44 protein-coding genes and 1 pseudogene (1 of these 45 running past the window's edge) are annotated in these 57,671 nt (G+C 39.3%); 12 read left to right on the forward strand and 33 right to left on the reverse strand.

Annotated features, from left to right (window positions below; all coding sequences use genetic code 11):
- Window positions 1-9: 9 nt before the first annotated feature.
- Together H7U17_RS18135 and H7U17_RS18140 are read right to left on the reverse strand one after the other, a co-directional pair.
- Window positions 10-171 (reverse strand): hypothetical protein, encoded by a 162-nt coding sequence (locus tag H7U17_RS18135; protein WP_186758183.1) that lies wholly within the window; start codon window positions 169-171, stop codon window positions 10-12.
- Between the two features lie 513 nt (window positions 172-684).
- Window positions 685-1,278: a hypothetical protein gene (locus H7U17_RS18140; protein ID WP_186758184.1), complete on the reverse strand. Its 594-nt coding sequence runs from the start codon at window positions 1,276-1,278 to the stop codon at window positions 685-687.
- Window positions 1,279-1,409: 131 nt separating this feature from the next.
- Here H7U17_RS18140 and H7U17_RS18145 point away from each other — a divergent pair, with 131 nt between their 5' ends.
- Window positions 1,410-1,619, forward strand: coding sequence for an HTH domain-containing protein (locus H7U17_RS18145; RefSeq protein ID WP_186758185.1), 210 nt, complete (start codon window positions 1,410-1,412; stop codon window positions 1,617-1,619).
- 130 nt (window positions 1,620-1,749) lie between these two features.
- Window positions 1,750-2,664 (forward strand): annotated as a pseudogene (locus H7U17_RS18150) (IS1595 family transposase).
- Between the two features lie 28 nt (window positions 2,665-2,692).
- Here H7U17_RS18150 and H7U17_RS20565 read toward each other — a convergent pair.
- The 5 genes from H7U17_RS20565 to H7U17_RS18175 all read right to left on the reverse strand — a co-directional run bounded on the left by H7U17_RS20565 (window position 2,693) and on the right by H7U17_RS18175 (window position 4,847).
- Window positions 2,693-2,983 (reverse strand): hypothetical protein, encoded by a 291-nt coding sequence (locus H7U17_RS20565; protein ID WP_222439238.1) that lies wholly within the window; start codon window positions 2,981-2,983, stop codon window positions 2,693-2,695.
- A 179-nt stretch (window positions 2,984-3,162) separates the two neighbouring features.
- Window positions 3,163-3,639, reverse strand: coding sequence for a stage II sporulation protein M (locus H7U17_RS18160; RefSeq protein WP_186758187.1), 477 nt, complete (start codon window positions 3,637-3,639; stop codon window positions 3,163-3,165).
- Window positions 3,636-3,836, reverse strand: a complete 201-nt coding sequence (locus tag H7U17_RS18165; protein WP_186758188.1) for a hypothetical protein — start codon at window positions 3,834-3,836, stop codon at window positions 3,636-3,638. The genes H7U17_RS18160 and H7U17_RS18165 overlap by 4 nt, the downstream gene beginning before the upstream one ends.
- A gap of 53 nt (window positions 3,837-3,889) precedes the next feature.
- Window positions 3,890-4,204, reverse strand: coding sequence for a hypothetical protein (locus tag H7U17_RS18170; RefSeq protein ID WP_186758189.1), 315 nt, complete (start codon window positions 4,202-4,204; stop codon window positions 3,890-3,892).
- A 283-nt stretch (window positions 4,205-4,487) separates the two neighbouring features.
- Window positions 4,488-4,847, reverse strand: coding sequence for a helix-turn-helix domain-containing protein (locus H7U17_RS18175; protein WP_186758190.1), 360 nt, complete (start codon window positions 4,845-4,847; stop codon window positions 4,488-4,490).
- Between the two features lie 909 nt (window positions 4,848-5,756).
- Between H7U17_RS18175 and H7U17_RS18180 the strand changes: the two genes are divergently transcribed.
- Complete coding sequence (locus H7U17_RS18180) at window positions 5,757-6,815, forward strand: Fic family protein (RefSeq protein WP_317172771.1); 1,059 nt, start codon at window positions 5,757-5,759, stop codon at window positions 6,813-6,815.
- A 295-nt stretch (window positions 6,816-7,110) separates the two neighbouring features.
- Here the strand turns inward: H7U17_RS18180 and H7U17_RS18185 are convergent, their stop codons facing one another.
- A complete protein-coding gene (locus H7U17_RS18185) occupies window positions 7,111-7,905 on the reverse strand; it encodes a zeta toxin family protein (RefSeq protein ID WP_186758191.1) in 795 nt (264 codons plus the stop codon).
- Window positions 7,905-8,120: a hypothetical protein gene (locus tag H7U17_RS18190; protein WP_186758192.1), complete on the reverse strand. Its 216-nt coding sequence runs from the start codon at window positions 8,118-8,120 to the stop codon at window positions 7,905-7,907. The genes H7U17_RS18185 and H7U17_RS18190 overlap by 1 nt, the downstream gene beginning before the upstream one ends.
- Window positions 8,121-8,784: 664 nt before the next feature.
- Here H7U17_RS18190 and H7U17_RS18195 point away from each other — a divergent pair.
- Window positions 8,785-9,510, forward strand: a complete 726-nt coding sequence (locus H7U17_RS18195) for an HNH endonuclease (RefSeq protein ID WP_222439239.1) — start codon at window positions 8,785-8,787, stop codon at window positions 9,508-9,510.
- Between the two features lie 316 nt (window positions 9,511-9,826).
- Here the strand turns inward: H7U17_RS18195 and H7U17_RS18200 are convergent, their stop codons facing one another.
- The 15 genes from H7U17_RS18200 to H7U17_RS18265 all read right to left on the reverse strand — a co-directional run bounded on the left by H7U17_RS18200 (window position 9,827) and on the right by H7U17_RS18265 (window position 28,544).
- The gene (locus H7U17_RS18200; RefSeq protein ID WP_186758193.1) at window positions 9,827-10,906 is read right to left on the reverse strand and encodes a restriction endonuclease; all 1,080 of its coding nucleotides are present in this window, start codon (window positions 10,904-10,906) and stop codon (window positions 9,827-9,829) included.
- A gap of 597 nt (window positions 10,907-11,503) precedes the next feature.
- Window positions 11,504-12,175, reverse strand: coding sequence for a hypothetical protein (locus H7U17_RS18205; RefSeq protein ID WP_186758194.1), 672 nt, complete (start codon window positions 12,173-12,175; stop codon window positions 11,504-11,506).
- A 75-nt stretch (window positions 12,176-12,250) separates the two neighbouring features.
- Complete coding sequence (locus H7U17_RS18210) at window positions 12,251-12,982, reverse strand: tellurite resistance TerB family protein (protein ID WP_230981486.1); 732 nt, start codon at window positions 12,980-12,982, stop codon at window positions 12,251-12,253.
- Window positions 12,983-15,493, reverse strand: a complete 2,511-nt coding sequence (locus H7U17_RS18215; RefSeq protein ID WP_186758195.1) for a DUF4268 domain-containing protein — start codon at window positions 15,491-15,493, stop codon at window positions 12,983-12,985.
- A gap of 357 nt (window positions 15,494-15,850) precedes the next feature.
- A complete protein-coding gene (locus tag H7U17_RS18220) occupies window positions 15,851-16,639 on the reverse strand; it encodes a hypothetical protein (RefSeq protein WP_186758196.1) in 789 nt (262 codons plus the stop codon).
- A gap of 74 nt (window positions 16,640-16,713) precedes the next feature.
- Complete coding sequence (locus H7U17_RS18225; RefSeq protein ID WP_186758197.1) at window positions 16,714-17,406, reverse strand: AbiV family abortive infection protein; 693 nt, start codon at window positions 17,404-17,406, stop codon at window positions 16,714-16,716.
- 31 nt (window positions 17,407-17,437) lie between these two features.
- Entirely contained in the window at window positions 17,438-17,563 is a 126-nt protein-coding gene (locus H7U17_RS20570) for a DUF3387 domain-containing protein (RefSeq protein ID WP_222439240.1), read from the reverse strand.
- An 18-nt stretch (window positions 17,564-17,581) separates the two neighbouring features.
- Complete coding sequence (locus tag H7U17_RS18230) at window positions 17,582-20,521, reverse strand: type I restriction endonuclease subunit R (protein ID WP_222439241.1); 2,940 nt, start codon at window positions 20,519-20,521, stop codon at window positions 17,582-17,584.
- 44 nt (window positions 20,522-20,565) lie between these two features.
- Window positions 20,566-21,573 carry a hypothetical protein gene (locus tag H7U17_RS18235; protein WP_186758199.1) on the reverse strand — a complete coding sequence of 336 codons (1,008 nt, stop codon included), beginning with the start codon at window positions 21,571-21,573 and terminating at the stop codon, window positions 20,566-20,568.
- Between the two features lie 2 nt (window positions 21,574-21,575).
- Complete coding sequence (locus H7U17_RS18240) at window positions 21,576-22,829, reverse strand: restriction endonuclease subunit S (RefSeq protein ID WP_186758200.1); 1,254 nt, start codon at window positions 22,827-22,829, stop codon at window positions 21,576-21,578.
- Window positions 22,829-24,628, reverse strand: coding sequence for a type I restriction-modification system subunit M (locus H7U17_RS18245; protein WP_186758201.1), 1,800 nt, complete (start codon window positions 24,626-24,628; stop codon window positions 22,829-22,831). Before H7U17_RS18245 ends, H7U17_RS18240 begins: the two co-directional genes overlap by 1 nt.
- 460 nt (window positions 24,629-25,088) lie before the next feature.
- The gene (locus H7U17_RS18250; protein WP_186758202.1) at window positions 25,089-25,673 is read right to left on the reverse strand and encodes a hypothetical protein; all 585 of its coding nucleotides are present in this window, start codon (window positions 25,671-25,673) and stop codon (window positions 25,089-25,091) included.
- Window positions 25,674-25,712: 39 nt separating this feature from the next.
- On the reverse strand, window positions 25,713-26,933 hold the full coding sequence (locus H7U17_RS18255) for an SIR2 family protein (protein WP_186758203.1): 1,221 nt from the start codon (window positions 26,931-26,933) through the stop codon (window positions 25,713-25,715).
- A 12-nt stretch (window positions 26,934-26,945) separates the two neighbouring features.
- Entirely contained in the window at window positions 26,946-28,085 is a 1,140-nt protein-coding gene (locus H7U17_RS18260) for an SIR2 family protein (RefSeq protein WP_186758204.1), read from the reverse strand.
- Between the two features lie 198 nt (window positions 28,086-28,283).
- A complete protein-coding gene (locus H7U17_RS18265; protein ID WP_186758205.1) occupies window positions 28,284-28,544 on the reverse strand; it encodes a helix-turn-helix domain-containing protein in 261 nt (86 codons plus the stop codon).
- Window positions 28,545-29,948: 1,404 nt separating this feature from the next.
- On the opposite strand from H7U17_RS18265, the gene H7U17_RS18270 reads away from it, so the two are divergent.
- From H7U17_RS18270 to H7U17_RS18280, 3 genes are all read left to right on the forward strand, one after another.
- Window positions 29,949-31,307 carry a TlpA family protein disulfide reductase gene (locus H7U17_RS18270; RefSeq protein ID WP_186758206.1) on the forward strand — a complete coding sequence of 453 codons (1,359 nt, stop codon included), beginning with the start codon at window positions 29,949-29,951 and terminating at the stop codon, window positions 31,305-31,307.
- Window positions 31,308-31,339: 32 nt separating this feature from the next.
- On the forward strand, window positions 31,340-34,555 hold the full coding sequence (locus tag H7U17_RS18275; RefSeq protein WP_186758207.1) for a SusC/RagA family TonB-linked outer membrane protein: 3,216 nt from the start codon (window positions 31,340-31,342) through the stop codon (window positions 34,553-34,555).
- Window positions 34,556-35,335: 780 nt separating this feature from the next.
- Complete coding sequence (locus H7U17_RS18280; RefSeq protein ID WP_186758208.1) at window positions 35,336-36,694, forward strand: RagB/SusD family nutrient uptake outer membrane protein; 1,359 nt, start codon at window positions 35,336-35,338, stop codon at window positions 36,692-36,694.
- A 53-nt stretch (window positions 36,695-36,747) separates the two neighbouring features.
- Here H7U17_RS18280 and H7U17_RS18285 read toward each other — a convergent pair whose 3' ends face one another.
- Window positions 36,748-37,017: a hypothetical protein gene (locus H7U17_RS18285; protein WP_186758209.1), complete on the reverse strand. Its 270-nt coding sequence runs from the start codon at window positions 37,015-37,017 to the stop codon at window positions 36,748-36,750.
- A 1,755-nt stretch (window positions 37,018-38,772) separates the two neighbouring features.
- Here H7U17_RS18285 and H7U17_RS18290 point away from each other — a divergent pair.
- Together H7U17_RS18290 and H7U17_RS18295 are read left to right on the forward strand one after the other, a co-directional pair.
- Window positions 38,773-39,291, forward strand: a complete 519-nt coding sequence (locus H7U17_RS18290) for a DinB family protein (RefSeq protein ID WP_186758210.1) — start codon at window positions 38,773-38,775, stop codon at window positions 39,289-39,291.
- Between the two features lie 67 nt (window positions 39,292-39,358).
- Window positions 39,359-39,601, forward strand: coding sequence for a hypothetical protein (locus H7U17_RS18295; RefSeq protein WP_186758211.1), 243 nt, complete (start codon window positions 39,359-39,361; stop codon window positions 39,599-39,601).
- A gap of 49 nt (window positions 39,602-39,650) precedes the next feature.
- Here the strand turns inward: H7U17_RS18295 and H7U17_RS18300 are convergent, their stop codons facing one another.
- A complete protein-coding gene (locus tag H7U17_RS18300) occupies window positions 39,651-43,106 on the reverse strand; it encodes a PAS domain S-box protein (protein ID WP_186758212.1) in 3,456 nt (1,151 codons plus the stop codon).
- 482 nt (window positions 43,107-43,588) lie between these two features.
- On the opposite strand from H7U17_RS18300, the gene H7U17_RS18305 reads away from it, so the two are divergent.
- On the forward strand, window positions 43,589-43,768 hold the full coding sequence (locus tag H7U17_RS18305; RefSeq protein ID WP_186758213.1) for a histone H1: 180 nt from the start codon (window positions 43,589-43,591) through the stop codon (window positions 43,766-43,768).
- Between the two features lie 314 nt (window positions 43,769-44,082).
- Here H7U17_RS18305 and H7U17_RS18310 read toward each other — a convergent pair whose 3' ends face one another.
- The 3 genes from H7U17_RS18310 to H7U17_RS18320 form a co-directional block, all read right to left on the reverse strand.
- Complete coding sequence (locus H7U17_RS18310; RefSeq protein WP_186758214.1) at window positions 44,083-44,235, reverse strand: hypothetical protein; 153 nt, start codon at window positions 44,233-44,235, stop codon at window positions 44,083-44,085.
- Window positions 44,236-44,502: 267 nt separating this feature from the next.
- Window positions 44,503-45,312, reverse strand: a complete 810-nt coding sequence (locus H7U17_RS18315) for a glycerophosphodiester phosphodiesterase family protein (RefSeq protein WP_230981488.1) — start codon at window positions 45,310-45,312, stop codon at window positions 44,503-44,505.
- A gap of 32 nt (window positions 45,313-45,344) precedes the next feature.
- Window positions 45,345-46,682 carry a purple acid phosphatase family protein gene (locus H7U17_RS18320; RefSeq protein ID WP_186758215.1) on the reverse strand — a complete coding sequence of 446 codons (1,338 nt, stop codon included), beginning with the start codon at window positions 46,680-46,682 and terminating at the stop codon, window positions 45,345-45,347.
- 131 nt (window positions 46,683-46,813) lie between these two features.
- On the opposite strand from H7U17_RS18320, the gene H7U17_RS18325 reads away from it, so the two are divergent.
- Complete coding sequence (locus tag H7U17_RS18325) at window positions 46,814-48,151, forward strand: PhoPQ-activated pathogenicity-related family protein (protein ID WP_186758216.1); 1,338 nt, start codon at window positions 46,814-46,816, stop codon at window positions 48,149-48,151.
- A 62-nt stretch (window positions 48,152-48,213) separates the two neighbouring features.
- On the opposite strand, the gene H7U17_RS18330 is transcribed toward H7U17_RS18325, so the two are convergent.
- The 4 genes from H7U17_RS18330 to H7U17_RS18345 all read right to left on the reverse strand — a co-directional run bounded on the left by H7U17_RS18330 (window position 48,214) and on the right by H7U17_RS18345 (window position 56,916).
- On the reverse strand, window positions 48,214-49,854 hold the full coding sequence (locus H7U17_RS18330; protein WP_186758217.1) for a SusD/RagB family nutrient-binding outer membrane lipoprotein: 1,641 nt from the start codon (window positions 49,852-49,854) through the stop codon (window positions 48,214-48,216).
- A 30-nt stretch (window positions 49,855-49,884) separates the two neighbouring features.
- Window positions 49,885-53,505 (reverse strand): SusC/RagA family TonB-linked outer membrane protein, encoded by a 3,621-nt coding sequence (locus H7U17_RS18335; RefSeq protein ID WP_186758218.1) that lies wholly within the window; start codon window positions 53,503-53,505, stop codon window positions 49,885-49,887.
- 103 nt (window positions 53,506-53,608) lie between these two features.
- On the reverse strand, window positions 53,609-54,544 hold the full coding sequence (locus H7U17_RS18340; RefSeq protein WP_186758219.1) for a FecR family protein: 936 nt from the start codon (window positions 54,542-54,544) through the stop codon (window positions 53,609-53,611).
- 137 nt (window positions 54,545-54,681) lie between these two features.
- A complete protein-coding gene (locus H7U17_RS18345) occupies window positions 54,682-56,916 on the reverse strand; it encodes a hypothetical protein (protein WP_230981490.1) in 2,235 nt (744 codons plus the stop codon).
- A 253-nt stretch (window positions 56,917-57,169) separates the two neighbouring features.
- Here H7U17_RS18345 and H7U17_RS18350 point away from each other — a divergent pair, with 253 nt between their 5' ends.
- Window positions 57,170-57,671, forward strand: partial view of an ROK family protein gene (locus tag H7U17_RS18350; RefSeq protein ID WP_186758220.1) — the 5' portion only. The gene runs 326 nt beyond the window's last position; only the first 502 of its 828 coding nucleotides appear in the window; it begins with the start codon at window positions 57,170-57,172; its stop codon lies beyond the right edge, outside the window.

Consider the following 57,671-nt stretch of genomic DNA (forward strand, 5'->3'; position numbering starts at 1 on the left):
AGGCATGAATTATTTAAATTCAGGAGCTATTTGAGGATGTTTGTTTTGGATTCCCATAGCCACGTTATTTTCATATACCTTAATTTCCTTCCTTATTTTAGGCATTTGTGACTTCATCTTACGTTTGTAGTTTTCTACCTGTCTAGTGATATCGTCTTTCTTTTCCTTCATATTACAAAGTTAGTGAATTTCACGAAAAGTATTTAAACATTCCCAACCATTACTAATCAGCTATTTATAACACAATGAGATAAAATTTGGACCTTCCCTAGACGTTCCCACTACATCTTCCCTTTATTACCACCTTTTCCCTAAAAAAACGAAACGCCCGTCGAACCCCAATTATTTGGCCATTGGAACATCCGTTTTTGAGTCAATTGTTGAAGGCGTTAAGGAAATGAGTTAGCTTGCGAAGTGGACGAGCGAGATCCACTCATTTTTAGCATGGAACAATTGGCACAAAATCAAATTGGATATATGTATCGAAATCGAAAATGAAAATGACCAATTTTAAGGATGTTCCACAGGCCTAGATTTTTGGTTCTTTTCATCAATGGAAAAGAACAGAAAGCAAAAAAGAGAAGATGGAAGTTTTGGTAAACCTGACCGCCCTAAGTTTAACTGAACTTCCAACCCGTGAGTAAATTAGTCGAATATTTACCCCTCAGTATTTGTGGTACAAACTTATTTAACTTCTATAACCATCCCATGTTTTTGAGCTTGATCAATGAACTTTTGAATGTTTTCAGGATTCCATTGGGTACAGGTAGCAATGGTCTGGTCGTCTAGTTTAATGGTCTCTTCAGGTTTTATATAATGCCGCTTATGTCCCCATCTTTGAAAAATATCTTCGGCCTCTTCTACTGTGGTAAATACACCAAAGCTTCCTTGAACCCATTTAGGAAAATCGTGGCTTAGCTTAGCGAAAGATATGTTTGGATTCATTTCTACGTAATGCTTCATTACTGCATTCACCAATCTTCCTTTATTGAATTCTTCACCATTGAAGATAAATTTTGAATAGTCCTTTGTGGTATAGTTGAATTTGAAATAAGTGTCGGCCACTACAAAAATTTCATTCCCCTCACTCCTAAAACGCCTTATTGTCATTCCTGCAATGGGAATTCCATCGAATTCATACCCATTGGACAGCAACTCTTGTAACCTGGGACTAATGGAGCTGCCAACCAATACTCCCACCCATTTTGGCGGGTTTTCTTCATTCCAGTTATCACCAATCGCTAAAATTTGCCCCCTTACATTGAGATAATCCTGCAATTGGCGCAGGCTTTCTTCATTAATCTCGTTGAGTTTAAGCTCGACAATCCCTAAATATTCCCCTCCATATTTGTAACCACCCTATTAACCGCGTGTTGTGTGGTTAATAGGGCGGTTACGGAGAAAATGAATTGAAGATAATACAACTTATTGATCAGGATAGTGCGATTTCGGCTTCAGAGATCGGAGAGAAAATTAGTATGAGCCACCGGGGTGTAGGAAAAAACATAGCTAAATTAAATCATGAGGGTGTTTTGGAGAGAATTGAGCCAGATAGAGGAGGAGAATGGAATCATTTAGTCCGTATTGTTAATAGCTCTCAAAAGGGTAATATCGACTAGATAATATTTGTTTTTATGTATATCCGCAATTGCACCAGTAGCCAAATAAATTAACATTGACAGTTGGTGTCCATTGCTTCAATTTAGCTATTACTATCTATAAATTAGGTCAAAACAAACGGTTCTGACCATGAATATCATCAACTTCATCAATCGGTTTCCTGGCGAATCTTCCTGTGTCGAGTTTATCAGGTAGAAAAGGGGCCAAGGTGGTATTGTCTGTAAAAGATGCCACTGTACCAAGCATTATTGGTTGGCCAACAAAAAGTTCTTTCAATGCTCTTCCTGCAGCTTCAGGACAAGCATCAAAAGTGGTACGGTTATGGAAAACAGTAACCTTCCGATCAGGACATGGTTGTTGGCCATGACCTTCAATACAGCCACCAAGAAGGGCTTCAGTGCATCGGAACTGCAAAGGCAGCTGGGCATGAAGCGATATGAACCTGTTTTCAGGATGTACCATAAGCTCCGCAAGGTTATGGGGAAACGCGATGATATCTACAGGCTTGAAGACATGGTCGAGTATGACGAGGCTTTTGTGGGCAAAGCCACCAAAAGCCCGAACAAGCTCAAACGAGGCAGGGGCAGCCAAAAACGGTCGATTGTGGCCGTAATGGCCGAATCAACGGTTTTGGAAGATCTTGAAACGGGCAAGTCCAACAAAAGCTGTAGATATTTTAAGATGAAGAAGATAAAGAACCTGGAGGCGAAAACTGCCTAGAATTTGGTCAAGGAATTTATTGATCCAAACTCAGTGCTTCAAACAGATATGAGCACCACCTTCTCAGACCTGAGTGACTGTATAGATGTGCATATCAAGGAGATCTCGGGAACCGAAAAGGGGCACTTCAACCTCAAATGGGCACACATTGCGATAAGCAATTTAAAGAAACACCTGCAGATATATCATATGATAAGTGAAAGGATGATGTAAAACTATCTGGATGAGTTCTGTTACAAGCTCAACAGGAGATATTTCGGTCAAAAACTATTTAACAGGCTCATCGTTGCTCCTATTTATCCTTACCAGCATGATTGCGGATAATCATATTTCTTAATTTGGTGAAGGATTACTAAAACAAAAACTTGCCAATAATTACCATTAGGCTTGGAAAAATAGAAATAACAATCGCTTTTAGAGGATCAATCTCAAACTCTATTTTCGTAAATATGGCCAGAATAATATAAAAACCACCCCACGCAATTAGGCTTATGCCCTGCATATCCTCAAGGGTTAATCCTAGTGAAATATCATACAGGATAGCCAAACATACCACGCAATTCAGGATCACCGGAACGAACGAAAGTCCGATAATCCGTACCATCTTGGGTGGTTCGTACTTTTCATCCAGTATAGTAAACATAAGGGCAGAAGTCAACAGGCAGAAGATCAGCATTGTTAACGGGATAAAAAAAGCAATTGTATTGCTCACCCCTGAAAACAGTCTGAATAACTCGGAGTCATGCGGATTTAGCCCGAATGTCCTGTGGGACACTAGGAAAAACAATATTGAAGCTGTGGCGATTAGTGCAATGGATAGTTTCATGACATGCTTACATGTACCTCAAGGGCGGCGGCAACTGTTATGATGATTACTGTAAGGGCAAAACAGATCACAAACGGCCTTGTCTGGAATTGCATTTGCCTATTCATTAGCAGAGTCTTAAACACGAAATACGCTATATACAGACCCAAGGCGCAGGACAGGGTTATGCCGACAATCTCGATTGAGTGCGGCAACAAGTGCCTTGCTACAAGACGGACGGGGTAGTGGTCAAGGATGATAGACAACGCATATCCTAGTATCACTCCGTTGTAAACTGTGTTCATGACGGATACGACACCCAAGGACAAGCCACCAATAATATTGATAATCACAGAAGCAAGGTTGTTTTTTGCTATATCCCAGACACTAAAAGAGCCCGTATCGGCACTCTCTGCCAGTACGGGTTCAATATGGAATCCCACAAGCAGCCCGATTGTGTAAATCACAGCCGCTATCAGGATAAATGGCTTCATAAGCCAGCACCGACTCCAGCCATCGTTCCTGCGACTGGCCCAGCTACCATGCCAACGCCGAATCCCCATGCAGCGGCATCTATAATACCAATTGCATTGATTGCCAGCCCAGCCTCGGCAGAAGCCCCTCGATTAGAGGCCAGATAACTAATACCAGCCCATACTTTGTTGTCGGTCAAGCCAGAACTTAACGCCATGCAGCCGCAAATTCCCAGAAGGGCTACAAAACTTGTCAACTTCTTTTTCATGGTTAAATTGATTTGGTTAAACGAGTGTTAGAATAAACATAAACTGAAACTAGAAAAATCGCTGTCAGGCCACACATGGTGCTTACCATGAGGGCCAGTAAGAAATTGTCCTCAAAATAGAGCATGAAATTAAATGGAACGAGAAAGGCAAGGAGGCCTATAATGTATCCCCATGTGAATGATTTTGTCTTTTCGGGCACGAGGGATGCGCCGCAGCTTGGGCAGTCAAATTCATGGTTATTTTTGATCTTAACCACGAACATGAACGGCAATTTCGTTCCGCAATTTGGACATTGAAATTTTTCTTTTCTTTCCATGATTTTTTATAAAAACCTCCAACTTATATGATTAATTCAAAAAAATCAATAAAATAACCACGTTTTTTCATGAAATTTTAGAAATCAGCGATTCCAGCTTGGATTCACATGATTCATTTTCATTAATAAATCTTGTTTCACAGGGGTGTTTTTGGAACCTGTACAAAGGGTAATTGTTCTTGCCTTCATGCCGTTTTCCATCCAAGAGATACGCCAGACTGACACGATCATGTCACAATATTTTAGGAACGGCCTTGCCTGACCGGTAAACATCCAGTCCGAATCAAATAGTAGCCAGGTCGGCAAGTGATTTCGGAATTCGGTAATCATTTTGTCTTCTAGGATTAAAGCTAACCCCTTCGATTTTTTCACTTTTATTCCCAGATTTGATCCACTCTTTGATTTCCTGTCTAAAAAAATAAAGTTTGCCTGCCTTTTTATGATAAGGAATCAGTCCCCTGGATACATAACTGTAGATGGTTTGCCTTTTCAATTCCAACAATTCACAAATCCTACTAAGGTTTAACACCTCTTCTATCTGGTTTTCAGAAAACTCATTTTCATCAATCGCATTTAAAATCAACTTGTTTTGCTCAATTAACTGTGATACTGCTTGAGGAAGGTCTTCAAATTTTAAGTCCATAGATAAAATTGGTTTGAATATGAGCAAAACAAATGGTACGATTACTAATCGAGATAATTTCACCAGCTAGACCATAGTAGGGTGAAATAATTCTTTTATTAATTTAAAAATGAGGGATCAGATATTATCACACTGATATCAGAAGTGAGGGATATTCATTTCCTTTATTAAAAAATTCTTGATTCGCGAATCAAGAATTAGTTCATGCTTTGAGAAATGCATATAATCCTGTCAGGCATGGAGAACACCCTGTCATATTGTTATAGGCATAAGCTTTCCTCTATTTCTTTCCTTGGTCATTTTACATTACAGTCCCTTATCATGTACCGAAATGGCACATGGATGATCATTGATAAAAATATAAGAAGGAGTCTCGATAAAAAAACACACCCTATCAGGAATACACTGCCCACCTAAACCCTCTCCAAAAAGTACCACGTTTTCTTAGATTTTAGCCAAAAGTAAACGCATAGTATACTAGGCATCGGATAGGACTGGGAGCATCCATAGGAGGGACGAGTGTAAAGAAAACAGTCAGTGACTGTTTTTAGCGAGTAGCCAGCTTGCAGGGTAGGTCCTACTCTTCTTCCTCCAAAAACACCAAATAAAAATTGGACCTTTCCTGATAGTTCTCATGACCTCTCTTGAGTATTCCCCCAATATCTCCTCTTTAAATCTACTTTCTATCTACTTAATTCCTGCATATAAAACATTTTATATTTGCAATAAATCAACAAAACGCAAATACAATTATTTTTATTTGCAATAACAATAAAATACGCAAACACAATACAACTTAATTGCAAGTTCTATATGGAAGTAAAAGATATCAATAGTTTTCAATCTGGTAACTGGATCAAGCGAATGGAATATAGAAGCTTCAGCCCTGAACTGATCAATCATTAGTGGATATCAACAGACCCTCAATTATCCTCCCTATTAAGTCAAGCCGACCGTAGTCTTGGCAAGCTGGATGCTTTTTCTGATTTAATACCAGATATTGACTTTTTCATCATGATGCATATCACTAAGGAAGCTACTGTATCCAGTAAAATAGAAGGAACTCAGACCTCTTTTCAGGAAGCACTTATCAAAGAGCAAGATTTGGATCCGGAAAAAAGGGATGATTGGAAAGAAGTACACTGCTATATTGAGGCTATGAACCAAGCCATTCAGGAAATGGAAAGATTGCCGATTTCTACCCGATTAATCAAACAAACACACGCCACACTTCTTCAAGGTGTTCGCGGAAAAGAAAAGTTACCTGGAGAATTCAGAACTAGTCAAAACTGGATAGGGCCAAGTCTCAAACATGCCATCTTTGTTCCACCGACTCATCAGGAAATACCAGAATTAATGAGCGATCTGGAAGAGTTTATTCATGCTGACAATGCAGACATCCCCACATTTGTACCGCACCTTATTAAAATCGCGCTGATCCACTACCAGTTTGAAACCATACATCCATTTCTGGACGGAAACGGTCGAATTGGAAGGCTATTGATCACATTGTATCTATTGGATAAAGGCCTATTAAGAAAACCGACACTCTACCTGTCCGATTTCTTTGAAAGAAACAGAAGGGACTATTATGACAACCTGATGCGGGTCAGAGAAAAAAATGACCTAAAAACCTGGATCGAATACTTCCTTGTAGGTGTTATCGAAACGACAGAATCCAGTATTCAAACTTTTCAAAATATCGTTAAGTTACGTGATCGGGTCGAACTTACACAGTTGATTCTGTTAGGTAAGCGGCAACAGGATGCGAAAATACTAATGAGTGAGCTATATAAAAACCCGATCATTGATGGCGCCAAAGTCGCTGAAATATTAAGTGTTCATGCATCTACTGCAAATCGCCTAATTAAGGACCTAATGGAAATGGAGATTTTGGAAGAACTTACCGGATACAAACGTAACCGCATCTATGCCTTTGGGGAATACATCAGGTTATTTAACACATAACCTTCTCTTTTACGTCCCAACCACAAATAAAAAACCCCATATTTGCAAAAATCACTTAAACTACAAATATAGATTTCCATATTTGCATTTCTGCAAATATACCAATTAAACATTCGTCAATTCCTTTGCAAAAAACAGTCAGAAACATAATATCTCCTCGGTGTTCCCTCTATGTCTCCTCTTTACTACTACCTGCTCACTAGATTATAATTCGCTCAGCATAACTGGAATTGTGATTTCCTCGAGTAAAAGCAAAAAGAGATATACTATTCCTAGGAGCGACGATTTTAATAATTCAACCAATTTTTCCCGAATAATAATGCTTGAACCATTCCGGCACTTCTTCATTTTTGATATCATTCCAAACCTTCTTTCCACTTGCATTAAGCTTGAAATGTGCAAATAGATTATGCCGTTCTCCTTCTTTTGAGTTATCAAAAAAATAAGCCTGGTAACAATGTTGGGCTGCCTCGTATAACAAATCCATAGAGCGGTAATACCTGTCAATAATCTTATCCTCTGGAACATCGTGTCCATCCTGGGGAACTCTGACCTTCTTTACCCGGTGAACATTTATTGTTGGATCTTCTGTGGAAACAAAGTAAAGGTAAACCTTATAACCCGCTTCTTTAGCCTGTTTGATGATAGCTACTTTGCTCGGATGAGAAAAAACCGTTTCGAAGGAAAATTTCACTCCTTCTTTCAATAATTTCTTTCTTAAAAAATCAGCCAGTATTTGGGCAATTCTTTCATAAGGATTGTCACTCTTTTCATCTGCAATTTTTCGAATAACCTTTAAACGGTTATTGGATACCTTTATGCATTGCAGTAGTCTCGGTAGCGGAAATTCACTTCTAATCAATCCGGAATTATGAACAACTTCCTCAAACTCCTGTTGATCATACATTATTTTATAAATAGAAAAATCAAGCCCACTATTGTAAAGGTCTTGAGCTATATCGTCTGCGTTAATATAAATACCGAAGTCCAGTGTTTTACCACTTTGAACTTCGGTATTTCTAATGGCTTTTATGATGGAACTTTTGCCTGAACCGTTGGGACCAGCAAATATTCGCATACGTTTGGTCATCAGTCCAGAATCAATTTTTGGTTATCACTTCCATGGCTGATTTCCTTTACTCTTTCTATATGTCCATCTTCATATTTTTTGACTACCCAACCGTTCTCTGCTACCATCACATATCCATTGATCTCCATGGCTTTCTTGGCCCCTTCCTTAAAGGCCTTGGATGATTTCCTTTCTACCAAACGGGTGCTGATATATCTTAACTTATCTTTACTCATAACACTTACAATATTATAAAAATAGAGACTAACTACAACTACATTCCATTAAATGATATAACGCAGATAATAGAAAGACTGTTCAAAACCCATTATTAATGTCAAACAAACCGGATAAAAAAAATTAAAACGTTCGATAAAAACTACCCCCCAAAAAAAACAAATAAAATACCCCACATAGGAGGGACGAGCGTAAAGAAAACAGCCCGTTGTTCCAAGTCTTTAGCACAGCGGTGACTTGGAACTTAATATAATAGGAGCCTGCCTGGCAGCAGACAGGTCTCCAGACTCCGATCAACCCCATTATCCTACCCTGAGAATTACAATCCATTACATCCTCATCTCTATAATCAACACGCTTTCCCCCTTACCGAAATCCCCTCCCAATTCACAATTCCCCAATCCCTCGATTCGACAATTCAACAATTAAACTTCCCTCACCCTCCTTCTCCATTACATCTTTCTACCATATAACTAGGGCTTGTCTTGGGGATACCTTACCTTCAGGTAAATTAATTCTTGGAAATATTATATATTTTAACAATCTCTAAACAGCTATAAAATCAGGAAATGGGAATTACAAATTCCAGGGATAGTAGGGTGTTTTTTAAGATTATGTTTTACTATCTTCAATTGAATTTTTAAACATAACATTATAACATTAATGCGTAATCCTAAGTGGCACAGAGATGAAATTATTCTTGCTCTTGATTTGTATCATTCCTTAGAGCCGGGTCAAATTCATGGAAGAAACCCAGCAGTGATTGAATTATCGGAATTATTAAATCGCTTACCTATTTTTGATATAAGGCCTGATGCGGTCAAATTCAGAAACCCAAATGGAGTTGGGCTAAAGTTGAGCAATTTTCTTGCGATAGACCCCGAATATCATGGAAAAGGAATGCAAAGCTATAGCAAGCTAGACGAGCAGGTTTTCAAAGAATTTGATGGGAAGCGATTTGAATTAAAGAAAATTGCCGATTCTATCAGAAATGCTGTCAAAGACATAAATCTCAGTAATAAGCTCTATGAGACTCCTGAAAACGATGAGGAATCGGATTTTATCTTTAAAGAAGGAAAAGTCCTGTATAGATTGCACAAATACCGAGAGCGCAACAGTAAACTTGTGCTAAAAAAGAAATCGCAACACCTTCAAAAATATGGTAGTTTGGATTGCGAAGCCTGTGATTTTAATTTCCAAGTAAAATATGGTGATTTAGGGGCAGGATATATAGAATGCCATCACAAAGTAGCTTTATCTGATTTTGATGGAAGGGTCGATACACGATTGGAAGATTTGGCTTTGGTCTGTTCTAATTGCCATAGAATGTTACACAAAAGCTTTGAAACCCTATCGGTTGGCAACTTAAAATCACAGCTTAAATTATAATTATTCCTATCAAATAAACTTCAAGGATGAAAATAACAACCAAGCAAGGGCCAAAGTACTGACTTCTGAAGAACTTTATTGTAGCCCGATAATAAAAGGTATTTCCCCTGCTAAGAAGACAATGAATGACATAGGGCTTGTCATGGGATACGTTACCTTCAGGTAAATTAATTTTTGAAAATATTTTAACGATCCAACGACAACTATAAAATCCGTATACAGGAATTTCAAATTCCCAGAATAGTAGGGTGAAGAGGTATTCTCTGCTTATCAGGGCATGATGTACATACTTATATATGCTTTCTCATTTGTTAATTTAATTGTCTTCAATGTAGTCTACTATTTTCTTTTCTACTCTTTCATGATGTTTAAATTCTACATATTTATTTACTTGCTTTGGGACTAGGTAAGTTTTTATTTTAATATTTAGCAATCCTTCTTTACAATAATTGTTCGACACTAACTTCCAAATTAATTCAATATTGGCACCTTCAAAATTAGGTTTGATACAAATTATGCTACTAATATATTCTTCTCCAGGAGCAAGAGTATTTCTGTGTGGACAAACAAAAAAATCACCTTGTGAATGGTTTATTTCTATATCCGTTTTATAATTAGCTGGAATAACAATTGAATCTACATATTCGTCTCCTATTTCTTGAAATGTTCCTTTAGTTAAAATAATAAGTTTAGGATTCTCGATTGGTGCATTCCCTGTGTTTTTCAACTTCAATTTAAATCTACAGTAGCTTTTGTTCTCACTTCTAATGAAAGTATTTTCAATTATAGGTGATTTGTACGTAGTATAATCAAAAATACTCGTTGGTTTAGAACCTAATTGATAGTAAGTATATTGTTCGTGAAATGGTACAGATTCAATCAATTCAAATAGATTCTTTTCAAAACTAACAAGAACATCAGATTTAACTTTAAAATTCTGTAAACTTAGATACCAATCATGAGTTTCTTTGTTTTCATCAATTAAATCTACAATATCTTCCCATGAAAATAAATGAATTTCAAATAATTTCAGTTCTCTATTTTCTATATCCTTAATACGAATATATTCTTCGATTTTAGAATCTTTATTAGCTGTAGTTGCAAAGTAAAACTTTTTTAAAGCTGGCTTAAATGCTTTTGCTAAACTTATTTCTTTGTCAATCTCTTTTTCGGAAAGCTGTTTGTGTGAATATTCATCTTTACCTTTACATTGTATTCCATAATATGAATCTTCACCGTCTGGTATTCCATAAATATCCACTCCATTTTGTAATTGCCCATTTCTACCATTCTTCTTTATTTCTTTACAATCCCAAATCTCTCCAAAAAGCTTTTTACATAAACTCTCAAAATCATCCCAATTTTCTGGTTTCCTTAATTGCTTTTTTGATTCCATTATTTTGACGTATGTATTGGTTTAAATATGTTTTGCTATTATACTCATTTTATAATGGATGCTTAAATATCTGTTCCAAAGTAAAAACAAGGCCATTTTCAATCTAATCTCCCCTCTAAATTTAGTGATTACCCAAAACAAATAAAATACCCCACATAGAAGGGACGAGCGTAAAGAAAACAGTCAGCGACTGTTTTTAGCAAGTAGCAAGCTTACAGGCCAGACCCTACCCTATTCTCCCTCCTATAAACCCCAAAATAAAATTTGGACATTTCCTGGACGTCCTCACGACGTCTCCTCGGTGTTCCCTCTACGTCTCCTCTTTACTACTACTTAGCAGTTCCATTATAGATACCTAGGGGATGTCTAGGGGATACTTTGCCTACGGGTAAATTAATTCTTGAAAATATTATGTATTTCTAAAACCTAAAGACAGCTTTATATTTCGAAAACGGGAGTTACAAATTTTCCGGATATATGGGTAAAAAAGCATTCTTCACCCCTGTCAGGGGATTAAGGCGTTTCATGAGGTTGCGATGAAATTTATCATAAAATTTTAATGTTTGATTTATAGTTTATTTCTATTTCTATGAAAAATTATGAAGAATAAACTTCTTTAGAAGTACTGATGACATCGTTGAAAAAATAATATACTGAAATAACCAAAATCCAGACGGTAATAATGATAACCGAATTTCCCACAAAGTCATAATTATCAAAGTTGCTGAATAATTCTTTGAGCCAAATTATTTCAAAAACGAAAGGAGTCAGGTTAACAATTAATGCCAACAGCCCCATAACTATAGCACTTGTTTTTCCAACGAAATTATTTCGTTTTGCATCTACTTTATATAGTTCACTGTATATGGAAATAGGCATTAAAGTCCTGGTAAAATCGTCGGGAGAAGTATAGCCTAAATTTTTGTTTTCATAGTTAAAATATGTCCTGGAAAACACCTTTAATATTCTTACTATTTCAGATTTATGAGTACTAACTATCTGATTCCGGAGAATTAGGAAGGCTAATACAAGAGGGACAAAAATTTGGATAGAGGTTATATCCTTAATATGAATCGGCCCAACATTTATTGACTCTACGTAGGTGCCTTCAATCAAATAAAAAAGTAGCAAGAGCACAATTATCATTATCCCCAACCTATTAGTTTCTTTAGCTAAATCATTACTCTTGGAGATAAGATGATCCAAATAAAAATGAATCTTATCTTCAGTATTGCTTTTTATATAATCTTCTACTTCTGCTTTAGTCATCTTAGTTTCTTGATATAAAAGTATAATCCTCTTGTAATAACATTGTCCCTTTAATTTCTGGAATTAAAACCTAACTCACCTCAAAACCACTTTTTCGGCATCAAAGAAGAAATTACTTTCTGGCGATTTCCAATATTTTTGAAGGTTGGCCTTGTGCTGTATGGGCTTTCTGAAAGCCTCTACGGGTATGACATAAAGGGCATCAGGGGAATATGGAAGACCTCCCACTCCTAAGGCTATAAAAGTCGGTGTTCCGCTTGTGTCCTGAAATTCCTGGTAACGCTTCCATTGCTCATCTTTGGCAAAACGGATAAAATCTCCCTCAGTTTGCTTTCTCCATTTACATTCCACAGCCAAGGCATAGCTGTTTCCCTTGAGTCGGAGTTCTAGCTGTAAATCAGGTTGCTGGGTGGTTTCTGCATATCGGCCCTCTGTATACTTATCACCAGCCCATTGTTTTAAGGTGAAATATTCCTTGTCAAACTTCTTGACCACATACTTTTCAAAATCCAGTCCCGCTTTTTGTTGGATATCCACTAGGGTAGTTTCTGATTCTTCAGAAGAAGTGGCCAAGTCTGCTCTTAGCTTTTCTATTAATGGATCTACCTCCACACCTTGATGCTTGGCCAACTCACGGATCATACTTTCCTCTTTGGGGGTCAGTTGTCCATCCACCATAGCCAGAGCAATAGCATCCTCAAGATTTTGACCAGATGCTTTAGGCACTTGTGCTACCATCAAAATTCCTGCAGTGAGCATAATCCCCCCTCCTATAATTAAAAAAAATCCTAACATCTTTTTCATCATTTATTTCAGCCTTGATACAAAACCATCCATCGTCTCATAAAACTTTGGCAAAGTTTCAATAAAAAAACTATTCATACTTTCCCAGTCATTTTCATTGAATAGGCTTAGGCCATTTTGCTCTATTTTAATCTTGCTCATTTTACTGTCAGGCAGTTCTTCCCAAACCAAGGATTGTCCAAATTTCGATTCTATAGCCTCCTTTTGTGACAATAGCTTTTTAAAGTAAAGCTTGTTCTGATCTTTATTAGAACTGGTCATGCCTAATTCGATTCTTGCACATGACTTGGTGATCGTAAGCGTATAAAGTAGCCCTGTTAATCCTGCACCGGTATTTAGCCAATGATCTTTAGTTGGATTGACATTTTTGAATAAGGGAGTATGATTTAATTTTGGCAAAAGCTGTTGCCAGTATTTCTTTCGAATGGTATACCGACCAGGCTCTCCATTATTGACCAAGCCGGATTGATATTTGATCATCAAGTCATCCTCCATCTCATAAAGTTTCAGGAGTTTTTTAAGAATACCGAATTTACTGTTACTGTCTATATTGGCCTCAATGAATTTGCCATTGATCACTTCTTCTGCATACCTAAAATCCTCACGCTTCTTGGAAATTTTAAGGATATCTTGCCCATTAAGCAGCAAGGCCGAATTTCTTTCAAATAGCCTTCTGATTACATAAAAATACATCTGGGCCACCGCATCCTCTTCTATTTTGGTGTCCTCAAATATGAAATAGTCCAGTTTCTTATAGGTCGGGCTATCCGCCTCAAAGATGTTGGTTTCTTCCAACTCTTCTTGCCACTCCTCGAGGTTCACTTCAGGGAATTTCCAAATCTTCAAAAATCGGTCATAAATAATGCCCAAGCGTCTTTCATAGGTGTCAAGGTTCCAGTCAGCAATCTCCTTTAAGTAACTATTCAGCCAAAGCCTACTATATAGATATCCCTGCTGCTTTTCGTCCATATTCATGCTTTGTTTCTCAAGAAACGGCTTATTGCCCAAAGCCCCATTATTGCCTGATAAGGTCAGGTTACCTATGGTGTTTAGGTATTTTTCCTTGAAGTCAAAATAATCTTCAGGAGAGAGAGTATCATTCCACCTTTCATGAGGGTTTCTTGGAAAAATATGCTCAATGGTAATGGCCTCATTGGAAGTATCCACATATTCAGGATTTTGAAAGTTTTCCAGTAGCTCAAAAAAGTAATTTCGGTTTTTTGACTGGATATTATAGACATCCTTGTCTTTCAGTGCGATCTTGATTTCCTCATTGCTGGGGAACTTGGCAGAACCTTTTTTCCTGGCTAGTGCCCTGGCAAGTGAGTCATGGTATTCCTCCGGGTCCAGTTCAGCATATAAGGTCATAAAAACCTTGTTCAAAGCATTGGTAGGAAGCCCCATGATGAACCTCCTCCATACATAACTCTGGATGAGTTGAAGGATGTTGACCACCATTTCGGAACTAATCACCCCATTCTCTTGGTCTTCAAAGACCTGCATAAGGAAAGGATAAGCTACATTGATCTCCAGCTTATTGATATGCTCCAACTCCTTTCGTATTTTCTTGTCAGGCACTGTTCCCGGGTTGACCAACTTCTTATATTGAAAAGAAAGTGACTTAATGTTTTCTAGCTCTTGGTAAAAGGCATCCTCCCGCTTATTGCTATAGAGTTGCTTAAATTCCTCATAGACCCTGCTCTTATTGGGGATCTTTTTGTTTTTTAGCGTCAGATAATCCCTTATATAGTCCGAAACCAGAGAGCTCTTTTTGACATGATCCCGCGCATTTTCTTCTATGGGGTTCCAAATAGTCTCAAATACCCGTTCTTGCTCCTCAGGCTCTAAATCCATAAGGATATAATTCCTGATTAGATCCGACTGTGATAGATCCAATCCGGTGGAGTTTAAACTCTCAAAGATTCGTTGAGGATCATCTTTTCCTCTTTCGAGCGAAATACCTACGAATATTAACCTTTCCAATCCATTGAGAATGGTATAAAAATTATCTTCATTGATAGACCTTGTGAAATAATAGTAATTTTCAATAACATTGGAAAAACCATCATAACCCTTTTCATTTCCATTAAGGATAGCATGAAAAGCACGTGAGTTAGGATCTGTTTGTTTCAATTTCAATTTATGTCTCTCATTCCTTACATATTGGTTAGAAAGAAATTGATTGAATATCATTTCAGAAACTTCCTGATCTCCCCTTTCCTTGGCAAATCGATATAATGCAACCAAAAGAATATTGATGGTGGTTAACCTCTGTTGGCCGTCTATGATGACGAGTTTTTGTACATCTCCTATGAGCACGTTTCCCTCATGGATGTATACTAGACTGCCGATAAAGTGGGTGCCTTTCTTTGTGGTTTCTTCCAGTATGATATCATTTAGTAGCTGCCTACATTCTGATAGTGTCCAATCATAATTACGCTGATAAACTGGAATTAAGAATTGTATTTTGGGTGTTTGTAAAAAGCTAATTATTTGAAGTTGATTGGCATTCATAAAAACTCAATTTTGAAATAAAAACAATTCCTCTAATTTAACCAATCACAAATATTATGAAAAACAAACCTCAAAAAGGTAAAAATAAAAAGGGGAAGGGGCAACAAAATCTGAGGGGCTAAAACACAAAGGACTCGCCCCGAAATGCTGTTCTGATTCACTCCTTAACGAGCCCATCTGTTGTTATTATGCATTAATTGCCCCCCCAAACGATGGTTCCATGAAAATCTAGGCTGAAAAATATTACTTATTGATGTTTTATATTAAAACTGTTATGCAATTATTGAACCCAATCATTTTCAGTTCAAAATGACTAATTGTGATCTCCTAATCAATACCCTTCACCAAATTTTCCAGTTATTCCGCTATTAACCCTCTTAATATCTCCTTTTCCTCTCCATCTGATAGAGTAGCGATATATGCCCCTAACACCTCCTCATCCTGAAAAGTCCGTATCCCATGCTTAATATTCGGAATTACATAATCTCGATTAGGAATATATTTAGCAATTTTCTTAGGGGTTATAATCCGATTAATGCCATTTTCATCTCCTGACTTAGTAGAAGTTGCCAACAAAAAATCCAAATCATCCAAACCCTCGGGCCAGGGGATTTCCAACTCACCTGTAGCGGTTAGCATATACGCTTCAGGAGCTTCAAATATTCCTTTAATCTTATCATGTTTATCTTCAGTAGATTTTACTTTGTCTAACCATTTTTTCTTTAGCTGGGCAATTTCCTCTCCTTTATGCTTAGGGTGAAATAATATCGTACAAACACACCAAGCATCGTTTCCATCTTGAATTCCTTTGATCAATTTCGTGCCTTTACCCTCTGCTTTAGATAATTCCTTGGCCTCTGCAGTCAAATCATCAAGTGAGGTTATGGCCCGTTTAAAACCCACCACCTTCGCCACACCATATTGATCTCTATTGAGGGCAGGATCAAATACCATAGTATATGTCCCTCCATCCTTAGAAGAAAAGCGACCATACCGGATAGGAACCACAACATCTTTTGCACTGGTCATGTCTAGATGTTTATCGCGCCACTCCTTTCTTTTCTTATCTTTTGAATCATTTTTATTATCCCTATAGTCTTGCCAAAACAATGAGCCAATAATCAATACGCCGCCTTTGAGGTTCATAAGGTTTATAATTAAAAGTTTGAAATAGGTTACTGGAATTTCCTCAAATAAAATATAAGCTTAATCAACCAAACTTACTTTTTATTAACCAACTTTTTCCTTTCTGCTGACATCTTGACCTTAAGATCAATCCCTTGGTTCAACATTTGAACGACTCTATACTTTTCATCATCAGACCAGGCTCGAAAAAGGATTGGTAAAACCCTTATTTTAATGGAAAGCCCCTTAATGATCTCATTGGTTTCTTCATATTGGGCTTTTGTGATTTCCTTTGGGCTAATCAAGCCATCCTTATAATCAACATAAAAACCCTGCTTCTTTAAATTATCAGCATTTTCCCACCAATCGAGATTTTCACCAACTTGCTTTAGGCCACTTAAAACCATTAATGCTTGACTTAGAAAATGTCCGAAATCATCTAAAAAAGAACTCTTTTTGTTTTTCGGTATTTCTTGTGCTTGCAAGAAATACTCAAAAATCCCTATCAATTCTGGAAAAAAGGCAGTATCATGTTTTACTTTATGATTGAAAAACACCTTTTCCATTTCCTTTATCTTCATTAATTCTACTCCGTGGCCGAGCAAAAAGAGTACACCTGACTTTACCAGTTCCTCTCCCCCCAAAATCAGTAGGGAGCAGGCCACACCATTGTTGCCTTGCTGGCCTAAAAGTGTACCGTATTTTATCAAATTACGGCCATTATCCAATACCGCTTGATAGCTGTTATAAGCTTCTTTTGGGCTGATTTGCTTAAATGTTTTGCTCAAAATTATTGGTTTGTGAATAGTTGAAAATCTATTAATCCTCTGTCCATATATCGGCCAAAGCAGTGGTTTGTTTCAGCACCAAATCAATAGCCTCCTGTGAAAAATCTGGTGGGTATCCATATCTACCTATGAGCATAAATGACTTGCTAATATGCATTGCTAAGTAGTGCTGAAATCATTTATTCATCTGCTTATAAATTTTCTTCATCATTATTTCTTTCACCAATCCTCCGAAATCTTTGTCTTCTAATATCCTTTCGAATATCTCTTGATTATCTTCCATTCGATCAATGAGTTTACTGATAAACATTTCTTCAAAGGCGAATTTGAACGTATCCATTTTGTTCACTTTTGCCTGTGTTTGCAATGTCTCATCTTCCATCAATTCGGACTCTATTTGGTCAAAGAAAAGTTTGTCCGCATCCTCAAATTCTGTCCCAAATCGGTCATTGAGTACTTCTATGATTTCGGAAAGTGCTGCTTCTTCGTCTTTCGGTCTTTTAAGACCTGCTTCTGAAGTACCACTGAGTTCACCATTTTCTCCTGTTATTAAGTCAATAGAGCCTTCTTTTACTTTTTGAAGTCTGTAATACTCAAGAGCTACTTCGTCTGACAGTTGGAATGATTCGGTTAAATCACGTTTTGGCAACCTTGTTTGTAACAGCTTGGCATAAGCATAGAATTTTTCAAATTCGGCATCTTTGAAAGGCATGATTTGAGCTAAAAATGAATACAAGTTTGTCCATGTTCTAATGGCTTTTTTGAATTCTTCTTTCTTTTCAACTTCTTGAATAGCTCTGTATCTATCTACAGCAGGATCAATGAATGAATAGAGTTTTGATTGGTCACGCACATTCAAATTAGTTGATGGCTTGAAGTATACGTTGGCAAAGGAATTGATTTCAGAATCCCAATAGATTTGAAATTCGTCAAGTTTAGCTTTTAAGTCATACAGGTGATTGAGTTCTGTTTCGTCCTTAACAGTTGTCATTTCAAAGTAGGGTTGAAATGATTCAAAAATCGTCTCCCTGTCATTTACAAAATCCAGCACAAAAGTATCTTCTTTGCCAGGAGCTGTCCTATTCAATCTTGAAAGTGTTTGGACAGCTTTTACGCCTGACAGCTTTTTGTCAACATACATGGTATGCAAAAGCGGTTGGTCAAAGCCTGTTTGATACTTGTCAGCAACTATCAGGATTTTGTAATCATCCGAATTAAAAACTTGTGGTAGTTCCTTTGTTCCGTAACCTGTAAGTTGTGGCTCAGAAACACCATCGGGTGTGTTGTCGTCTACGACTTTACCCGAGAAGGCAACTAAAACTTTAACCTCTTTATCATAACCCTTCTCAAAAATGTATTCTTGAAATTCTTCAAAGTATCTTTTTGCGTGTAGTCTAGAACCAGTTACCACCATTGCTTTGGCTCTACCTCCCAATTTCTTAGCCACTACTTGGCGGAAATGCTCAATGATGATTTCTGTTTTTTGAGAGAGATTATAAGGGTGAAGGGACACAAAACGACCAATTGCTCTCGAAGCTTTCTTTTTGTTTAGCTTAGGGTCTTCTTCAATCGCTTTATTCAATTTGAAATACAATTCATAAGAAGTGTAATTTTCTAAAACGTTAAGGATAAAACCTTCTTCGATTGCTTGACGCATCGAATATAAGTGGTAAGGTCTTGGATTCCCTTCGGCATCTTCACGACCAAATACTTTTAAGGTTTTGTATTTTGGTGTTGCTGTGAAAGCGAAAAAAGAAATGTTTGGTTGCTGACCTCTTGAAGCTGCTGATTTTTCAACTTGTTCTCTCACAAAATCATCCGCAGTATAATCGTCTGTATCTGCCTCCTCTTGTTCTGCGTCTTCTAATGATTTGGATGCCAACACTTCCTTCATCTTTTTACTGGCTTCACCACCTTGCGAACTGTGTGCTTCATCTATGATGACAGCATATTTTCTTTCGGGTAAGTCTGCAACTTTATCAATCACAAACGGGAATTTTTGAAGGGTTGTAATGATAATATTTACACCCTGAGTGATAGCGGTAGCTAATTGTGTACTGTCTTCATCAATTTTTTGAACAACTCCTGTTTTATGCTCAAACTGGTAAATTGTTTTTTGTAACTGTTGGTCTAGGACTTTTCTATCTGTAACTACAATTACACTATTAAACACCTTCTCATCCTCTGCGTTGTGCAGACTTGACAAACGATAAGCCAACCATGCAATGGAGTTACTTTTCCCAGAACCTGCTGAGTGTTGTATCAGGTAATTATGTCCAGCACCAACTGTGGCAACATTGGTTGTAATCTCTCGAACCACATCTAATTGATGATAGCGAGGGAATATGAGTTTTTCTTTCTTAAAAGTTCTGCCGTCAACTTCTATTTCTTCGGTTTGTAAATGCACAAAACGTTGAATGATTTCCATCCAACTATCTTTTTGCAAGATTCGCTCCCAGAGATAGGCGGTTCTATATCCTCCTTCATTTGGAGGGTTTCCTTTGCCGTTATTAAACCCCTTATTGAATGGAAGCCAATAGGTGTTACCTCCATCAATTTTAGTTGCCATGAACACCTCGTCTTGGTCTACAGCAAAATGAACTAAAGCTCTTTTTTTGAAAGCAAAAAGTAATTCTTTGTTATCTCTTGTGGTGTTATACTGGCGTTTAGCATTTTCAATGGATTGACCAGTGAAATGGTTTTTTAACTCTAGAGTAGCAACAGGAATACCATTTAAAGCCAAAACCAAGTCAACGGAATTCTTGTTTTTTGTGGTGTAATATACCTGACGAATGACTTTTAAGATGTTTTGGTCATACAAGACAGAAGCATCTGGGTTTAGTGTAGAAGCAGGTTTGAAAAATGCCATTTGAAAACGAACACCATAATCTACAAATCCATTTCGGAGTACATCCAAACTGCCTCTCAAATCCATTTCCTTGTAGAGGCGTTGTAATACTTTATTGTTTACTTCTGCTCCGTGAATAGTGGCTAACTTTTCCCATTTCTTTGGCTGTGTCGCTTGTAAAAATGCCAGTATATCTTCTTTGAAGAAGCCTAGTTCTGTACTGTATTGTGCCGCTTGCCCTTCTTGATAACTACCACTTGCAACCAATGATTGGATGATAGCCGACTCAAATGTGTTTTCTGTTGTTATACTCATCCTTCTTCTGAGTTTTCATTATTGTCTAGCGTTTCTTTGGCTAGAAAATCTGCATAGGTTAATTCTTTGATAATTACCTTTAATTTATGCTTTTCTCTATCTGTAATCCCTTCTTTTAAAATTCCTTTCGGATAACATGATTTCACAAATTCCAAATCTTCTCCAAATGCATCTTGTTCAATGGAGTTCAATTTAGATGGAATGTCTAATTCTAAAATTTCAAATGTATCCGGATCAAAATATTGAACAGAAGGCTTTTCCGTGAGTTTATACTTTCTTCCCTGAAAATGCGGTTTTCCTTTGCTGGAAGGCCAGAAAATTCCAAAGAATTCTGATTGGTTAGACTTATGAACTTTAGCTATTTGCAAACTACCTGATACACCTTGTATATCAGAATCTAATGAAACCTCTCTTAAAATCTTCAAAGGCTCCATATTAAGTTTATTATGGAGCTTATTTTCTTTAATCAATAAGTTAGTAAATCTTGTTTGAGCCTCTTCTTCAATGTCAATATCTTTTGCCTCTCCTATAAACACATAGAAATTTGTTTTCTGTGAATCATCGGTTAACTCACTTGCTTCAAAGCATTCCTTATCTGAATTGTATAGTACATACCAGATTCTAAACTGGCTGGCTTTCCAGTCCCAACCACCAAACAAGAATCGGGCTTCTCCTCTTATTGTATGCTTGTCTTCAACGAAATCAGTTATTGATTTTATTAAGTCAGAGAATAAGTCAAGAATATGGTCTTTTAAATCAACTACAGAGGCAAAGTTTTTCTTAAACTGCTCATCATGGTTTATTGATGAGATTAAGTTAAGAATAAGTGGATAAGCCCTTGACGTAGTTCCTGTAAAGCAAATTAGTCCATCTCTGTTTGGTAGTTCAAAAAGCTTTACACCATTATCCCATTTTTCACCAGCACCTGTTAGGCAACTGTCTGTTGCAAATACCAATTCTTCGGTATCTTCAACTTGTCTTATCCATGCTACGCAGAGTGTCATAGTTATGCTGTTACTTTTATTTTACCTGTTACCACTTCACTGATAAGTGTGGTGCGGTATTCGGTTAGTAATTCGATTAGTTTTTGGGCTTTCGTCATTTTTGAATTTACTCTTCCAAGCTCATTTTTGATTTCATCCAAAATAGAATCTTGCTCGCCTTTTGGTGGTACCGCGACTTTTATTTCATGGATTTTATTTCTATTGAGTGAGCCAACAGCCGAACCCGCACTATATGATTTTAGATCCAGGCATTTTAATAAATGAAAAAGGTATTCTACGTTGTTTCCATAATTCTCTAATAAAAAGAGCGAGGTATTATGTGCCCAGTAAAAGTCTTCCTTTACAAAATTCACTTCTCCAACACTACCACTTCTTCCAACAGTAATTGATGGGCCTTTGGAAGTAAAAGTGTTATGATACCCAATAATTCCATTAGATCCATAAATTGGGATATCCCCATTTATAAAATTGGAAGAGGATAAATCATGACCTCTTTGAAAATATGAGACAAATTTCAATCTCTTTACCTCCCAATGCTCAGGAATATCCCCCAACCATTCCACACCAGATGGTTTTAGTTTTACATCTGGGTTGATGCCCTTGGTCACCGCTTGGTTGATGATGGCTGCTTTTTCTTCCTCATAGAGTGCTATAAGTTTTTTCTTGGCAGCTATGATGTTGTCTATTTCAGCAGTTTTAGTTTCGAGGTAGTTGGCAATTTGGGTTTGAACTTCCAATGTTGGAAAGGGAAACCAAAATTCCACAAATACATTCTGATACAAATGCTGTATTGTAGAACCATAAGATGTGTAATCATTGAACTGAGTAAACGCTTTTGATTTAAGCAACCAAAACAAATACTTAGTTGTAAAATCATCCTCTGTGGGTCTAACTACGAAAATACCACTATTTAAACAGGCTGGTTTATCGAGGTTTTTTACAATCGCTAGTTTTCCGATTGTTCCATCTTTTGTAATTAAAAGGTCTTCTTCCTGAAGTTGAATATAAGGGTCTTCTTCATACCTTTCTTGGTCTATTTGATAACAATCTTTCCATACAACAGTGTCTCTTTTAAAATCAGAACCTGTCACGAGATATGAATATCCTTTAATAAGAAACTCATCAGATTTAAGACCTTTCCAACCAACACGAGCTTTTACCGAACACTTATGCTTGATTTTCTTGATAGTCCAATCATTTGGTATTTCTCCAATCCACTCAATACCTGTTTCTTTATATGCTGGGTATCTTTCCATTAGTCCAATACCGATTTTTCAGATTCAACAATAGATTCTTCCAATGCCAAAATCTGAGCTTTGATCTCATTCAAAGGGCGTAGTGGTTTGAACTCGTAGAAGTACTTGGTGAAGTTGATTTCATAACCAATCTTGGTTTTATTTTCATCTACCCATGCTTCGGGTAAGTGAGGGATTACTTCACGTTCCATATATTCCTCAATGGTTTGAGGAACGAGATTGCCATCGGTATCTTTTTGTAGAAATGGAATGTTTTCATATTCACGCAAAGAAGTGTCTGGCTTTAGGTTGCCTTTTTTGTCTTTTACGGTTTCTTCATTTTCTTTGAGCGGTTGCTCAACGGTTACTCTCCAATAGCCAAAGAATTCATTAGGTACAATTTTGCAGAAGTCGTTTTCTTCAAAGTCACCATATAGTTTAGTAATGAACCCAATGCCTTTTGTGTTTCCGTTTTCAGCAACTTGTTTTCGCTTGTTGCCAAGGCTTTTTTGCATTTTCTCCCAAAAGCGGTTGAATTCAATTTTGCCTTCTTTGAGCAATTCTTCGTCCTTTTCACCAGTGGCGTTGATGAGTTGGATTTTCCCCTTTCGTTCTTCGCTTTTCTTGTTGGTCACTATCCAGATATAAGTAGAAATCCCTGTGTTATAAAACAATTGGTCAGGTAAGGCAATCACTGCTTCTAGCCAGTCATTTTCAATAATCCATTTTCGGATGTTGCTTTCTCCACTTTCTGCAGCTCCCGAAAATAAAGGAGAACCATTAAAGACAATTCCTATTCGACTTCCGTTTGATTTCATTTTAGAAATCATGTGCTGTAAGAAAAGGAAAGAACCGTCATTAATTCTTGGTGTGCCTGCTCCAAAGCGACCTGCAAATCCTTTGTTAGCGGCTTCATCATTAATGATTTTGGAAGCCTTTTTCCAGTCCACCCCAAAAGGAGGGTTAGAGAGCATGTAATCAAATTTTTCCTCTTCCAAACCATCAATCGTAAAGGTGTTTCCAAACTTGATGTTGCTAGGGTTTTGCCCCTTAATCAACATGTCTGATTTACAGATAGCATAGGATTCAGGGTTTATTTCTTGACCGAAGACTTCCAGTTTGGCTTTGCTATTGAGTTCGTTCAAATAAGTCTCTGCAACCGATAGCATGCCTCCCGTACCACAAGCAGGATCATAGACAGTTTTAACAACACCTTCTTTCGTTAGTATTTCTTTGTCTTCATTGAAAAGGATATTTACCATCAAACGAATGACTTCTCTAGGCGTAAAGTGTTCTCCTGCTGTTTCGTTGGATTGTTCCGCAAACTTTCTGATCAACTCTTCAAATACATACCCCATTTGCATAGTGTCCATATCGGTTAAGTCAATTGCTTCAAACTCCTTAACTACTTTGTAAAGCAAATCCGTTTTAGGATCATCCAAGCGGTCGATTTGGTCATCAAAGTTGAAGTATTCAATAATCTCTCTAGCACTTGTGGAGAAGCCATTGATATAGTTGCGAAGGTTAACGGCAATATTATCTGAATCCCCTTTTAGCTTTTCAAAATCGAATTTACTTCGGTTGTGAAAGTTGTTGCCTGCTATTTTGTTGAGTGTTAAATCTCTGGCACTTTCTTTCAAGGAAGCTACTTTTGGCAAGTAGTCCAGTACCTTTTGTTTGTTGGGAGCTAAGACACAATCTAGCCTTCTTAAAACAGTCATTGGTAAAATCACCTTACCATAATCCGATTGTTTGTAGTCTCCTCTTAGCAAGTCGGCAACTTTCCAAATGAGGTCAGCCTTTTCTCTAAAATTTTGCATCTATCCTTTAATACTTTTTAATATCCTTTTAATACTTCTTCTATATCTTTTTCACCTGTTAGTAATTCTGTGCTTCGCTCAGAGTTCCAATTGATGAATAATTCCTTTAAGTCAAACCGATATCGGCGAGAAAAGCTTTCTAGTGGTTCTATGGTCGCTTTCCTTTCGTTCTATTTTGCTCAATACTGCTTGGTCAATGTCTAATTGAGCAGCAGCTTGTTCCAACATTCCAAAGTTTTTTATCTAAATCGTTGAGGAATTTCTGTTCTGCTAGGTTCATGAAAATCTAATAATCTCTAATTATAGTATGTTGGCTAAAAAGATTAAACATCGAATATAGTAAATACTGCTTTTTATTCGAATCAAATATTCAAAGTATTTCAAAAGAAACCAGTCAGCAAAAATATGTGATATTTTAAAATAGATTTACGACATAGATCATTATAAAAAACGATTTTTCTCAATTGTTTTTCTTTAATTTTTTAATGGTTTTTATTGAATTTGTTATTAATTCCTGACCCCACTCATGATAACTCACAGCCCTTCGTAAAAATAAAATGTATAGAATGAAAGATAGAAAACCAATAAATAGAGTTTCTTTTGTATGCGTAAAAAATATGGACTGGTATAAAAATAGCAATACTGATATTAGAAAAAGGGATAAAAAAGCATTGTAGCACATGGTTCTAAGTGCGAAAAAAACATTTAACACTTTGCTGTTTTCAATTGCCTTTTCTCTTATCAGTGAAATTTCCTTGCCTCTTTTTCCAAAACTTATAGGGTGTCCCTTTGTTCTCTTTTTTCCCCATAGTTGAATTAATACTTTAAATATTTCGTATGATAGGTACTGCTGGGAAAAACCAATCAAATAGCTTATTAGAATTAATAATAATGCTGAATAAACATTTAGATGTTGTAATTGACCAGAAAGAGCACTAATAGAGAATGGTTCTGCTTGGATAAATGTAGCGAGTAATATCACTAAAGGTAGCCCTGGGATAATTGCTCCAAAAATATCGAAAATGCTTAATTTAAATGAATCCATTTTTATATTAATAATTTGTAGTTGATAAGGTATAGTAATTTATTGGATTGGATTTAGCTTACTATAATCCTGATAGCTGATTTGATCAACCCCATGGGGAATATATACTGCCTTATATTTATCTATTAAATCAGTTTTGGGCTTATAAGGATCAATTACGACCATTTTTTTTCCTTTACTTAAAAAATGTTGGGTTAGATATTCATTTATTCCCGGGTCTTGAAATCCATATCCAATAACTATTAAAATCTCTGATTGCTGTAAATTTCTTTCAAAGTGGTTGAATAAATTAACATAGTATTCATCTTCTACATATCTTATTGTTTTCTCAGTTGTTCCACTTAGAAAATCTGGGGATACATCATCCCATGTATGTTGAAATTCATGTTTGTTCGTTTCATCATTAAAAACCTCCTCAAGATAGCTACTAATTGCATAATTTGATTTAATTCTAACAGCTTCGTTATTTCGGTATATGATTTTATTAAAAATACTCCCATGGAGCTTAAAAAGACTAAGTTTTCCATCATAGATTCCAGTATATCTCTCGAGCTTCACCTTATAGCTCTTATGAACAATTTCATTACCATTTCTAAAATCATGAATTAAACTCCCGTAGAAGGGAGAGCCGGCTAACTCAAAGCCATCAGAAAAATGCTCAAATAAATCCGAGTGGTGCCGTCCCACCCAATCAAAAAATAAATCATGGTTCAGGGTATGAACTTTAATGTTGTGATCCCTAAGTAAATCCCCTATAAACCTAAAAAAAGGATTATAAGGATAATGGCCTGAGATACCAACATCCTCGAAATATTTCTTGTTATGTAATTGGGAACCTAATAATTGGTTAAAGCTGCGATTGAAATCTTCAATTCGGCTCCTACAATTTCGAGTAGGTTGGGAGCCTTTAAAATATCGGGAATTGAATTCAATATTAAATTTTTCTATTAAATCATTATTTTCCCTCTCACGCAAATATCCTGAATAAAAATCATAAAATGTTTCATAATGGAAATGATCTGGATTATCAATTACTTCATTATTATAAAATTCAAGAAATTCTTGAAGGAATAATCTTTCATGTTTTCTACTCCATCTATTTGGATCATTCTGGCCGTTTAGGAACATTGCATGCTCATCAGTGTGAATTAGGATTTCACTTTCATGTATTTTCCCCATCCTTTTGTTTAATTGCCTTACAGAGGGTAGCCCTTCAGGAATAGAAAAACCTGATCCAAGTAAAAAAGAAATAATTGCCATTTATTATGTTTTTTAATTTTCCTTTGCCATTGTCCCCTCTATATCATGAATAGCATTTACACCACCAAATTCAAAGCACAAATCAGGTATGGGAGGGTTTTTCCTGATTTTTTTACGCACAAACTTTTTAAAGTTTTCTTTATCGCTATCATTTGTCTTAAAATCCACGATTAATAAACCTTTTGAATAATCCTCTACAGATTTCATCCACCTTTTAATTAATTCATTTATATGTTCATCACGGAAGCTATATCCAACTACAAATAACTTATTGTATTTACCATAAGTTGATAATTCTTTTAAATTCCGAAAATAGAATTCAAAAGGATATTCATTCATTTTTAATGATTTTCCTCCACCAGTAATTATTGAAGGTGCAAGTGTCCATTTTTCTTTATTAATCCTATTGTAAACATCATGAAAAAATATGTCTTCACTTTTAAATTTTATTGCCTTATTCCTTGAGTAATCGTAAAATAAGGAAAGTGATCCGTGCAAATGATGAAGTTCAACATTTGCATCTGTATAGTCCTCACCGTATTTATGATCATTAAGTGCTGGATCAAAATCAAATTTGTCTATTTCAGTTCCTTTGAATTTGTGGGTAGCTGAACAAAAATCTGTTAGGTTTTCTGTACCAATATCTTCTAAAAGTATAGCTTCAGCTAAAAGGTCATAATTGAGAGTGAATACATACCCCTTTTTACAATTTTCAAATTGATATTTTAGAAATCTTGTGAAGTTATGTAGTTTTTCTGCGATACCCTGTTTGGTTACATTTCCATGAATAATTCCTAATATTTGGAATATGTATTTTTCATAAAGTGACTTAATTATTTCCTCATGTTTTAACAATTCAGGGTCGATTAAGTTGAACTTTTCTAAAAAGATTTTTCCAGTAACAGAATCGGTAAACCTTCTATACTTTTTTAAGCTATTATAAGCATCTTCTAATACAGAAAAGTTAACTTCAAAATCATCAAAATTGATTTGGCTGTTCCCTCCACATATTTCTTCAAAGAATTCTTTTTCAATCCCTGAAAGTTGATTGATAAATTTTTCTGTTATGACTTTTAATGAAAAATCTAAAGACAAGGCAATGGAAAGTCCATTGCCAAAAAGAAATAAGGGCGTATTTTCTACATTTCTCATTCTGAAAATATTATTATTTGTTCATAGGGATGTGAAAGACATGTTCATCCTAAATGTAAATCTTTTTACTTTCGCAAACTCCAAAACTAAAAAACTCCCAACTCCCAAAAAATACCCCACTTAGGGTATTTTTACCATTACCCTAATATCAAAAAAGCTTCCATCAAGGAAGCTTTGAGTATATCAGTTCTATAATATTTATTTCTTTTTATCAGGTAAATCTTCCCAAAAAGCATCATCAGGCATTAAGTCTTTAGGGGAGCAATTCATTTCATAAGCTAATCTATTTATATGGTTAAGATTATATTTACTATCTGAATTGGTGCTTTCTATTTGTCCTATAAATCCCTCAGTCTTACCCAAAAAAGCAGCAATATCTCTTTGAGAGATCCCTTTTTCCTTACGGACTTCTCTAATTTTATCTATTACCGCTATTTCGAATTTTGACTTTTTTGCCATTATGTTTTGCAAATACTAGAATCTTTTCTAGTTTTACGCTTAGTAATAACTAAGTATTATACCTTCTGTTTGAAGGAATTTATTAGTTTTGCGATACTTTGATTAAGATATCACGAGGCATCGCACTTACGTCTCTAAACTGAAAACGGCCAATTTTCTAATAGAAATGAGACAATAAGTGAAAATGCCCATGCCTTTGGCGTGGGCTCTCGCTTGCTCATTTCTAGGGTGCTTGGCCGTACCTCAGTTTAGGCAAGAAAGAGGGCCTGCGCCTTGTTTTTTACCTTGAGGCGTTCCATGAAAACTTTATAGCTATGGAACAGAAAACAAAACATTTTTCAGCGTTTGACCTATGGATGGAAAGACCGACCAGTAAGGAACAGAAATCATCAGTTTTTGTCCCTCACCAGTCCGGTATCACCATCTTCGACCTGGTCTTCCGCCGCAAACCAAAAAAACCTATTTGAGTCGCAAGATGATAGTAGATAGTCTCAAGACTCGATTTTTGTCTTGATACTAATACTTATCCCATATAACGATACCGTAAATAAATAAACCACTATCAAGCCTATTGTTAAATGAGTAGTAATTCTGTTCCGATTTCTGATTCAAGGAACAGGAACGATGGAAGTACTGGCTACTGAAATCTAGCTACTTCATACTCACAAAAGATCGGTATCCACTTTTAAGCCATCAAGATCGCTAGTATGATCCATTCTAGATACTCTGTACTAGCTACTTGATACTAACATATCGCAATTCGTAGGTTGCATTCGTCAAGTGATCCTCCGGAAGATCATTGGCGTCTGGTAGGGCAGCCTGGCCTGGGGCTTTATAAGCACTGGGAGTTTAATCAATTTCTTATAAATGTAGAAAGGACTGGAGCTAAAGATCAAAAGACAAAAGCCGAAAGCTTTGGAGTACAGATTGGACAGAGAACACGGATTCAGGAAACTGAGTGGCGGAAATATCTTCGTTTACGAAATCCTTATTTCCGGCCCTTGGAGCGTACGGTTTTTGAACAATTGAGGAAGGCGTTAAGAAAATGAGTTAGCTCGCGTCGTGGAACAGCGAGATCCACTCATTTTTAGTCTGGAACAATTGGACAAAAATCAAATTGGACATAACCTTTTGGACTCGTATACCATATCGACCCAATTTAAAGTACGCTCCACAGGCCTAGAGTTTTGGTACTTTTCATCAATGGAAAAGTACAGAAGAAAGTAAAAAGAGGATTGATCTTTCTGACAGGAGATTGCTTTTTCCGGCCCACCGGGATCGCAATGACGGGTTTGAGGACGTTCTCGACTCCGAAATCCAGTCTTATGTCTTTAGTCTAGCGTCTAGCTTCTGACAAGACTTCGAGTCTTGTCCCAACACTTTCTACACAACCGCATATTAAGCATGAAAAAAACAACGTTCACATGCTTCCTGGCATACCTATGCCTTTTTGGAAGCAACTTATATGGAAACCAATTGGAAGTTGCAGGCACCCCACCTACGGGGGCGGTAGGCGATACCGTCTCCCTGCAGGTAAAGCCACTGGAGATAGGCGATCAGGTGCCCGACCTGCTGATCAAGAATATCATCAACCATCCCAAGGGTGAAGGCAAACTCTCCGACTACCAGGGCAAGCTACTGATCCTGGACTTCTGGGCCACCTGGTGTGCACCCTGTGTGAAGGGCTTTCCGAAGATGGATAGCTTACGGCGGGAGTTTGAGGGGCAACTGGAAATACTGCCGGTAACCTACCAAGATCAGGAGGAAGTGGACAAGCTCTTCACAAAACTTTCCAGCCTAAAAGACATCCATATGCCCATGGCGGTTTCGGACAATACCTTGCGACAGCTATTTCCGCACAGGACCTTGCCCCACTATGTATGGATAGATCCTGAGGGTAAGGTAATGGCCTTTACCTCTAAGGAATCGGTGGTCCGGGACAGCATCAAGCAGGTACTGGATGGTGTAAAAGAATTGGAAAGCAAATCAGCTCCCAAGGCCCTGTTTAAAAAGAATGAACTGCTGTTTTTCGGGAACAGGGGATTTGATAAAGACAAGCGGATTCTACTGCAATCGGTATTTATGCCCTATATCGAGGACATGCCGGCCATGTACAAGGTCACGGGGGAATCCGATAAAAGCTGGGTGCGCATCTTCCTGACCAATTCCGACCTGCCCACCTATTTCGGGCTTGCCTATGGTGCGGGGAAGGTGGACTTTAACCGTAACCGCAGAATCCTAGAGGTGAAGGAACCCGACTTACTGAAATACAATGCCAATCTGGACAATTATGATGAATGGAAACTGGACCATCGCTTCTGTTATGAGCTTATCGTATCGCCCCAATACCCTGGGCAGGAATATGATATCATGAAAACCGACCTGGAAAGGATGTTCCCCGAATATCAGGCAGCTGTGGAGATGAGGGATACCGAGGTATTGGCCTTGGTGCGGACGGATACATCCATCGACCTGAGAACAGATGGTGGAGAAAATAAGATAGAAATGGATGCTTTTGGACTCGAGCTGAACAATGAGCGAATAGGACTGCTCCCCTATCACTGGCGTTTCCATCTTCAACTCATGAGGATTCCCATCGTGGATGATACTGGGATTGATTATAAGGTGGATATCAAGTTGGAGGGCAAGATGAATAATCTGGAAAGCATCAGGAAGACCCTTGTCCCATACGGATTGGACCTGGTCAAAAAGGTCATGCCCATCAAGATGCTGGTCATCAGGGATCGAGTCCAAGGGCAATAATAAATGAATTTTTAACCCTAATAATATCAATTATGAAAAAGATTTTACCATGGATGATTTGTTGTTTGCTGTGGTCCGGAATGGCCATGGCACAGGAGACCTATATCCTCAAGGGGAAGGTCTTGGACCATCGGGATGTGCCGTTGATTGGGGCGACCATACAGATAGCGGATAGTGGAATGGGAACGGTGACGGATGAATACGGAGTTTTTTCACTTCAGGTAGCTAAATCTGAGCTCCGCATAGTATTCAGCTATTTGGGCTACCAAAGACAAAGCAGGGACATTAGCCTACCCCTGGAGGAGGAGCTGATCGTAAAACTGGAAAAAGAAGCAATGGGACTGGAAGGCGTGGAAGTGGTCTCCACGGGTTACCAGCAAATTTCCAAGGAGCGAGCTACGGGCTCTTTTGTCCATCTGGACAGCAGCCTTATCGACCGTCCGGTTAGCACTAGCATTCTTGAGCGGCTTGGCGACGTGACACCGGGATTGATATTTAACCGTAATGGTCCTGCTTCTGATGCACTTTCCATCCGTGGCAGGAGCACCTTATTTGCCAATAGCAGTCCATTGATCATTGTGGATGGCTTTCCCTATGATGGTCCCATAGAAAATATCAACCCCAATGATGTGAAAAGCATTAATGTACTCAGGGATGCAGCTGCCGCTTCCATCTGGGGAGTAAAGGCCGGCAATGGAGTGATCGTGATCAGCACCAAAAGCGGCCGGATAGGCAGTAAGCCCAAGGTTTCCCTGAGCAGCAATGTTACAATCGGAGAAGTCTTTGATCCTTATTACCAACCCCAGATGTCGGTAAATGATTTTATCAATACCGAGCTGATGCTTTTTGACAGGGGATTTTATAATTCCAAAGAAAACACGCCGAGAAAGACAGCGCTAAGCCCTGTGGTGGAAGCCTTGATTGCTGCAAGGGATGGGGAGATCGACCAGTCAATAGCGGATGCCCGCATAGCTGCCTACAGAAAACAGGATCTGCGGGAGGCTTTTCTAAGGGATTTTTACCGAAAAAGCATCAATCAACAATACGCACTGAATATCTCCGGTGGCAGCGAAAGACAAAGTTATTTCCTGACAGCAGGTTGGGACAAGAACCTGGAGACCGTCAAGTACAGGGGCATGGAACGCTTTACCCTGGGAGGAAAACAGGAGATTAAGCTACTGAAGGATCGGTTAAAGCTAAGCACGGGCATCTACTTCACCAAAACCCATCAAGACCGCAATGGGCTGGCATATGGTGAACTCAAGCAATCCAGCAATGATGTGCTGGCCCCTTATGTGCAGTTCAGGGATGAAAATGGTAATCCTATGGCCATCACCAAGGACTACCGGGGTGGATTTTTGGATGGTGCAGAAGCTGAAGGTCTGCTGGACTGGCGCTATAATCCCTTGCAGGACATCCATGAGCAATCCGATATTTTGGAGGGCAGGGATATCCGTATGAACCTTGGATTGGATTATAAAATCATCAAAGGCCTGAATGCCCAAGTATCCTACCAGTACTGGACCAATGAGCAGGAAGTTAAACAGCACTATGGCGCAAAAAGTTATTATGCCCGTGACTGGGTCAACCAGTACACACAGGTGGATGAAGAGGGAAACATTACCCGCATCATTCCTGAGGGCGGGATTTTGGACCGTTCCCAATATTCAAGCTTTTCACATAACGGACGGGCGCAGCTGAACTATAAAACGGACTGGGAGCAAGGCGACTGGGTAACCATAGCAGGGGCAGAAATAAAGTCCTTTGAAAGTTCCAGTCTTGGGACCCGCTTTTACGGCTATAATGATCGGGTGGGTAATATTGCCCAGATGGACTATGTCAATCCCTATCCCGTGTATTATTTCCCCTCTGCCTCCTTACGCATTCCCAATGGGGACCAGGTAGGCGGGACAGTAGATCGCTACCTTAGCTATTACCTGAACTCTGCCTATACCCATCAGGGGAAATATACCCTTTCGGTAAGTGGCAGGAAGGACACCTCCAACCTCTTTGGAGTAGATGCCAATCAAAAGGGTGTCCCTCTTTGGTCCCTTGGGGCTGCCTGGATATTGAGTGAGGAAGATTTCTATCCCATGAAAGATTGGCTGCCCTATGCCAAGCTGAGATTTACCTATGGCTATAATGGCAATATAGACAAGCGGGTTTCTGCCTATACCACGGCCATAAGGAACGGCAACAGCAATATCACAGGTCTGCCCAAAGGAATCATCCTCAACCCTCCCAATCCATCATTGAGCTGGGAGCGCATTAAGATCGTCAACCTGGGACTGGACTGGGCATCGAAGGATGATAGGTTTTCGGGAACCATGGAATATTATATCAAAAATGGACTGGACCTGATCGGGGATATACCCTATGCCCCAAGTTCCGGCATTACGGAGTTTAGGGGAAACACGGCCAGCACACAAACACATGGCCTGGATTTTAATATCAGTGCTTCAGTGATCAGAGGCGCTTTCCAGTGGAGGATCAATCATTTCCATTCCTGGATCAAGGAAAGGGTCGGTGATTATGAGTTGGTGGGCCCTGTGAACCAATACCTTTCATTGGGAATGGGCGGAGATCATGATTTGCCCATACCACTTAGCGGAAAACCGCTCTATGCTATTTATAGCTATGCTTGGGCAGGATTGGACCCCGATACAGGAGACCCCTTGGGCTATCTGGACGGCGAAGCCTCCAATGATTATCGAGGTATCATCACTGGAGCCACCCCTGAAAGCCTGATTTACCATGGGCCATCCAGACCAAGCCATTTTGGTGCACTTAGAAATGATTTCAGTTGGCAAGGATGGAACCTTTCCTTTAATATCAGTTATCGCTTGGGCTATTATTACAGGAGGAACAGCGTGCGATATGCCACGGTACTCAATGCCCAAGGGGGACATGGGGATTTTGCATTGCGTTGGCAAAACCCAGGGGATGAAACCATTACCCACGTGCCATCCATGCCGGACAGGTTGAATGCCAACAGGGATAATTTCTACAGTTTTTCCTCGGTACTGGTGGAGAAAGGGGATCATATTAGGCTACAGGACATCCGCTTGGGATATACCTTTGACCAAAGGACATCGCCCAAACTGCCCTTCCAAAGAATGGCCCTATACGCCTATGCCAATAATCTGGGAATCATTTGGAAAGCGGCTAAGGATGATCCCTTGGACCCCGATTTTAGAACCGCCAAACCTCTAAAGAGCATTGCTTTGGGAGTGAAAATAGATTTCTAAAGCATTAAAGAAATAGCTCCGTCCGCCGTATTTCATGTTTAATTTTAACCGGATTGATTATTAAAAGCGAATCTTGGTGGGCGGGGCTTACTTTAAGTAAAAAGTAGCAAGATGATAGTAGTAAGAATTATAGAGAAAAGAAGAAAGAGGTTTACGTCACTGCGAGGAGCTTGCGACGCGGCAGTCTCGACTTCGAAAAACGTCATTGCGAGGAGCCATGCGACGTGGCAGTCTCCTTTTTAGAAAACGAGATTGCCGCAGTCTCCGCCAAGCCTGCCTGGCGTCAGACAGGGCGGATCCTTCGCAATGACGGGTACGATACGACCTCGCTACCGTCAACCAGTCTTAAATCTAACGTCTCAAATCTTAAATCTAATCAAAGTAACAAAGATCAAACAATCTCGCATCCATAAATCATCTAACTACTTGATACTAAGTACTAGCTACTATCAACGAGTCCCTTACCGCGCAATTTCTTCATATGTGATCATACATCATCTTAATAAACAGCGGGACATGTTTCCAGACGGGAAACCGGGACTTTTTTTTTAGAAGAAAGAGTAATGATGAAAGAGAAAAGAGATTACGTCACTGCGAGACCTCGGACATTGAGCATGCCGAAATGCAAGAGGTTGAAGCAGTCTCATATTTAGAAATGAGATTGCCACAGTCGTCCTAACGTCCTCCTTCGCAATGACGGGTATGATACGACCTAGAATCCGTAAACAAGTCTTTTGTCTAGCGTCTGGCGTCTAATATCTAACATAAAATCTAACCAAAATGAAAAACATAACGAACCCCATACTCACCATCATGATCATCAGTATCATTCATTTATTGTCTTCCTGCCAGGATTTTCTGGATGAAAAGCCCAGTACTGATTTGGTAGTTCCTGATAATCTGGAAGATATTCAGGCCTTATTGGACAATGAATATATTATGAACAGGAATTCCGAAATGGGCGAGGTGGCCTCGGATGACTATTTTATCAGCAAGCAGGAATGGAACAGTTGGAATGAGATTACCCGTAATGCCCATGTCTGGGCAGATATTATCTTCCCAACAGGAAGGGCTATTTCATGGAATGCCTTATATGAACAGGTTTTTTATGCCAATGTAGCCCTGGAACAACTCGACGATATTGTGCCAGATTCGAATGAGCAAGTGGACTGGGACCGTCTGAGGGGATCTGCCCTGTTTTATCGTGCAAGTGCTTTTTACAATCTCCTTAGGATTTTCACCATGCCCTATCATCTGGCAGATCCCGATTTGGGCATTCCCTTGAAATTAAGTGCTGATGTTAATAAACTGGTAAAAAGGTCTTCCATCGAAGATAGTTATGCCCAGGTAATTGCAGATTTGAAAGTGGCATTGGACTTCTTGCCTACGAGGGCTACCATTGCCACCAGACCTTCCAAGCAAGCAGTTTATGGGCTATTGGCAAGGGTTTATCTTTCTATGGGAGATTATCAGAAAGTGTTTGATTACACTTCACTTGCACTTGAACTGGGAAATGAACTGATGGATTATACCAATATAGAGCAGGGAAATACTTTTGGTTTCAAGAGGCTTAATGAGGAAGTGGTCTATTGCAGTTATTTTTCATCAGGTTCCATTGGTTATACTTCTGATACATTTATCCTACCGGAAATCTATGAAAGTTATGGAGACGGTGACCTAAGAAAGTCACTGTTCTTTACCCCAGCCAATCAAGATGGCCATGTCAAATTTAGGGGAACCTATATGGGTAACCTCTTTCTATTTGATGGAGTGGCCACGGATGAACTTTTGCTGAACAGGGCGGAAGCAGCTTTAAGACTGGGCAATGAGGAGCTCGCTTTGGAGGATATGAACTATCTGTTGGAACACCGATTTGAGGCTGGAAAGTTTGAACCCATAGCAGGGATTTCTGGGGAGGATTTATTGGAACGGATATTGGAAGAACGAAGAAAAGAATTGGTGTTTCGTGGATTGCGTTGGGAGGATTTGAGGAGGCTGTCTGGCAGTCAATATGAACAGACACTCACTAGGGACTTGGATGGGGAAATCTACACCTTGGAACCAGGTAGTCCAAAATATGCCTATCCCATACCCTTGGATGAATTGCAGCTGAATGATATGGTACAGAATCCAAGATAGAAGAAAAGCCAGGGGCAGGGCCTCTGGCTTTTGTATTTGATTAGTTGTTTAATTTAGATCGGTTGGAATTCCCCTTCCACTCTTGAGCCTGGCACTTCCTGTCCAAACTCATCCATTTCACGAGTACAGTCCGTATCGACCTGCTCATCACAATTATAGTCTACCCCCAATTCCTGATTGGTGATATCTTCCCAAGCATGGGTATTAGGGTTCAGGGCCTCTTTGGTTCCCTGCACATCCTCAGCTGAGAGATTGATTGTCAACGCTGTCATGGCTGTCAGCACAAATGCCAACAGCGGTATGTTATTAATGAGCTTTTTCATGGTTGTTTTGGGCTTTTAACTAATCAAAGCCCGAACGTTTATCGTTATGCCTACTCTTTTCAGGATTTTTGGCATCCTCCTCACTTCGCTGCCTGGCACAGGTACTGATTCCACCTAGTATACCTGCCCCATGGAATCGGGCAGCTTATTTTTTGATTATTATTCCTATCCAAGTATATTCTATCTCATTGCCAAATAATTACTCCATTCCCCAGTCCTCTTATTCAACAATTCCAGCTTCCCACCACCAGCATACTAACTGTGTTCATTCCATTCATCTGTGAACAACCACCCCTTCTAATGTTTAGGTTTCGAATTGTTAGATTGGTTAATTGCTTAACCAGTTGCCGTGCTGGTCCAGATTTGCAATCTAGCCCCATAAATAACAGGCATTTGCAATGCCGCCTTCCATTGAATACAATAGCTTAATCCCATTGTCCAGATCCCACTCCGGCGGACAGGACGCCATAAATTTGAGTCTCCGACTCCATCCAAACCCACCATCAAACAGTTTTACAATTCCTCCAATCATATTTAATCAACCAAACCACCATTATCACCAGCATAGGTCCACTAAATACTCTCCCCAGCCCTAGCTGCTCAACAAACCTCCCCCACTATATGGAACCCGGTCAAATACGTTCCTGGCTATGCGGGTATTAAGTTCACTTCTCAACAGAATCTTGCCTTCACTCCAACCCAACAACACATTGACTTATAGATTATTATACCTATACCGAAGGTTCTTTTAATTAATCTAGGCAAATGAAAAATCAAATGGCCAATAATTTTGGCATCTTTTTCATAATGCCCATAAGAATATGCCACCTGGCTTTTCTTAATCCGTCCAAACATGCCAGTTGGCATTTTTCTTAACCCCTGTTGTCCTGTCAGCTGAGCTGCGGGACCATTAAACATGAGTCTCCGACGCATCAGACAAACTCCTCATCCTTAGTCTGTCAATCCCCCAATCCCTAGTCTCATCAGGATGCCTCATAACAGACTCCGAATAAGGCTTAGGATCACAGCAAATTATTCTGATAATCAATAACCATTCAACCATGGGTGTCTTAATCAGCATCCCAACCTACTTGTGTAATGGGACTTTTTAAAAAACAATTGCTGAATGATCCTTTTGAAGGGTTGAACGTTAGGTTTAAACGGTTAAAAGTTTATAGTGGCTTGCCGATTAAACAAATACACAAGTCCTCACGCTGATCCAGATTTGTCCCTGCTGGTTCAGATTTGCAATCTGAACCCATAAATCATCGACGCTGGGCGGGATTTGAAATCCCGCTCCACAAATATCGGGCATTTGTAATGCCCCTAACCCCTAAACATTGCAATCTGTCCCCATAAATCATGGGCATTTGTAACACCTTAAACTATTAAACAGTCAACCTATAAACACAACACATTTCCCCAGCCTGACTGCCGCAAGGCAGCTTCTACAATTCTCCAATCTCCCAGTTCGACATTTCAACAACCCCACAGTTCAACAATTCCACAGTCCCACAATTCAACAGTAAAACATTCCCCCAACCCCACATCAAAGCTGAGGTAAAGCCGGGTGTAGCCCTCTTTTCAGGTTATAAACAACCACCCAACAATGAGCACCTTAACTAACGCCCTCCCTTTCGCATTCCCCCATCAGGATTGTCGCATTCACACTGCCATTCATCGGAACTTATTGGCGAGATTTGTATCTAGTGAAACAGCATTAAGGTTTATTTTGATATAAAAACTTATTGAAGCATGTCTGCATTGAGAGAGAATACATTTACCGAATTTCACCAGACCACTTTGACTTTACTGAAAAGTCTCTCCGCTTTAACTGAAGAACAATTAAACTTTCTTCCACCAAGTGGCTGGTCAGCAGGACAGCTTGGGGACCACCTATTAAAGTCCTATGCATCTGCTGAGACTTTAAATGGGAAAACAAAAGCGACCACTCGACCCATTGACCAAAAACTGGCGTCTGTTAAAACCTTATTCACTGACAATACCATCAAAATGGAATCACCGGAAGCCATTTTACCCTCCCAGGAGAAAATAAATAAAAAGGATTTAATAGATCACTTAGAAGAAAGAATTGGGCAAATAAAAGAAGTCATACTGAACAAGGATTTATCATTAACCTGCATTGATTTTTCAATCCCTGAGTATGGAGCGTTCACAAGATTCGAATGGGTCTGGTTCAATATCTATCATACGCAAAGGCATATTCACCAATTGAAGCATATCGTACAATCAAATAACCTTAAAGAAATTTAATCAAAATGAGGACCCTGGACATCATACAAGCTTATTTTCATGCTACGAAAAAAGTGATCGGGCTACCTTGGAGAACCTGCTTGAGGACAGATTTGAATTCAGTAGTCCTCATGATAAAAAATTGGATAAGCTTTCCTATTTCCAAAGATGCTGGGGCTTCAACAAAAGCATCAAACAGTACCATATCCTGAAGCGCCTATATAATAAAAATGAAGTTTTTCTAAGTTACAGAGCAATGACTTATGACCACCAAGAAATCGAAAATGCGGAATATTTTGAAATTAAAGGCGGGAAAGTCCTCAAGCGCTAAGCATACGAAAATCCCTACGCAGCTTTAAGATAAATAGGTAATTTTCAAATTAATTCGCGTCCTTGTTTATTTCTTTAATGACTTCATCGAGTTCATTGGCAGACTCTAAGATATACCCCAATGTTTCATAAATATCCTCCCGATTATCTTTAATCAGTTCCAGATAATTGACCAATAACATGATTCTAGCCAAGGGGGCCCTTACTTCATGGGACTGTTTCCAGGCGATTTCCTTCAGCTTTTCATTCTGCCTCTGCACCAACTCCATTTGTTTTTTCATTTCGGAAATATCTTCAATGGCACCTACAGTCCTGTTCGGCAGCCCTTGCCCATCTCTCAAAATACAACACCTGGCCTTCACATGCATTTTCCCTCCGTCTTTGGTCTTTACCTGATACTCTTTTTCCCAATAATTCTGATTTTTATCTCCACATACTATCTCAAAAGACCTCCATACTTCCTCTCTTTCTTCCTCCACAATATTTAATAGCCAGGAATCATTACGCCCCAGCTTGTCTATTTCCTTATAATCCACTTTTTCCTTTAATGCTTTGCTTTTATATACCACCCCCAATTTATGGTCTACATCCCAAATCATTTCCTTGGTAGCCATCAGTGCCAAATTAAAGCGATCATTACTTTCCTTTAGCTTATCTTCAGTATGCTTTTGTTCTGTAATATCCTGTATAACCCCTTCGATTCTCAAGGGTTTTTTGTCCTGGTCGGTCAAAACATTCACAGTTTGCTTCACCCATCTTATTTCATTGTCAGCAGTGATGATTCTATGGGTATATTCTTTGGGGCTTTGCGCTGCCAGTTCTTCAAAAGTCAAAGCTTCCATCAAATACCGATCATCGGGATGAAAAGTTTTTATTATATTCTCATAAGTAGGAATAAAGTCATCTTTCCTATAGCCATAAATTTTATAGGTTTCAGGTGTCCATTCAGACACATCTTCATCTAAATTACGCGACCAATACCCCAGCTTGGCTATACATTGGGCCTGGCTTAATCTTTTGAATGCTGTCTGAAGGGCCATTTCCGACTTTTTCCTATCGCTTATATCCTGCCCCATCACAAAAAATAATTTCTCCTCCCGACTTATATTCTTTTTCCACAACACCCATACATCTCCTTCCATTTCAACTTTGCATTTGCACTCTATTTCGGAAAGTTTTCCATCTGTTTCCATAAAACCATTTACCTTTCCTTTTTCCTCATCAACTGCCAAGGAAGTGAATTTTTCTCCAATCAATATATTGGCTCCGAACAGTTTGGTAAATGCCGCGTTAGCTTTTTTGATTTCCCCATCAAAGCCAACAATAGCCAAAAGGTTACTGGAAATATTGAAAAAAGTTTCCATTTCCGTCTCAAATATTTTGTATTTGATCGCACCGCCAATCTGTTTTGCTATTTCAAACAAAAAATACTCCCATTCATATACGCATACTCCCTCAATAGAAGAAAAAAGAATGAACACCCCTATAAATTCATTTTCATAAAAAATTGGTACGCCTATCCCCTTATCCAGTCCAACTGATCTGGCCTCAGTTCCCCGCTTAAATGCTATATGTCCGTAAAGATTTTCCCATACAAGCGGTTTTCCTAATTCCCATACCATCCCAGGAAACCCCTCTCCCTTTTCCGCTTTATTAAAACTCGATATTAATTTGTGTTTGGGGTTTTTATGGACTGCTGCATTTAAATCCAGACGATTGCCGTCCTTGGACCTGATCCAGATTTCACACCTATCCAGTCCTGTAAAATCAAGCAGTTCTGTTAGCCCTCTCTCCAGTGCTACCCTTAGCTTTCCGGGCTGGCTGATGGCTGTGGACATGCGGAATTTGAGGTTGTCCATACGGTCTTTTTGTACGGATTTGGAGATGTCTCGAACTATTCCCACTATCCGTATCGCCTTGCCCTCCTCATTCCTGATGGCACTGCAGAAATCCACAACTATGGTAAAACTTCCATCGGCCCTTCTCATCCGATAATTAAGGGAGAGGTGATGCTGCTCACTGTTTTTTATAAACTGGTCTACCTTCCATATGACTTGTTTACGGTCATCTGGATGAATATTTTCCTTCCAAAAATCAATATGAAAAGTGCTTTGGGCCTTGTCCACATATCCAAACACCGTTTCCATAGCCTTCCCCATTGGCGTTACCTCTCCAGTATGCATATCGATATCATAGATATGGTCTTCGGATGCTAAGGTGGCCAAGCGGTACCGTTCGTTGACCATATCTATCTCTTGCTGCTGCTTGAAATCGGTAACGTCTACTGAATTGGCCAAAATACCTTTGATTGATTTATTGGCCAGCATATTTGTCAAACTTGTCTCTATCCACCGATAATTACCGTTTCCATCCATGAAACGAAACGGTGCCACTTTCACATACTTCGTGGTAAACACACTTTCAAGATCTTTACTGACCTTCTCCCTATCTTCAGGATGTATAAACTCAAAGGGGCTCCTTCCAATAAAACCATCGGGAGGAATCCCTAGGACATGGGAGGAAGTCGGGCTTACATAAGTATATATACCATTCTCGTCCAATACGGCAATCAGGTCAGTTCCTTCCTGCACCAAGGCCCTGAACTTTTCCTCACTGTCTTCCAGCTTCTTGTATAAATGCCATTTTTCAGCAAAATGAGATAAGCTACTACTAATCGATGAAATAAAATGACCATTTCCACTTTGCGAAGCTATGCCAGATGGTTCCATCAAAAATAAGAGCAGACCAATAATCTTTTCTTGAATCAGGATGGGTATAACCAAAATATATTTGTCACTTTGCCCCCATATGCCCTTAAACATAGTACCGACCATGGAGCAGCTCGGATATACTCCTGGCACAATAGGTTTGGAAGATGGTACAATAACATCCCCTGTTCGCTTAAATTGGCCAGACCTCTTTTTAAGATGACAGGTATAACTCACACAACCGGAATCCATGAACTTATCATATTCAAGAAAACACGCACTTTTGGCCGGAAAAGCATCAAATAAAAGCGAAGTCACCTGTTCTATGACAAAACTCAGATCACTGCTTTTCATCAATTCTGCATTGATCCTGTCAAGCAATTTCAGCTGCTCTTTTTGTCTTGAAATTTCTTTATTAAAATTAAATCGCTCGGTCTTATCTATGGCCGTGATGACCTCCGCCTTTTTCCCCTGATAATCTATCTTTTTCCCTCTTATTAAGACCTTAATAATCGTTCCATCTTTCTTTTTATGGGTAAATAGATCGTCATCAGGTGAAGTTTCTCCTTTTCTCAAAGAATTAATAGCCGCCCGGAACCTTGGCAATTCCTCTTCCGGCCTGATATCTTCAAGGCTCATAGAAAGGAACTCTTCCTTCGAATACCCATAATGGGAAACGGCTTCCTCGTTCACGTCCAAAAATTTCAATGAGTCTATGTCATATATCCACATAGGAAACGGGGAATATTCCAATAACCCTAATAATTCATTGTCCAATTGATACATTTGGTTGGCCATGGTTATACAATTTCAAATGTCACTGTTGACAATTAAATAGACATATAATTTACTGAACGATTCTACCTGAAATATAGGTTGTGGGTTGATCCTACAAGGGTCTTGGGTGAGAGAGTGCCAAATTCATTCCGAAATTTTATTAAGCACGTAGATTTCCCTTGTAAGAATCAATAAGGCCCTACTTCTATTTATAAAGTTAACTTTATAATTATAGTTTAAAAATGCTCCTCAAAAAAATAGTTAGCGTTATTCTACATACACTTTTTTACCATATTGATATAAAGCCCTTTACAGACCTTTGTCTGTTATGCCCAAGGTCCTGTCAAGTGAATAATGTTCTCCGCTAATCTAAAAATTGAAACCTGCATAATCTAATATCATGCTTTGGTGGCCTTTCGATAGCTTAAAATTTTGCCGTAAACAATATTTTGCATGCTTTTTGCAAATTGGCTGCCTATATTTAATTTTTAACACAACGAAAAATGAGCAGATTTTCAGAAGTAAAGGAATTAATAGATTCCCTAGAACAAGATTTCACCAAGTTTTATGAGCAAGGTAACAAGGCAGCAGGAACCCGTGTAAGAAACGGCATGCAGACCATCAAGACCCTGGCTCAGGATATCCGTACCGAAGTACAGGAAATAAAAAACAAGGACAAATAATCTTATGAACAAAAAAGGGGCTAATCCCTTTTTTTGATTTATTGACTTTCAATTAGCCAGAAAGGACAATATACCCAAGCTGTGGACAGTGGTTTCCAACAATATTTTAAAGCCACTTAGTTTTTTGAATTGTCCCCTTTGTATACTTTGGAATTTTAGTAATTGGTACCCATGCTTATACCATATGGCATCCCTTCTCACCCTATCAGTTTGCACATAAGCCCTATTTGGCCCAAGAACTTAATAAAACCCAAAAGCCGTACAGATCTATGCGGCTTTTGGATCTAAATGATATATTGAATATCGGTTCCTTCTTATTGAAAGAACCTACTAGGAAGCTGAACTGGAAAGGGATGACTGTATCTGACCACAGTGATTGACCTTACAGACAGAAAGTTGATAGGCTGGTCTTTCAGCATCAGCATGTCAGTGGAAAGCACTTCGGTTGCAGCTTTGAAAATGGCCATCAAAACCAAGGGTACAAGAAACGGGTTGATGTTTATTCAAACAAGGAGATCCAATATGCCTGTTTTAACTTGCAATTCCACTTGAAGACTTACACCCTAACTTGGAAGCATAAATTGATGTTTCTACCTATAAAACTATATCTTGCTCATCTGCAGAATACGCTGCTCAACGTTTAAAAAAGTTACTTACAGGCTTCAAACAGTTTCCTTAATAACTTATTATTAATAGGCAATCTTACTACAACAAGCCATTTTTAAAATAGATATTTAAAAATGGCTATCCCGCAAACCAAGCCAGAAGGCTGGTAGATCAGTCTGCACCATATTGGCCCCTAAATCCAGCCACTCCTTTTGATTTTCGACATCGGGCATAGCTTGAATCTTTTTATCTCTATCTCCCAAACTATTGATCCAAACCCTCAAACCATACTTTTCTGCCTTTTTTATGGTTTTAGCTGTATAAAAACTAGGATCAATATGAATAGCCTCAGGATCAAGCCGTTTTACAGCTTTCTTGATGTCTTTGGTATGATATGCCCTGGGCATTAGAAGCGCCTCTGGAAGTTTGGTTTTGATTTCTTCCAATACTTCCCAATCCGAATCAAAAAAGATCAACTGCTCACTCACCTCCACCATTTTAACTACCTCCATAACTGCATCGATTTGGTCGGTCTTCATGTCCATATCCACCATGATTTTCCCTTTACAGACTTCCAATGCTTCTTTCAAGGTAGGGACTTTTAAGTGGCTGACTTCCACCTTATCCAACAAATAAAAACTTCTCACCTCTTTATAACTGAGCTGCTCTATATCTCCTTCTCCATTGGTAGTCCTGTCCACCGTTTGATCATGTAAAATAACAGGAATACCATCCGAAGTAACCCGAATGTCAAGTTCCACAATATCCACTCCCAAATCAATGGTCTGCTGAATGGCTGGAAGGCTGTTTTCAGGATATTGATGATGGGCAGCCCTATGAGCTGCCACCATCAGGCTCGTAGTATTTAAAAATTGATTTCTGATCTCACCCACTTGTGCTTGAACCAATTGGACAAGCATCAAGCTGAGTAAAGTCAAAGCAATACATTTAAATATTTGTCTGCTATTGATCACTCTTGAACTCTTTCTTCGGTATTGGGAATTTGATTAATCAAGGTATTTTCACCTTTTGTGTTCTTCTGCAATTGAAAAGCATCATATAGTTCTCCTCTGGCTGTCAAAGCTTTGAAAGAAAGGGTATCTCCTTCTATATTTATCCACTGAAAAAGTTGGGTATTATAGGCTTTCCTGTCCATCCAAGGATCATTTGCGACATCATACATCTTTGGTCCACTCACCGACACCACATACATGGGGCCCTTGCCCAATTCTGGTTGGCCATTGACATTAAGGACCCGGCCCCGTGCATAAGCATGATCATGGCCCTGTAATACTAGATCTACACCATATTCCTCCAAAATCGGTTGGATATACGCTTGCATATCCTCATTATTTCTATTGGGTTTAGTAGAATAAATAGGATAATGAAAAGTCACTATCGTCCATTTCTTGGGATCATTTTCTAATACCTCTCGAAGCCACTTCACCTGTGCCATCCTCTTCTCGGGGATTTCATCGATCTGTTCTCCATCCAGAGAAATGACCTTAAGATGGGGATAATTGACCTCATATGCCATTTCTTCCAATCCTTCAGGACCATTTTTCGGTAAATTGAATTGGGGTCGCCAATGCTTGGAAAGAAAAACCCCTTTTGCATATTCATGGTTTCCTGGCGTCATCATCACGGGCACTGAAGCATGGATAAAACTCCCCGCCTCAAACCATCCACCCCATTCGTAGTCAGCATCCTCATGATTGATCAAATCTCCCGCATAAAGCATAAAGTCAACTTTGGGAAACTGAAAATAAGCTTCACGAATCACCCTACTCCACATGGAGTACACATCATTTTGGGCATCACCAAAATAAATCAGACTTAAAGGCCCCTCAGCTGTTGGCATGGTAAACTGAAACCATTCACTCCAGGCCTTTTCAGATCCTACTCTGTAGACATAAGTTTGTCCAGCCTCGAGACCTGTGAGCATGCCTTCATGGTAATTGGCCTCTATCACAGGTTCATCATCCTGCTGACTACTCAAAAAGCTTGTTTTAGCTTCAATACGTTTGGCGATTTTACGAAATTCCGGACCAGCAGTGGCCACTGCATATTCTATATAGGAAACAGCTTCACTGGTGGCTGTCCGCCAATTGATCCCCACTGCTTCCATTGGATTTTCTGCCAGATTAAGGATAATTCTGTCTGGCTGAACAGTAGGCATTAGGTGCTTCTTTACCATCACTTTCACGGAATCGCCATATAGATCCGTACTGCCGGTGGCCCATGCTGTATCCGGAACAACCACTAACAAACACAAAACACTAACAATCAATACTTTAATACAATTCATTATCTTTATACTACTTGTTTTCTAAAAGATTTTTCTTAGCTTTATCTGTCTCTATTTTTTTAATGCTATTCATCATAATAACTGTAAGCCAAAGCTTTTGGGCTATTGTTCCATGTTAATTTTATATGAAGATGAATACGAAACCTTTAAAATTTACCCTAGTCATCCTGATCAGCTGCTTGTCCTTTCTGTCCTTTGCCCAAGAAAGCAATCATGCCTTAGAAAAGTACTTGGAAACTCCAAGTCCTGACTTTCAATTTGAAGTGCTCCACAAATTGAAAAAAGGGCAACTCACACAGTATGAACTCCTTCTCACTTCCCAACGGTGGAAAGGCTATACTTGGAAGCACCGTTTGGTGATCCTCGCCCCAAAACACATCGAGCATGATCAAGTGTTATTGTACATTGGCGGTGGCCGATTAAAAAATGGACTTCCCCAAAAAAGAAAACGGGATGACGATGTGGTCCAAGGTCTGGAAAAACTGGCCCTTCAAAACAAAGCAATAGTTGGCGCTATATTTCAGGTTCCTAACCAGCCCATTTTTGATGGACGTGTAGAAGACGAGATCATTTCATACACTTTGCATCAGTACCAAGAAACGGGTGATGAAACTTGGCCACTGCTTTTTCCTATGATAAAATCTGTGCAAAAAGCCATGGATGCCATTGAAGAGTTTTCAACTGAAAAGCTACAGATTTCTCCACAGCACTTCTTACTGACCGGACTGTCCAAACGAGGATGGACTACTTGGCTTACAGGATCGCAGGATCCTCGCGTAAATGCCATTGCCCCCATGGTTATCGATGTGCTCAACATGCCGGTGAGCCTTCAGTATCAAATTGCTATGTGGCAAGATTACAGTCCTGAAATTCAAGATTATGTTGATTTGGGCATTCCCCAGCAGTCCAATACCCCAGCAGGTAAAGCCACGATCGCCATGGTAGACCCCTATTCGTATAAACAACTGCTCACCATGCCAAAACTGGTTTTTATGGGCACCAACGATCCTTACTGGCCAATAGATGCGGCAAAGAATTACTGGAAAGAAATCCCTGGTGACAATGATCTTGTCTATATCCCTAATGTAGAACACGGCCTTGGTGATGGAAAAATAGCATTACAAAACCTCAATGCCTTCTTTGAATACCAATGCCTCCAGCAAGCATTGCCAGAAGTGAATATGGAAGTATCCCATTCAAATTCCAATTACATTAATATTAAAGCCTCCTTCTCTGGAATTCGCCCTGATCGCATTGAAATCTGGGAAGCTGCGTCTGAAGAAGATATGGATTTCAGGGATGAAAAGTGGACCTCTAGTAACTTTCAAGGGCCTTCACAAAAAGTTGCTTTGCCAAAAGTCGGACAAAAAGCATTGTACCTGGCCTATCATTTCACCAGTCCTAATGGAAAACCTTATTATTTATCCAGCAAAATTATACGGATAAATACCGATGGGATAGTGCATTGAGGGACGAAAAAAGGGGCTATCTGATTGACAGCCCCTTTTTATTTATTGTAACGATCCAATACTTACCATGGCTTGCCGGTTCCTTGGACCAACCAAAATTTGGACCATGCACTGTTTTCTTCTTCGGCTTGAGAATAAGCCGTAGTTTCAAGCCTTCCCAAAGCTTCATTGGCATTGGCTTCATTGATACTTAACTCTTCCTGCATATAATAAAAACGAAGTGGCAATACGGACCTTACAGCCGCAGGACCTGCTTGTAGTTCAGGCAGGCCAGTTCTTCTGTAATCAAACCAGGATTCTGTAGCAGCTGTCCAAGATGCAATCCATTTTTGTTCAAGGATTTGCTCCAAGCTACCGTCAAAAGCTGCCTCACCAGCAATATAAGTATCAAAGCTTTCTTCTTGTCCCCATGCTATGAGCGACTGCCTTACCCCTTCATTATAATAAGATGCTGCATCTCCTGAAATCCATCCCTTTAGGACCGCCTCAGACAAATCAAACTGTACTTCTGCAGCACTGATCAATCTTGCCTTCAAATATTCTCCATTGGCTTCGGTATACATCTCGCTTAAAAAAGATACATGGGGATTATAGGATTGCTGTCCTGGAGTAGGGTTCAGATTGTACTCACTTGGCAAATTGGAAACAGATGGGGGAAGGCCTACATATTCAGGATCAGTATCCACAGGTTTGCCCTCCGCTACATCCGATGAAATATACCGAACACCATCTATTATTTCATCTGTTCCCGCAGCTAGGTTTGGATCGATTACTATTGGGACTTCAACCTTTTGAGCCCATACATCCAAACGGCTGTCTCCAAGCTCTTGTAATTTATCTACCAAGGTAGCACACATTTTCAACCTTCTGAAGTTACTACCATTACTACCATCAAAGGTCGTATTGGTAGGCCAAGAAGTATTGGCTGATGTACCTGGATACGACATGGACGCATCATCTCCCACATCCAAAATCAAAGGATACTGACTGGGATTATTGACCAATTCCTGAATGCCTGCAGAAGCCATATCTGGCATCTTATCTGAAATTCTAAGATAATACCTCAAGCGCAAGCTATTGGCAAATTTTCTCCATTGTAAGACATCCCCTCCAAACAAAACATCCTGAGGAATAGACTCGGAATTTTCCCCTTGAAAAATCTGATTGGCCTCGTCCAAAAGGCTGATTATACCTTCATAAATACCCTGCTGGGTATCAAACTGGGGAAGCAGATATTGCTCGCCCCCAAGATCACCCTGAAGGGCATCATTGAAGGGAGCATCCCCCCACAAGTCTGCAATTCGGCCAAAATTATAGGCACTGATCACCTTGGCTACACCATCGTAAAAAGGCAAATTCAATTCGTTCGCACGCTTTTCCATCAGCCGCGTATCTTCAAGTATATTATAATAGCCCGACCAACTCTGATTGGACCACCCATAATTATTATGGTCCTCAAACCAAGCATCTTTTTGGGTATGCTGCATCACCCCTGCTATATTCCCAAATCCAAGACCAACTTCATTGGTCGCTGTCTGAGTAATGACAGTAGTGATCAACAAATTGGGATGCACTGCATCTGGATCTATCCCATTGGGATTGATATTCAATTCTGTCAGGTCCTTGCACGAAGTGTTGGTCAGGATAACTGTCAGGACGACCAAAGACAAAGGAAGGCTAAGTCTGTTAAGGATATTTTTCATATTTTTCTTTCTTTTCTGATCACACATGGCTTAGAATTTGGCATTTAATCTAAATCCGATAGGAATCACCCAAGGGTTCACATTGTATCTTTCAATACCTTGTTTGAAAGTACCGTTGCTCTCAGGTTGGAAAGCATTTTCCGGATCGATACCTATTTTTGCTTTTGTCCAAAGTATCAAGTTACTGGTGTACAAGCCCACATTAACACTTTGCATCTTTAGTTTCTTCACCGTAGAAATAGGCAGGTCATAATTGATGGAAGCATCCCTAAGCTTGATATAGGAGGCATCAAACATTGCTGGCTTGAAGAAGCTCCATGGATAATTATCCGCATATGGTATAATTTTGGTCCCTTCTCCTCCTAAATTTTCCTGATAGCCGGTGATTTCACCTGCATCATTATATATGGCGATAACCCCTGGATTAAATACGCCATCATTTAAGGTCACTGCATACTCAAAAGGGAATCCCCCGCTTTCTCCAGTTGGTCCACCGACGATATTCAGTCCATCTTTAATATAAGCGTCCTCATTGGCCACCAGCCAGTCTCTTAATGCTTGTCCACTCAATCCATTTGGATTAATAATTTCATCCAAGAATCGCTGGGTTTTCAAGTCAGATTCCGAATAGCGGAAAGTCTGGGAAACAAAGTCCCCTCCCATTCTCCAATCAAAAGTCAAATTCAGACTCCAGTTTTTATAAGAAAGGCTTGTTTGCATGCCAGCGATGAAATCCGGGTTGAAATTGCCGATCTTATTTTTGGCATTAGACTGGTTGATAGCCTGCCAGCTTCCGTCTTCGTCTAAAATTGGATATCCATAATAAGGTGATTCTGTATCTTCCACGGTTACTAGTTTACGGTCGTAAATACTTCCTATTTCATCGCCAACATAAGACCAGGCACCACCTCTTGAATCACTCCATAAATAGAACACTTCCACCTCGTCAGTCAACTCCACAATTTTGCTCCTGTACTTGGAAACATTGAAGTTCACATCCCAAGTAAAATCCCCTTCTATCGGTGTCAGCCCAAGGACCATCTCCCATCCCTTACTGTTCACCAAACCGGCATTGACATACTTACTATTAAAGCCAGATGAAGACGGAAGGGTCACTGGAAGGATTTGATTTTTATTATCAGTATTGAAATAGGTAAGGTCAAACCTTAATCGGTTTTGAAATGCAGCTGCTTCCAATCCAAATTCATAAGATGTCGAAATCTCAGGTTTAAGCTCTGGCGTTTTAAGCGCATTAGGCACTGATAATCTAGTGTTCCCCCCCCACTCTTCGGTATTGGCCAAGGTCTGCACCAAATTATAGGGACTGGTATCATTGCCCACTTGGGCCCAACCAGCCCGTAGCTTAATCATATCTACCCTGTTACCCATTGGCAGAATATCGCTGATAATTGCACTTAGGGAAGCTGAAGGATAAAAATAAGAGCGATTAGATGCAGGAAGTGTACTTGACCAATCGTTTCTAGCGGTGATATCCAAGTATAATAAGTCCTTATACCCTAAGTTAGCCAAGCCATATACACTATAAACAGCCTTTTCTGACATGGAACTACTATAAATCAAATTATCCGAAAGCGTATTGCTTAGGGTATACACCCCGGGAACGATCAAACCCGACCCCTCTGACTTGGTGGAATTTTGTGTGGTATGGCCTTGATTATATCGCAAGTTCCCACCAGCAGAATAGGTCATACTAAAATCAGTGAAGTCTTTTTGGTAAGTGGCCAAAAACTCCACATTCCGCTCATAACGGTCCAAATTAACAATTCCATATCCCCCATTTGGATCTTCCGTATAGCTCATAGGGAGTTTTGATTCTCGTCGTTCGGTATACATGTCCAGCATGTATTTACCCTGGATGGAAAAATTATCCGTGACTTGATAGTTCAAGCCCACATTGCCAAATACCCTGTCACGGTTAAAGCCATTATTTACTTCATTGGCTAAAAAATAAGGGTTGTTATATTCACCAATAGCTTGCGAACGCTGTTGGAGCCCCTCCTGCCCTGGCATCCAATACTCTTTTAGTTCATTGATATCAATATGAGGTGATACTTTATAAGCGGCTTCCAATGGATTAGTTCCCCTATTGCCTGCTGGACGATTATCAGCTCCCGTTCTATTGATATTAACACTGGTGTTCAGGCTAAGCTTATCGTTGATCTTTAAGTTACTGTTTAAAGAAAGGTTATTCCTATGAAAATCTGAATTGGGTATGATTCCCCAATTGTTCAAATTGGTATACCCCACCCGATAATTGATCCGCTCATTATTATTGGACACAGAGATACTATTGGTAGTGGTCACCCCATTTCGCACAAAATCAGCGACATTATTGGGATGAGAAACTAAAGGCAAAGGCACTAAATTGCCATTTTCATCCCTAGGGCTATTCCATTGAATGGCTTCATATCCTTTGTCCAATTCAGGACCTGCCCCAACAGATGAACCTTCTTCAATTACCAGTGTCCCTCCTGAATAAGGATTATTGTCCGGAGTATATGGTCTTACCCCTGTAGCAAATCTGCTATGCATGGGCAAATACTTATAAGGCACCTCCACCAAAGTATTGGATGAAACACTGACAGTCACCTCCTCCACACTTTTACCAGACTTAGTGGTGATCAAAACTACCCCATTTCCCGCTCGCGAACCATAAAGAGCGGCAGCACTTGGACCTTTTAATACAGAAACACGCTCAATATCTGCTGGATTAATATCTGAGAGAGCATTTCCGTAATCCACTTTATTGTCATTGCCTATCTGGCTAACGTTGTTCAGGGTGTTGATCACTGGGACACCGTCTACCACAAAAAGAGGCTGATTATCTCCGCTCAAGGAGGTAATCCCTCGGATGATCATACTTACAGAAGATCCCGCACCTCCAGTAGAGTTGATACTTACACCAGGCACACGTCCAGAAAGAGACTTCAGCATATTGTCTTGCCCACCACGCTCAAATGATTTTCCTGAAACTTCTGAAACAGCATACCCCAGAGACCGCTCTTCTCTTTTTATTCCCAAGGCGGTTACAACAGCTCCATCCAAGTTTTGGTAAGCAGCCTTAAGGGTTATTTTGACCTGTGTTTGATTGCCTACCACCATTTCCTGTGAATGAAAACCTACATAACTAATCACCAAAACAGTCTCTTCATTCGGAACTTCTAAGCTAAAGGCACCATTTAGGTCGGTTATGGTCCCAGTGGAGGCCCCTTTGATCTTTACGGTGGCTCCAGCCAGTGGAATACCCGCTTCATCAAAGACTTCTCCTTTAATCTCGCTTGCTCTCACTAGCTCTTGTTTACGAATAAGGATATTTTCTCCCATCTTTTTGAATTCAAAACCACTTTTTGAATTCAGCATTTGTAACAATTCATCCAAACTGGCACGCTTAACCAGTATAACACTTTTACTTAATGATGCAGCAATCTGCTCATCATACAAAAATTCTATATCCGTTTGTTCTTCTACCGAAGTAATAAACTCCCGGATACTTACATTTTCCTGAGGAAGCCGAATAAGGCTTTCATTCTTGGCAAATGCTGATTGTCCTAAAAAGAACCCCATGGACAGTACCATTGTCCATTGGAGCCAAAAGCCAAAAAGATTTCCATTTGTAATTTTAATTTTCATACTTTGCTAAAATTTTGTGGTTAACATCTACTGAATTTTCTCGCACGGACTACGTTCGCCAAAACTCGTTCCGTGCGTTTTTTTATTTGTTTTGTTCAGATAATTAATTCATAGGCAATGATTTAATCTTAATAAGTTGTTTATCCTTAACTGAATCCTTATTTGCCAAATAGGCAATTGCTCGAATCATCTCATGAATATCCTTATCCACAAATCGACCATTTAGTCTAAGCTGATACAATGAGTGATCGACCACCTCCAAATCAAGACCATACCAACGCTCTAGCTTCCTGATAACTTGGTCAAAGGGTGTTTTATGGAATACCAAAACTTGTTCTTTCCACAAAGCCGACAGGGCCTTTTCCAACTTATAAGTCCCTTTTCTTTTGTCATAAATAATGGACTGGCCTTTGGTCAACTCCTCTTGATAATTCACCCCATCTCCCCCAAATCCGACTTTTACTATGCCTTCGGTGACTGAGACCCTGTAAAAATCTTCATCTGGATAGGCTTCCACATTAAAAGCGGTACCCACTACTCGAATTTTAAGTTCCTGACTTTCGATTAAAAATGGCTTGATGGAATCCTTGGCAATATCAAAATATGCTTCTCCTTCAAAAGCTATTTTTCGTTGATCCTGCTCATCAAATGGTAAATAATAAAGTTTACTTCCAGCATTAAGGGTGATGGAACTACTATCTTCTAGTATGTGGGAGGATTGCTCCCCATAAGCCGTTTGGTAAGTGATATAATGGGAGGCTGCTTCTTGGCCATTGATCAACCAAAATCCAAATCCCAAAATAAGTACCACAGAAGCAACTAGCCCCGTCCATTTTGGCCAAGGATTAATTTGCCGGATATTGGAATTTTCCCCGTGATATTCTGATAAAATTTCATCAAAATGACTTTCCAGCATATCATTGACAGCTGGATCATCTTCCGAAAACTGTTCCAAAAAGTGCTCAAACTCTTCCCTGCTGATCTTACCACTCAAGAACCGCTCGGTTAATTTCTTAATATCTTTTTCAGGATGCTTCATAAGCACAATAATCTTCCATCTTATAAACCTCTGACTCAGAAGCAACTGCTCCTTTATCTAAAGACTGAAAATTCCTGAAAACAGACTATCCCGTATAGGTTAACTTTTTATTAAGTGGACTTTACTCAGAAATGAAGTTATTCTTCCGGGGCACTGATTACACCAAGGTAACGCCCCATCCAATAGGGCAAGAGCCAAATATCTCCTGCACTGTTTTCCGAGGTTCCATTATTTCCTCCATCCAGAGAAAAACGGTTGGCATTATGGCGACGGATTTTTAATTCATCAGGAGGCAAAACGGTTTGGGTAGCTTGTTCTCTAAAATTCGGCTCCAGCAATTCAATGTCCTTTCTGTGACTATTGTTCATGGTCCAGTTGATCAGGTCCAAAGGATACTCTTTCAAATACCAAATGGCCTCTTGTTGACCATAATCATCTGGGGATACCATAGCAGTAAAAATATTCCAAAGACCATCCTTCTCCGGTTTTTCTGCCTCCCAATGGTCCTTGATAGCATCTGCATAATGACTTTTGAGTGTGTCATTGAAAGCATAACGATACAAGCCCCAATAGCCCAAAAAATACATCTCATCATCTGAATGGTTCCAGGATTGCGAAAGCATCTCAGCCCATTCCCCGGCTTCCTCATCGGCATTTCCTATGCGGTCCATGGATACCATCAAATTATCAAAATAACCATGCGCTTCGATCAGTTCAAAAGCTTTTTCTCTGTAAATTTCCTTTTCTGTAAAATGATAAGCCGTCTGCAGCATCCCGATGATATTAGAAGAATTGAGTTTTCGGTCACCTACCATAGGAGGAAAACCATTGACATATTCGGGATTCCACTTTCCCCAAAGCGTGGGCTTTCCGTCATAGTCTACCAAATAAAAATCATGGTCCACAATATGTTGCATCAGAGCATCCAATAGCTGAATAGCTTTTTTCTTTACAGGCTCATCGTCCACTATTTCCGCAATCACTCCAAAAGCAAATATATGGCCTATGGCTTCATCACTGCTGGTCGTAGCCTTCCAGTCCCATTCTGGATGTGAAGATCGTTGCCATCGCTCAGGGTCAGCGAGATGTTTTTTGTAACCTGCCCGGTTAAATGAACGAGATGGAAAACCCTCCACAGGGTTAATGGTATAAAGGCGTTCCATAGCGTCCAATGACTCTCGAATATTCTGCAATGCTTCCTCTGAATGGCTTACAGCATAACGAAAAGCCTGTCCACCCAAATACATTGAAGTCCATAGACCATCATTATCGGAATCCTTAAGCCTGCCTGAATCCACATTTCCCTTTTCCATATTCCCTAAGCTGGAATTAAACCCGAATCGTATATGGCGATCTCGAACTTGATCCTCATAATACATGGCCTTATCATAAAGTGTCTGTCTTTTGAAAATCAACTTGGACAAGCCTTCCTCTGAGAGTATTAGCACTTCACCTGCTTCACCTCTACTGATATCGACCACTTTGTCACCCAATAACCACCGCTCTCCAAAGTAATAGTTATATGTTCCATCAGGCTTTAACATAAAAGCACCCTTCTCAGAACCAAACCAGATATTACCCTTAATATTTTCCACACAGGTGATTGCAGGACAGGGTAGTTTTTCATGGATTGATGATGGTGATTGGCTATTAAGGTCCAAAATAAGGTAACCTGTGGAAGTACCAATAATAGCTTTCCCCTTTCCCAAAGCAAAGCTGGTGAACTGGTCACCAGCTAATAGTTTTTCCACTTTACCTGTAGCAGGCTTCACTTTATGAAAATCTTTTTCACCAAGCACATAAAAGACCTTGTTCTCTTCAGCATACCGAATCTGCATGATTTGGGAAGGTATGGATGCCTCCCAAAGTATTTGATTTTTCTGGATCAGCTTGAGTTGATTATCTTGGGCAACCAAAAATGAAAAATCCTGTCCTCCCTCAACTAGCAGGGGCTCCCCCATTTCATGTTCCTCATATAAACTTCCGGCCCAAGCATTGGAAAGCACAGCCTGATCATCCAAATAAATAAATTGACCCTGATACAGCACTTCATCCCTCAATTGTTTATCATTCAAGGCCCAATACATTTGTGCCTTTTGGAGCTTTCCGGGATATAAAAAAGCGCCTGCATAGGGCCTGTAAATACCATCGCTAGTGAGTACTTCAATCACTCCATTCCGGTCTGCATTTACCTTAAGGGCTTTGACTTCTGACTCAAAAGCATACTTTACAGCATATTCCTGTTCAAAAGGTACATCCCTATAGCTATTCGGCTGTTCAGGAAGTCCCTCCCCTTTGCTATTGCAAGAATAATTTAAAACCTGAATGATGATCAGGACGATTGGAATCAGCAGATTTCGGTAAGGAATCATATGGTCATTGGTTATGTAATTTCTTCGTTTCTTTTGTTGAAATACCCACTGACTGTCCTTATAGGCTATTCAAATCAGAGAAAAACCATCAAATCAATGAAAAAAGTATTAGAATCAAGCATTTTATACTTTATGGACTTCTTCCCAGAAGACAAACGACAGGAATATATAATGTGTAATTTTTTTATATCCCTCAATAGCCTATTTTTCTCAATTAGAGTTTTTATATAAATTCCATTTTTAATTTTTGAATATGAAAATAGGTGTTGATTTAGGAGGTACCAAAATCCAAATTGGACTGGAAGAAAATGGTAAAATCATAGGACAACAAAAGATCCTGCTTTCGGAAAAAGACTCTTTGGATGCTACTCTCGAACAAATCACAGCGGCCATAAGGCCCTTTTTACGCCCTGAGGTAGAGGGGATAGGAATTGGGGTACCTTCTGTAGTCGATACTGAAAAAGGAATAGTCTATAACGTGACCAATATTCCCTCTTGGAAAAAAGTCCCCCTTAAAGAATTTCTGGAAAATGAATTTAACCTAGAAGTCAAAGTCAATAACGATGTCAATTGCTTTATACTAGGGGAGCACCGATATGGACTGGCTCAACCCTACAAGACTGTTGTAGGTATTTCAATTGGTACAGGACTAGGTTCTGGATTAATTCTGGACAACAAACTCTTTATAGGCCATAACTGTGGGGCAGGTGAAATTGGTCTATTATCCTACCTAGACCAAAACATAGAATATTACG

The sequence above is a fragment of the Echinicola salinicaeni genome (genome assembly GCF_014280965.1).
GTDB classification, from domain to species: domain Bacteria; phylum Bacteroidota; class Bacteroidia; order Cytophagales; family Cyclobacteriaceae; genus Echinicola; species Echinicola salinicaeni.

What these genes read in the sequence shown, in the direction of transcription:
- H7U17_RS18185 (WP_186758191.1), bottom strand. Translation starts at nt 7,905, where the DNA reads ATGACCAAACGTATGCGAATATTTGCTGGTCCCAACGGTTCAGGCAAA.
- H7U17_RS18205 (WP_186758194.1), bottom strand. Translation starts at nt 12,175, where the DNA reads ATGACTAAAGCAGAAGTAGAAGATTATATAAAAAGCAATACTGAAGAT.
- H7U17_RS18220 (WP_186758196.1), bottom strand. Translation starts at nt 16,639, where the DNA reads ATGAACCTCAAAGGCGGCGTATTGATTATTGGCTCATTGTTTTGGCAA.
- H7U17_RS18210 (WP_230981486.1), bottom strand. Translation starts at nt 12,982, where the DNA reads ATGATGAAAAAGATGTTAGGATTTTTTTTAATTATAGGAGGGGGGATT.
- H7U17_RS18290 (WP_186758210.1), top strand. Translation starts at nt 38,773, where the DNA reads ATGTCTGCATTGAGAGAGAATACATTTACCGAATTTCACCAGACCACT.
- H7U17_RS18330 (WP_186758217.1), bottom strand. Translation starts at nt 49,854, where the DNA reads ATGAAAAATATCCTTAACAGACTTAGCCTTCCTTTGTCTTTGGTCGTC.
- H7U17_RS18170 (WP_186758189.1), bottom strand. Translation starts at nt 4,204, where the DNA reads ATGGAAAGAAAAGAAAAATTTCAATGTCCAAATTGCGGAACGAAATTG.
- H7U17_RS18175 (WP_186758190.1), bottom strand. Translation starts at nt 4,847, where the DNA reads ATGGACTTAAAATTTGAAGACCTTCCTCAAGCAGTATCACAGTTAATT.
- H7U17_RS18285 (WP_186758209.1), bottom strand. Translation starts at nt 37,017, where the DNA reads ATGAAAAAGCTCATTAATAACATACCGCTGTTGGCATTTGTGCTGACA.
- H7U17_RS18195 (WP_222439239.1), top strand. Translation starts at nt 8,785, where the DNA reads ATGCGTAATCCTAAGTGGCACAGAGATGAAATTATTCTTGCTCTTGAT.
- H7U17_RS18165 (WP_186758188.1), bottom strand. Translation starts at nt 3,836, where the DNA reads ATGGCGTTAAGTTCTGGCTTGACCGACAACAAAGTATGGGCTGGTATT.
- H7U17_RS20570 (WP_222439240.1), bottom strand. Translation starts at nt 17,563, where the DNA reads ATGCATATTAGCAAGTCATTTATGCTCATAGGTAGATATGGATACCCA.
- H7U17_RS18300 (WP_186758212.1), bottom strand. Translation starts at nt 43,106, where the DNA reads ATGGCCAACCAAATGTATCAATTGGACAATGAATTATTAGGGTTATTG.
- H7U17_RS18265 (WP_186758205.1), bottom strand. Translation starts at nt 28,544, where the DNA reads ATGGCAAAAAAGTCAAAATTCGAAATAGCGGTAATAGATAAAATTAGA.
- H7U17_RS18190 (WP_186758192.1), bottom strand. Translation starts at nt 8,120, where the DNA reads ATGAGTAAAGATAAGTTAAGATATATCAGCACCCGTTTGGTAGAAAGG.
- H7U17_RS18245 (WP_186758201.1), bottom strand. Translation starts at nt 24,628, where the DNA reads ATGCAAAATTTTAGAGAAAAGGCTGACCTCATTTGGAAAGTTGCCGAC.
- H7U17_RS18345 (WP_230981490.1), bottom strand. Translation starts at nt 56,916, where the DNA reads ATGATTCCTTACCGAAATCTGCTGATTCCAATCGTCCTGATCATCATT.
- H7U17_RS18160 (WP_186758187.1), bottom strand. Translation starts at nt 3,639, where the DNA reads ATGAAGCCATTTATCCTGATAGCGGCTGTGATTTACACAATCGGGCTG.
- H7U17_RS18200 (WP_186758193.1), bottom strand. Translation starts at nt 10,906, where the DNA reads ATGGAATCAAAAAAGCAATTAAGGAAACCAGAAAATTGGGATGATTTT.
- H7U17_RS18280 (WP_186758208.1), top strand. Translation starts at nt 35,336, where the DNA reads ATGAAAAACATAACGAACCCCATACTCACCATCATGATCATCAGTATC.
- H7U17_RS18235 (WP_186758199.1), bottom strand. Translation starts at nt 21,573, where the DNA reads ATGACACTCTGCGTAGCATGGATAAGACAAGTTGAAGATACCGAAGAA.
- H7U17_RS18325 (WP_186758216.1), top strand. Translation starts at nt 46,814, where the DNA reads ATGAATACGAAACCTTTAAAATTTACCCTAGTCATCCTGATCAGCTGC.
- H7U17_RS18270 (WP_186758206.1), top strand. Translation starts at nt 29,949, where the DNA reads ATGAAAAAAACAACGTTCACATGCTTCCTGGCATACCTATGCCTTTTT.
- H7U17_RS20565 (WP_222439238.1), bottom strand. Translation starts at nt 2,983, where the DNA reads ATGTTTACTATACTGGATGAAAAGTACGAACCACCCAAGATGGTACGG.
- H7U17_RS18340 (WP_186758219.1), bottom strand. Translation starts at nt 54,544, where the DNA reads ATGAAGCATCCTGAAAAAGATATTAAGAAATTAACCGAGCGGTTCTTG.
- H7U17_RS18310 (WP_186758214.1), bottom strand. Translation starts at nt 44,235, where the DNA reads ATGGCCATTTTCAAAGCTGCAACCGAAGTGCTTTCCACTGACATGCTG.
- H7U17_RS18335 (WP_186758218.1), bottom strand. Translation starts at nt 53,505, where the DNA reads ATGAAAATTAAAATTACAAATGGAAATCTTTTTGGCTTTTGGCTCCAA.
- H7U17_RS18250 (WP_186758202.1), bottom strand. Translation starts at nt 25,673, where the DNA reads ATGGATTCATTTAAATTAAGCATTTTCGATATTTTTGGAGCAATTATC.
- H7U17_RS18255 (WP_186758203.1), bottom strand. Translation starts at nt 26,933, where the DNA reads ATGGCAATTATTTCTTTTTTACTTGGATCAGGTTTTTCTATTCCTGAA.
- H7U17_RS18260 (WP_186758204.1), bottom strand. Translation starts at nt 28,085, where the DNA reads ATGAGAAATGTAGAAAATACGCCCTTATTTCTTTTTGGCAATGGACTT.
- H7U17_RS18305 (WP_186758213.1), top strand. Translation starts at nt 43,589, where the DNA reads ATGAGCAGATTTTCAGAAGTAAAGGAATTAATAGATTCCCTAGAACAA.
- H7U17_RS18215 (WP_186758195.1), bottom strand. Translation starts at nt 15,493, where the DNA reads ATGAATGCCAATCAACTTCAAATAATTAGCTTTTTACAAACACCCAAA.
- H7U17_RS18240 (WP_186758200.1), bottom strand. Translation starts at nt 22,829, where the DNA reads ATGGAAAGATACCCAGCATATAAAGAAACAGGTATTGAGTGGATTGGA.
- H7U17_RS18320 (WP_186758215.1), bottom strand. Translation starts at nt 46,682, where the DNA reads ATGAATTGTATTAAAGTATTGATTGTTAGTGTTTTGTGTTTGTTAGTG.
- H7U17_RS18275 (WP_186758207.1), top strand. Translation starts at nt 31,340, where the DNA reads ATGAAAAAGATTTTACCATGGATGATTTGTTGTTTGCTGTGGTCCGGA.
- H7U17_RS18135 (WP_186758183.1), bottom strand. Translation starts at nt 171, where the DNA reads ATGAAGGAAAAGAAAGACGATATCACTAGACAGGTAGAAAACTACAAA.